This window comes from Streptomyces sp. T12 (genome assembly GCF_028736035.1).
Lineage (GTDB): Bacteria > Actinomycetota > Actinomycetes > Streptomycetales > Streptomycetaceae > Streptomyces.
The window spans coordinates 6,274,668-6,331,054 of the sequence record NZ_CP117866.1 but is presented as its reverse complement, the minus strand read 5'-3'; the positions used below and the strand labels follow the sequence as shown (position 1 = coordinate 6,331,054).

Below are 56,387 nucleotides of genomic sequence, written 5' to 3'. Positions count from 1 at the left end.
GCCCCCGTCGGTGACCGAGGCGTACGACCTCTCGGCCGCGCCCGCCTGGGCGGCCACCCTCAGCGTGCTGCTGGCCTGCGGGGCCGCCTGGACGACCGCGATGCTGGCCCGCGAACTCGTCGAGGCGCGCCGGCGACGCGGCCAGGCCAGGGCCCACCTGCGCGAACGCGCCCCCGACCTGCCCGCCGGCCTCGGCTCGGCGCGCGGCCCGCTCCTGGTGCTGGAGGACGAGTACCCCGACGCCTGGTGGATGCCCGGCAGCCCGCCCCAGCTGATCGTCACCACCGGCGCCCTGCACCGCCTGACCGACCACCAGCTCGACGCCGTCCTCACCCATGAACGTGGCCACGCCCAAGCCCGCCACGACTGGCTGCTGTACCTCTCCACCGCGCTCGCCACCGGTTTCCCCCGCATCCCGTTGTTCGCCCACTTCTGCGACCAGACCCACCGCCTGGTCGAACTGGCCGCCGACGACACGGCGTCCCGCCGCTGCGGTCACCTGACGACGGCACTGGCCCTGATCGAGCTCAACCAACACCGGGGCGTTCTCTCCTGCGCCTCCACCCACCGCCTCCTGGGCGAACGCGTCAACCGCCTCCTCCAGCCCCCGCCGCGCCTGGGCCGCCGCCACCGGGCCCTCACGACGGCGCTGGCAGCGCTGGTGCCGCTGCTCCCGCTGCTGATCACCTTCGCTCCAGGGCTGACGGCGCTGGCCTGACCGTCGTGCTGGAGCGGGCGTTCCCGCACGGCACCCGGCGCCCAGCGTCAGCACCGGGCACGCGGCAACTGCCGAGCTACGCTGCCGCCCTCTAGGCCCAGTCCTCCGGCTCCGCATCCATCTCGGGCCAGTCGTCCGCCCCGAGACCCGCCCCGTGATCCGCCCCTGGATCCGCCTCCGGGGCCCCTGGATCCGCCTCGGCCGACGCCGCCACACGAGGCTCCCCACGCACCGAGCCCAACACCTGAAGCACCCCCTCCCCATACGTCACCAGCTTCTTCTCCCCCACGCCGCTGACGCCGCCGAGCTCCCGCACGGTCGCGGGCCACACCGTCACGATCTCCCGCAGCGTCGCGTCATGGAAGATCACATACGCCGGGACGCCCTGCTCCCGAGCCTGCTCGGCACGCCACGCCCGCAGCGCCTCGAAGGCCGGCACCAGCTCCTCCGGCAGCTCGGCCACCGCGGCCTTCGCCTTGCGCTCGCCACGCCCGGAGCCCGCGGAACCCGACCCCGACGCCGACCGCGAGGTCGCCGGCTTCTTCGGCTCCTTGCGCAGCGGCACCTCCCGCTCCCGGCGCAGCACCGACCCACTGGCCTCCGTCAGCACGAGCGTCCCGTACTCCCCCTCGACCGCGAGCAGCCCCTGGGCCAGCAACTGCCGGATGACGCCCCGCCATTCGCCCTCTCCCAGCTCCTCGCCGATGCCGAACACGGACAGCTGGTCGTGATCGAACTGGATCACCTTGCCGGTGCGCCGCCCCAGCAGGATGTCGACGATCTGCAGCGCCCCGAACTTCTGCCCCCGCTCCCGCTGCAGCCGCACCACCGTCGACAGCACCTTCTGCGCCGCGACGGTGCCGTCCCAGGTCTCCGGCGGTGTCAGGCAGGTGTCGCAGTTGCCGCAGCCCACCGGATCCGGGTCCTGGCCGAAGTAGGCGAGCAGCTGACCGCGTCGGCACTGCGCCGTCTCGCACAGCGCCAGCATCGCGTCCAGGTGCGAGGCGGCCCGGCGCCGGAACGCCTCGTCGCCCTCGCCCGACTGGATCAGCTTGCGCTGCTGTATGACGTCGTTGAGGCCGTAGGCCATCCAGGCCGTGGAGGGGAGACCGTCACGGCCGGCGCGGCCCGTCTCCTGGTAGTAGCCCTCGACCGACTTGGGCAGGTCGAGGTGGGCGACGAAGCGCACGTCCGGCTTGTCGATGCCCATCCCGAAGGCGATGGTCGCCACCACGATCAGGCCCTCCTCCCGCAGGAACCGGGACTGGTGCGCCGCGCGCGTGCCCGCGTCCAGGCCGGCGTGGTAGGGCACCGCCTCGATGCCGTTTCGGCTCAGGAACTCGGCCGTCGCCTCCACCGACTTGCGCGACAGGCAGTACACGATGCCCGCGTCGCCCGCGTGCTCCTCCCGCAGGAAACTCAGCAGCTGCTTCTTCGGGTCCGCCTTCGGCACGATCCGGTACTGGATGTTGGGCCGGTCGAAGCTCGCCACGAAATGCCGGGCAGTCGGCATGTTCAGCCGCTGGGTGATCTCCTGGTGCGTCGCATGCGTGGCCGTCGCCGTGAGCGCGATCCGTGGCACGTCCGGCCAGCGCTCGCCGAGCAGCGAGAGGGTCAGATAGTCGGGGCGGAAGTCGTGGCCCCACTGGGACACGCAGTGCGCCTCGTCGATCGCGAACACCGCGATCTTGCCGCGCGACAGCAGGTCCAGCGTCGAGTCGAGCCGCAGTCGCTCCGGTGCGAGGTAGAGCAGGTCCAGCTCACCCGCCAGGAACTCCGCCTCCACCACCCGCCGCTCGTCGAAGTCCTGCGTGGAGTTCATGAACCCGGCACGCACACCGAGCGCCCGCAGCGCATCCACCTGGTCCTGCATCAGCGCGATGAGCGGCGAGACGACGATGCCGGTACCCGGTCTGACCAGGGAGGGAATCTGGTAGCACAGCGACTTGCCGCCACCGGTCGGCATGAGCACCACGGCGTCGCCGCCCGCCACCACATGCTCGATGACGGCTTCCTGCTCGCCGCGGAAGGCGTCGTACCCGAAGACCCGGTGCAGCGCGGCCAGCGCCTCGCCACCGCTCGCCTGTGCCGCCTCGGTCACCCTTGGCATCTCACTGATCCCACCCGTCGCACCCATCGCCATGTCCCCCGTACGTCGTCCCTCGACCACTGCATCCACGATAGGGGTCGGCACCGACAGCACCGGAGTTATCCACAGGCCTCCACGGGCGCCGCCCCCGTCAAGGACACGACACTCGTTCACACGTGCGGAGGAGACCCGCCCGTTTCCGACCGATAGCCTCAAAGCACCGGCGAGACTCCGTCCCATGGGAGCACTGATGAGCGTCGCACCGAAGGCGTCCACACCCAGCTGGCCGACCCCGCCGGAAGGCGGCTGGACCGCCGACGACCTGGACCGCCTCCCGAATCTTCCTCCGCACACGGAGCTGATCGACGGGAGCCTGGTCTTCGTGAGTCCGCAGCCCCTCTTTCACGAACGCGCTGTTGACTTCTTCAAGTGGCAGCTCCAGTCCCTGGCCCCGGCGGAGTTCGAGGTCATCCGCGAGTTCACTATCGACATCGACCGGCAGAACCGGCCCGAGCCGGATGTGATCGTCGTGCGCGGGGACGTGGTGGAGGAATCGGAGCAGACGCGGTTCCCGGCGGAGGCGGTCCTCCTGGCCATCGAGGTCGTCTCAGCCGACTCCGTGTCCCGGGACCGAGAGACCAAGCCGCTGAAGTACGCCCGCGCGAAGATCCCCCACTACTGGAGGGTGGAGAACGAGAAGGGCCGCGCAGCGGTGCACGCCTTTGAGCTGGAGCCCACCACCCGCGCGTACACCAGCGTGGGGATCTTCCGTGAGCGAATGAAGCTGGAGGCTCCCTTTCCGGTCGACCTGGACCTCACCCAGATCAAGACGCGCCGCGACAAGGACGAGTAGCGGCCCCGGCACGTCACAGCGGCCCGGCTCCCCTCGCAGGGAAGCCGGGCCGCTGCCGCACAGGAGGGCACCGCGTCAGCGCACGAACACTCCCGCGGTACTCGCCAGATCCAGGAAGTACTGCGGCGCCACACCCAGCACCAGCGTGACCGCCACGCCCACCCCGATCGCCGTCATCGTCAGCGGCGACGGCACGGCGACCGTCGGCCCCTCCGGGTTCGGCTCGCTGAAGAACATCAGCACGATGACGCGGATGTAGAAGAACGCCGCGATCGCGGACGAGATCACACCGACCACGACCAGCGGGCCGGCCCCGCCCTCCGCCGCCGCCTTGAACACGGCGAACTTCCCGGCGAAGCCGGAGGTCAGCGGAATGCCCGCGAAGGCCAGCAGGAACACCGCGAAGACGGCCGCGACCAGCGGCGAACGGCGGCCCAGACCGGCCCACTTGGACAGGTGCGTCGCCTCGCCACCGGCGTCGCGCACCAGCGTCACCACCGCGAACGCGCCGATGGTCACGAACGAGTACGCAGCAAGGTAGAAGAGGACGGACGACACTCCGGACGGCGTGGCCGCGATGACACCCGCGAGGATGAAGCCCGCGTGCGCGATCGACGAGTACGCCAGCAGCCGCTTGATGTCGGTCTGTGTGATCGCGACGATCGCGCCGCCCAGCATGGTGATGATCGCCACGCCCCACATGACCGGTCGCCAGTCCCAGCGCAGGCCGGGCAGGACGACGTACAGCAGACGCAGCAGCGCACCGAACGCCGCCACCTTCGTCGCCGCCGCCATGAACCCGGTCACTGGCGTCGGCGCGCCCTGGTAGACGTCCGGCGTCCACATGTGGAACGGCACCGCGCCCACCTTGAACAGCAGGCCCATGACGATCATCGCGGCGCCGACCAGCAGCAGCGCGTCGTTGCCCATCGTGTCCGCGAGCGCCGGGCTGACGTCCGGCACCGTGCCGTCGACGACCTGCGCGATCGTCGCGTACGACACGGAGCCCGCGTAGCCGTACAGCAGCGCGATGCCGAACAGCGTGAACGCGGACGCGAAGGCACCCAGCAGGAAGTACTTGACCGCGGCCTCCTGCGACATCAGCCGCTTGCGGCGGGCCAGCGCGCACATCAGGTACAGCGGGAGCGAAAAGACTTCCAGGGCGATGAACAGCGTCAGCAGGTCGTTGGCCGCCGGGAAGATCAGCATGCCGGCGACCGCGAACATCAGCAGGGGGAACACCTCGGTGGTGGTGAACCCGGCCTTCACGGCGGCCTTCTCACTGTCGCTGCCCGGCACGGAGGCGGCCTGCGCGGCGAAGGAGTCGACCCGGTTGCCGTGCGCCGCCGGGTCGAGTCGCCGCTCGGCGAAGGTGAAGAGGCCGACCAGGCCCGCCAGCAGGATCGTGCCCTGCAGGAACAGGGCAGGTCCGTCGACGGCGATCGCACCCATCGCGGCGATGCCCGCCTTGGTCGTGGCGTACCCGCCGGCCGCCAGCGCCACGACCGCGGCGAAGGCCGCTACCAGCGCCACGACGCAGACGAACACCTGCGCGTAGTAGCGAGCCTTGCGCGGGACGACCGCCTCGATCAGCACCCCGACGATCGCCGCGCCGACGACGATCAAAGTGGGCGACAGTTGTCCGTACTCGATCTTCGGCGCGTCGATCTTCGAGATCGGGTCGGCCGCGGTTGTCCACAGGCTGTGGACGACTGATGCGCTCACTTGGCCGCCTCCACCTCGGGCTGGGGGTCCTTCTTCTGTACGTCGGACATGGTCTGCTGGACCGCCGGGTTGACGATGTCCGTGACGGGCTTCGGGTAGACGCCGAGGAAGATCAGCAGTACGACCAGCGGAGCGACGACCACGAGTTCACGCACCCTGAGGTCGGGCATCGCCGAGACCTCGGGCTTCACCGGGCCCGTCATCGTCCTCTGGTAGAGGACGAGGGTGTAGAGCGCGGCGAGCACGATGCCGAAGGTGGCGATGATGCCGATCACCGGGTAGCGCGTGAACGTGCCGACCAGGACCAGGAATTCACTCACGAACGGTGCCAGTCCCGGCAGCGACAGGGTCGCCAGACCGCCGATCAGGAACGTACCGGCGAGCACCGGGGCGACCTTCTGCACACCGCCGTAGTCGGCGATGAGCCGCGAGCCGCGCCGCGAGATCAGGAACCCGGCCACCAGCATCAACGCGGCCGTGGAGATGCCGTGGTTGACCATGTAGAGCGTCGCACCGGACTGGCCCTGGCTGGTCATCGCGAAGATGCCCATGATGATGAAGCCGAAGTGCGAGATCGACGCGTACGCGATCAGGCGCTTCATGTCACGCTGACCGACCGCGAGCAGAGCCCCGTAGACGATGCTGATCACCGCCAGCACGAGGATGGCGGGCGTCGCCCACTTGCTCGCCTCCGGGAACAGCTGGAGGCAGAAGCGGAGCATCGCGAAGGTGCCCACCTTGTCGACGACCGCGGTGATGAGGACGGCGACCGGTGTGGTGGCCTCCTGCATGGCGTTGGGCAGCCAGGTGTGCAGCGGCCACAGGGGCGCCTTCACCGCGAAGGCGAAGAAGAAGCCGAGGAACAGCCAGCGTTCGGTGTTCGTCGCCATGTCGAGCGTGCCGTTGGCGCGGGCCTCGGCGATCGCCTGGAGGCTGAAGTTCCCGGCCACCACATAGAGGCCGATCACCGCGGCCAGCATGATCAGACCGCCGACCAGGTTGTAGAGCAGGAACTTCACGGCCGCGTACGAGCGTTGCGTCGACGCCACCTTCTCGCCGTGCTCGTGGGCACGGTCCCCGAAGCCTCCGATGAGGAAGTACATCGGGATGAGCATGGCCTCGAAGAAGATGTAGAAGAGGAAGACGTCGGTGGCCTCGAAGGAGAGGATCACCATCGCCTCGACGGCCAGGATCAGGGCGAAGAAGCCCTGCGTCGGCCGCCAACGGCTACTGCCGGTCTCCAGCGGGTCGGCGTCGTGCCAACCCGCGAGGACGATGAACGGGATCAGCAGCGCGGTCAGCGCGATCAGCGCCACCGCGATGCCGTCCACGCCGAGTTCGTACCGGACCCCGAAGTCCGCGATCCAGGCGTGGGACTCGGTGAGCTGGTAGCGGTCGCCGTCCGGATCGAAGCGGACCAGGACGGTGATCGCGAGGGCAAGCGTGGCGAGCGAGAAGAGCAGCGCCAGCCACTTGGCGGCGGTGCGCTGGGCGGCCGGTACGGCGGCCGTGGCGATCGCCCCGATCGCCGGGAGCGCCGCCGTCGCTGTCAGCAGAGGAAAGGACATCGGTATCAGACCGCCCTCATCAGCAGGGTCGCGGCGATGAGGATCGCCGCACCGCCGAACATCGAGACCGCGTACGACCGCGCGAAGCCGTTCTGCAGCCTGCGCATCCGTCCGGACAGGCCGCCCATCGAGGCCGCCGTGCCGTTGACGACGCCGTCGACCAGGGTGTGGTCGACGTACACCAGGGAGCGCGTGAGGTGTTCGCCGCCGCGCACCAGGACGACGTGGTTGAAGTCGTCCTGGAGCAGGTCGCGCCGGGCGGCCCGGGTGAGCAGCGACCCGCGCGGGGCGACGGCCGGGACCGGACGGCGGCCGTATTGGGCGTAGGCGATGGCAACGCCGATGACCATGCACGCGACGGTGGCGCCGGTGACCGCTCCCGCGCTGATCGGCGGGTTGCCGTGGGCGTGCCCGGTGATGGGCTCCAGCCAGTGCACGAAGCGGTCGCCGATGCTGAAGAACGCACCGCCGGCCACCGACCCGACGGCCAGCACGATCATGGGGATCGTCATGACCTTGGGCGACTCGTGCGGGTGCGGCTCCGCGCGCTCGCCACGCGTCTCGGCGGCGGGCTCCACACTGGGCTCGGCCGGGGACGGGGTCGGGGTCTTGCGCCAGCGTTCTTCTCCGAAGAACGTCATCAGCATCACGCGCGTCATGTAGAAGGCCGTGATGGCCGCGCCCAGCAGCGCGCAGCCGCCGAGGATCCAGCCCTCGGTGCCGCCCTTGGCGAACGCCGCCTCGATGATCTTGTCCTTGGAGAAGAAGCCGGACAGACCGGGGAAGCCGATGATGGCGAGGTAGCCGAGGCCGAAGGTGACGAAGGTGACCGGCATGTACTTGCGCAGGCCGCCGTACTTACGCATGTCGACCTCGTCGTTCATGCCGTGCATGACCGAACCGGCGCCGAGGAACAGCCCGGCCTTGAAGAAGCCGTGCGTCACCAGGTGCATGATCGCGAAGACGTAGCCGATGGGGCCGAGACCCGCGGCGAGGATCATGTAGCCGATCTGCGACATGGTCGAGCCGGCCAGTGCCTTCTTGATGTCGTCCTTGGCGCAACCGACGATCGCACCGAAGAGGAGCGTGACGGCACCGACGATGGTGACCACCAGCTGCGCGTCCGGCGCCGCGTTGAAGACGGCGCCGGAGCGGACGATCAGGTAGACGCCCGCGGTCACCATCGTCGCGGCGTGGATGAGGGCCGAGACCGGGGTCGGGCCCTCCATCGCGTCCCCGAGCCACGACTGCAGCGGCACCTGGGCGGACTTGCCGCAGGCGGCGAGCAGCAGCATCAGGCCGATGGCGGTGAGCCTGCCCTCGCTCGCGTCACCGACCAGGCCGGGCTCCCCCTCGCCGCCGAGCACCGGCCCGAAGGCGAAGGTGCCGAACCAGAGGAACATCAGCATGATCGCGATCGACAGGCCCATGTCGCCGACGCGGTTGACCAGGAAGGCCTTCTTCGCTGCGGTGGCGGCGCTGGGCTTGTGCTGCCAGAAACCGATCAGCAGGTAGGAGGCGAGACCGACGCCCTCCCAGCCGACGTACAGCAGGAGGTAGTTGTCGGCGAGGACGAGCAGCAGCATCGCCGCGAGGAACAGGTTCAGATAGCCGAAGAAGCGACGGCGCCGCTCGTCGTGCTCCATGTACCCGACCGAGTACAGGTGGATCAGCGAGCCGACGCCGGTGATCAGCAGCACGAAGGTCATCGACAACTGGTCGAGGCGGAAGGCGACGTCCGCCTGGAAGCCCTCGACCGGGACCCAGCTGAACAGGTGCTGGGTGAGGGTGCGGTGTTCGGCGTCCTTGCCCAGCAGGTCGGCGAAGAGGACCACGCCGAAGACGAAGGAGACGAACGACAGGAGCGTGCCGATCCACTGGCCGACGGCGTCGAGACGCCGGCCGCCGCACAGCAGTACGGCCGCTCCGAGCAACGGCGCCGCGATCAGCAGCGCAATCAGGTTCTCCACGATTCTTCCGACCCCTTAGAGCTTCATCAGGCTGGCGTCGTCGACCGAGGCCGAGTGGCGGGAACGGAACAGCGACACGATGATCGCGAGCCCGACCACGACCTCGGCGGCGGCGACGACCATCGTGAAGAAGGCGATGATCTGGCCGTCGAGATTGCCGTGCATCCGGGAGAAGGCGACGAGCGTGAGGTTGCAGGCGTTGAGCATGAGCTCGATGCACATGAAGACGACGATCGCGTTGCGCCTGATCAGCACGCCGGTGGCGCCGATCGTGAACAACAGGGCGGCGAGGTAGAGGTAGTTGACGGGGTTCACTTCGACGCCTCCTCGGGCCGCTTGAAGGTCGACGGCTCGATCGCGGTCCGCTCCAGCCGCTCCTCCGCACGCTGTTCCAGGGCCTTGAGGTCGTTGAGCGCCTCGGTGGACACGTCACGGATCTGGCCGCGCTCGCGCAGCGTCTTGCTGACCGTGAGGTCGGAGGGGGTGCCGTCGGGCAGCAGGCCCGCGATGTCGACCGCGTTGTGCCGGGCGTACACGCCGGGCGCCGGCAGCGGCGGGACGTGCTTGCCTTCGCGGACGCGCTGTTCGGACAGCTCGCGCTGGGTCTTGGCGCGCTCGGTGCGCTCGCGGTGGGTGAGCACCATGGCGCCGATGGCGGCCGTGATCAGCAGGGCACCGGTGATCTCGAAGGCGAACACGTACTTGGTGAAGAGGAGCGCCGCGAGGCCCTCCACGTTGCCGTTCGCGTTCGCCTGGGCGAGGCCGTTGAACTCCGTCAGTGAGGCGTTGCCGATACCCCCGACCAGCAGGATGCCGAAGCCCAGGCCGCACAGAAGGGCCAGCCAGCGCTGGCCCTTGATGGTCTCCTTCAGGGAGTCCGCGGCCGTGACGCCGACGAGCATCACCACGAACAGGAACAGCATCATGATCGCGCCGGTGTAGACGACGATCTGCACGATTCCCAGGAAGTAGGCGCCGTTGGCGAGGTAGAAGACCGCCAGGACGATCATGGTGCCGGCCAGGCAGAGCGCGCTGTGCACGGCCTTCTTCATGAAGACGGTGCACAGGGCGCCGATGACGGCGACGGTGCCGAGGATCCAGAACTGGAAGGCCTCTCCGGTGGAGGTGGAGTAGGCGGCGAGTTGCTCGGTCATCGGCCGATCACCTTCTCGGACGCCGGTTCGTCCTCGCCGAAGGTCGTGGCGGCCTCCTGCGGGACCTCGCCCTTGGAGAGGGCCACCTGGCGCTCGGTGCCCGGCGCGGCCTCCGTCACCAGGCCCCGGTAGTAGTCCTGCTCGTCCGTCCCCGGGTAGATGGCATGGGGGCTGTCGACCATGCCGTCCTCGAGTCCGGCGAGCAGTTGCTCCTTGGTGTAGATGAGGTTGGCGCGGCTGGAGTCCGCGAGCTCGAACTCGTTGGTCATCGTCAGCGCGCGCGTCGGGCACGCCTCGATGCACAGGCCGCACAGGATGCAGCGGGCGTAGTTGATCTGGTACACGCGGCCGTATCGCTCGCCCGGCGAGTAGCGCTCTTCGTCGGTGTTGTCGGCGCCCTCCACGTAGATGGCGTCGGCAGGGCAGGCCCAGGCGCACAGCTCGCAGCCGACGCACTTCTCCAGGCCGTCCGGATGGCGGTTGAGCTGGTGCCGTCCGTGGAAGCGGGGAGCGGTGGTCTTCTGCTGCTCCGGGTACTGCTCGGTCAGCCGCTTCTTGAACATGGCCTTGAAGGTCACGCCGAAGCCTGCGACGGGGTTCATGAAACCGGGCTTGGTCTCCTTGGGCTCCTCAGCCATCGGACGCCTCCTTTCCATCCAGAGATTCATCACTCTGAGTATCGGGCCCGCCACTGACAATCAGCTCCCGCTCACGGCGCGGGCGGCGCCGGGGCACCGGCGAAAGCTCCTGTCCGGGCAGTGGCGGTACGGGGAATCCGCCCGCCATCGCGTCGAAGCCGGCGGGTTCCTCGACGGGTTGTGCGCCCGCCTTCGTCCGCTCGCGGAACATGTCCGCGACGAAGGAGAGGAGCAGCAGGGCGAGGACGCCGCCACCGACGTAGAGGGCGATGTCGGCGAAGTCGTAGTTCTCGTTCCGAAGAGTCCGCACGGTCGCGACGAGCATCAGCCAGACGACGGAAACCGGGATGAGGACCTTCCAGCCGAGCTTCATCAGCTGGTCGTAGCGGACGCGTGGGAGCGTGCCGCGCAGCCAGATGAAGAAGAACAGCAGCAGCTGGACCTTGATCACGAACCAGAGCAGCGGCCACCAGCCGTGGTTCGCGCCCTCCCAGAAGGTGCTGACCGGGTACGGGGCCCGCCAGCCGCCCAGGAAGAGCGTCACGGACACGGCCGAGACCGTCACCATGTTCACGTACTCGGCGAGCATGAACATCGCGAACTTGATCGACGAGTACTCGGTGTTGAAGCCGCCGACCAGGTCGCCCTCGGACTCCGGCATGTCGAACGGGGCGCGGTTGGTCTCGCCGACCATCGTGACGATGTAGATCAGGAAGGAGACCGGCAGCAGGACGATGTACCAGCGGTCCTGCTGCGCCTCGACGATCGCCGACGTCGACATGGACCCGGAGTAGAGGAACACCGAGGCGAAGGCTGCGCCCATCGCGATCTCGTACGAGATCATCTGCGCACAGGAACGCAGGCCGCCGAGCAGCGGATAGGTGGATCCGGAACTCCAACCCGCCAGCACGATGCCGTAGATGCCGACCGAGGCGACCGCGAGGATGTAGAGCATCGCGATCGGCAGGTCGGTGAGCTGCATGGTGGTGCGGTGGCCGAAGATCGAGATCTCGTTGCCGGCCGGCCCGAAGGGGATCACCGCGATCGCCATGAAGGCCGGAATGGCCGCGACGATCGGTGCGAGGACGTAGACCACCTTGTCCGCGCGTTTGACGATGACGTCTTCCTTGAGCATCAGCTTGATGCCGTCGGCGAGCGACTGGAGCATGCCCCAGGGGCCGTGCCGGTTGGGGCCGATGCGCAGCTGCATCCAAGCGACGACCTTGCGCTCCCAGACGATGGAGAACAGCACGGTCACCATCAGGAAGGCGAAGCAGAACACCGCCTTGATGACGACCAGCCACCAGGGGTCGCGGCCGAACATCGAGAGGTCTTCAGCGGCGAGGAACGGGCTCATGCCTCCACCTCCTGAGGGGCTTCGGTCGCGAGGGTCGCCGGGCCGATGCGGACGAGTGAGCCGGGCAGCGCGCCGGTGTCGGAGGCGACGCCACCGCCCACCGAGTTCAGCGGGAGCCACACCACCCGGTCGGGCATCTCCGTGATCTGCAGCGGGAGTTCGGCGACTCCGGCGGGGCCGGTCACGGCAAGGAGATCGCCGTCCTTGACGCCGGCCTCGGCGGCCGTGGCGGCCGACACGCGCGCGTGAGCGGCGTGCCGGGTGCCGGCGAGCGCTTCGTCGCCCGCCTGGAGAAGGCCCTGGTCGAGCAGCAGCCGGTGCCCGGCCAGGACGGCCTCACCGGCGGCCGGTCGCGGCAACTGGGCCGCGATCTCCAGGGGGTCGGTGGCCCGCGGTCCGTCCCAGGCACCGAGCCGGTCGATCTCCGCGCGTGTGGTGCGCAGATCCGGCAGACCAAGGTGTACGTCCATGGCGTCGGCCAGCATCTGCAGCACGCGCGCGTCGGTCGGGGCCAGGCGGCGGGTCATGTGGTCGGGCTTGAGCGCGGCCTCGAAGAACCGCACCCGGCCCTCCCAGTTGAGGAAGGTCCCTGCCTTCTCGGCGACCGCGGCGACCGGCAGCACGACATCGGCGAGCTCGGTCACCTCACCGGGCCGCAGCTCCAGCGACACCACGAAGCCGACCTCGGCGAGCGCCTCACGCGCACGTGCCGGATCGGGCAGGTCGGCGACCTCGACGCCCGCGACCAGCAGGGCCTGGAGTTCACCGGTCGCGGCGGCTTCGACGATCTGGCCGGTGTCGCGGCCGTAGCGATGCGGGAGTTCGGCCAGGCCCCAGACGGTGGCGACCTCGTCACGCGCGCGTGGATCGGTCGCCGGGCGTCCGCCCGGCAGCAGCGAGGGCAGCGCCCCGGCCTCGACGGCGCCGCGCTCCCCCGCCCGGCGGGGGATCCACACCAGCTGGGCGCCGGTCGCGGACGCGGCCCGTACGGCGGCGGTGAGCCCGCCCTCCACACCGGCCAGCCGCTCACCGACGACGATCACCGCACCCTCGGTGCGCAGCGCCTCGGCGGCCTTGGCCCCGTCCCCCTCCAGGCCGACCCCGCCCGCGAGTGCGTCCAGCCACTCGGTCTCGGTGCCGGGAGCGGCGGGCAGCAGCGTGCCGCCGGCCTTCTCCAGACCGCGCGTGGAGTGCGTGGCGAGCGAGAAGACCTTCTGGCCGTGCTTGCGCCAGGCCTTGCGCAGCCGCAGGAAGATGCCGGGCGCCTCCTCCTCGGCCTCGAACCCGGCCAGCAGGACGGCCGGCGCCTTCTCCAGGAGGGTGTACGTGACGCCCGTACCGTCGAGGTCGCGGCCGTGTCCGGCGACCCGCGCGGCCAGGAAGTCGGCCTCCTCGCCGCTGTGCACGCGCGCGCGGAAGTCGACGTCGTTGGTGTCGAGCGCCACGCGCGCGAACTTGCTGTACGCGTAGGCGTCCTCGATGGTGAGCCGGCCGCCGGCCAGCACACCGGTCCGGCCGCGCGAGGCGAGCAGTCCCTGTGCCGCGATCTGCAGGGCCTCCGGCCAGGACGCCGGTTCGAGGTCGCCCTCGGCGTTGCGCACCAGAGGCGTCTGCAGCCGGTCGCGCTGCTGGGCGTACCGGAAGGCGAACCGCCCCTTGTCGCAGATCCACTCCTCGTTGACCTCGGGGTCGTTGGCCGCCATGCGCCGCATGACCTTGCCGCGCCGGTGGTCGGTGCGCGTCGCGCAGCCGCCGGAGCAGTGCTCGCACACCGACGGCGAGGAGACGAGGTCGAAGGGGCGGGAGCGGAACCGGTACGCCGCCGAGGTCAGCGCGCCGACCGGGCAGATCTGGATGGTGTTGCCGGAGAAGTACGACTCGAAGGGGTCGCCCTCACCGGTGCCGACCTGCTGCAGCGCGCCGCGCTCGACCAGCTCGATCATCGGGTCGCCCGCGACCTGGTTGGAGAACCGGGTGCAGCGGGCGCACAGCACGCACCGCTCGCGGTCGAGCAGCACCTGTGTGGAGATCGGGACAGGCTTCTCGTACGTCCGCTTCCTTCCCTCGAAGCGGGACTCGGCGTGCCCGTGCGACATGGCCTGGTTCTGCAGCGGGCACTCGCCGCCCTTGTCGCAGACCGGGCAGTCCAGCGGGTGGTTGATGAGCAGGAGCTCCATCACACCCTTCTGGGCCTTCTCGGCGACCGGCGAGGTGAGGTGGGTCTTCACGACCATGCCGTCCGTGCACGTGATCGTGCAGGACGCCATCGGCTTGCGCTGGCCCTCGACCTCGACGATGCACTGGCGGCAGGCGCCGGCCGGGTCGAGGAGCGGGTGGTCGCAGAAGCGGGGGATCTCGATGCCGAGCTGCTCGGCGGCCCGGATGACCAGAGTGCCCTTGGGCACGCTGAGCTCCACACCGTCGATGGTCAGCGAGACGAGATCTTCCGGCGGGACCGCCGCCTCTCCCCCTCCGGAGGGAGCGCTGGTGGTCACAGTCATGCGTTCACCTCCGTGCGGTGGTCGGCCCAGGCCGTCGACTTGGCCGGGTCGAAGGGGCAGCCGCGGCCCGTGATGTGCTGCTCGTACTCCTCGCGGAAGTACTTCAGCGAGGAGAAGATCGGCGAGGCGGCACCGTCGCCGAGGGCACAGAAGGACTTGCCGTTGATGTTGTCGGCGATGTCGTTCAGCTTGTCGAGGTCACTCATCACGCCCTTGCCTGCCTCGATGTCGCGCAGCAACTGCACGAGCCAGTACGTGCCTTCGCGGCAGGGCGTGCACTTGCCGCAGGACTCGTGGGCGTAGAACTCGGTCCAGCGGGTGACGGCGCGTACGACGCAGGTCGTCTCGTCGAAGCACTGGAGCGCTTTCGTGCCGAGCATGGAACCCGCGGCGCCCACTCCTTCGTAGTCAAGAGGGACGTCGAGGTGCTCGTCGGTGAACATCGGCGTCGAGGAGCCGCCCGGTGTCCAGAACTTGAGGCGATGGCCGGGGCGCATCCCGCCGCTCATTTCGAGGAGCTGGCGGAGTGTGATGCCGAGCGGGGCCTCGTACTGGCCGGGGCTGGCGACATGGCCGCTGAGCGAGTAGAGCGTGAAGCCCGGTGACTTCTCGCTGCCCATCGACCGGAACCAGTCTTTGCCCCGATTCAGAATCGCGGGAACCGACGCGATCGACTCGACGTTGTTCACAACAGTCGGGCAGGCGTAGAGACCTGCCACCGCAGGGAAGGGGGGACGAAGCCGCGGTTGACCACGGCGGCCTTCGAGCGAGTCGAGCAGTGCGGTCTCCTCACCGCAGATGTACGCGCCCGCGCCGGCGTGCACGGTGAGTTCGAGATCGAGCCCACTGCCCAGGATGTTCTCGCCGAGGTATCCCGCCGCGTAGGCCTCGCGCACGGCCTCGTGCAACCGCCGCAGAACGGGGACGACTTCACCACGCAGATAGATGAAGGCATGCGAAGACCTGATGGCATAACACGCGATGACAATGCCCTCGATGAGGCTATGCGGGTTCGCGAAGAGGAGCGGAATGTCCTTGCAGGTTCCGGGCTCCGATTCGTCGGCGTTGACAACTAGATAGTGCGGTTTTCCATCACCCTGGGGAATGAACTGCCATTTCATTCCCGTCGGGAATCCCGCGCCGCCGCGCCCGCGCAGACCGGAGTCCTTGACGTACGCGATCAGGTCGTCCGGCGACATGGCGAGCGCCTTGCGAAGTCCCTCGTACCCTTCGTGCCTTCGGTAGACGTCCAGCGTCCAGGACCTGTCCTCGTCCCAGAAGGCCGACAGCACGGGTGCGAGCAGCTTCTCGGGGCTGGTGTCTTTCAGCTCGGGTGCCAAGGTCATCACTCCCCCTCCTCGGCGGTAGGCCCTGCCGGGTGGGCCGGGTCGGATGCCGATGTGTCCTGCGGCGCGTCATGCGAACTGAGGTGCTCGGTCGGAGACGGCTCGTGCACCGCGCTGCCCTGCGGCTCGTCATGCGGGCCGCCGTCCCGCGGATGGACCACTCGCGCGGGTGCGGTCTCTCCCTTGGCCAGGCGGAGGCCCACCAGCGAAGCCGGTCCCGCACTGCCGCTTGCCTCGACGGCCCCGGGCCGCTCGTCGGGGAAGCCGGCCAGGATCCGCGCGGTCTCCTTGAAGGTGCACAGCCGCGCTCCGCGCGTCGGCTCGACATCCCGTCCCGCGCGCAGGTCGTCGACGAGGCTCTTGGCGCTCGCCGGGGTCTGGTTGTCGAAGAACTCCCAGTTGACCATCACGACCGGTGCGAAGTCGCAGGCCGCGTTGCACTCGATGTGTTCCAGGGTGACCTTGCCGTCGTCGGTGGTCTCGCCGTTGCCGACGCCCAGGTGCTCCTGGAGCTCCTCGAAGATCGCGTCACCGCCCATCACCGCGCACAGGGTGTTGGTGCAGACGCCCACCTGATAGTCACCGCTCGGCTTGCGCCGGTACATGGTGTAGAAGGTGGCGACCGCGGTGACCTCGGCCGTGGTCAGGTGCAGCATGTCCGCGCAGAACCGCATCCCGGTGCGCGTGACATGGCCCTCCTCCGACTGCACGAGGTGCAGCAACGGCAGGAGGGCGGACCGGGAGTCCGGGTAGCGGGCGATGAGCTCGCGCGCGTCCCGCTCGAGTCGTTCTCGAACGTCGTCCGGGTATGCGGGCGCGGGCAGTTCGGGCATGCCCAGGCTGACGCCCCGCTCAGAAGAAGAGGTGGTCACCGGTCGACGCCTCCCATCACGGGGTCGATGGACGCGACGGCGACGATGACGTCGGCGACCTGGCCGCCCTCGCACATCGCCGCCATGGCCTGCAGGTTGGTGAAGGACGGGTCGCGGAAGTGGACCCGGAAGGGGCGGGTGCCGCCGTCGGACACGGCATGCACCCCGAGCTCGCCCTTGGGCGACTCGACGGCCGCGTACGCCTGTCCCGGCGGGACGCGGAAGCCCTCGGTGACCAGCTTGAAGTGGTGGATCAGGGCCTCCATGGAGGTGCCCATGATCTTCTTGATGTGGTCGAGGGAGTTGCCCAGTCCGTCCGGTCCCAGGGCGAGCTGGGCGGGCCAGGCGATCTTCTTGTCGGCGACCATGACCGGGCCGGGCTGCAGCCGGTCCAGGCACTGCTCGACGATCCCGAGCGACTGGCGCATCTCTTCCAGGCGGATCAGGAAGCGCCCGTAGGAGTCGCAGGTGTCGGCGGTCGGGATCTCGAAGTCGTACGTCTCGTAGTCGCAGTACGGCTGTGCCTTGCGCAGGTCGTGCGGCAGGCCGGTGGAGCGCAGGATCGGGCCGGTGGCGCCGAGGGCCATGCAGCCGGCCAGGTCGAGGTAGCCGACGTCCTGCATGCGGGCCTTGAAGATGGGGTTCCCGGTGGCGAGCTTGTCGTACTCCGGGAGGTTCTTCTTCATCTTCTTCACGAACTCGCGGATCTGGTCCACCGCGCCGGGCGGGAGGTCCTGGGCGAGTCCGCCGGGGCGGATGTACGCGTGGTTCATCCGCAGGCCCGTGATGAGCTCGTAGATGTCGAGAATCATTTCACGATCACGGAATCCGTAGATCATGATCGTGGTGGCGCCGAGTTCCATGCCCCCGGTGGCGATGCACACCAGGTGGGAGGAGAGCCGGTTCAGCTCCATCAGAAGCACGCGGATGATCTTGGCGCGCTCGCTGATCTGGTCCTCGATGCCGAGGAGTTTCTCGACGGCGAGACAGTAGGCGGTCTCGTTGAAGAAGGACGTCAGGTAATCCATGCGCGTCACGAACGTGGTGCCCTGCGTCCAGGTCCGGTACTCGAGGTTCTTCTCGATGCCGGTGTGGAGATATCCGATGCCGCAGCGGGCCTCGGTGACCGTCTCGCCGTCGATCTCCAGGATCAGGCGGAGCACTCCGTGGGTGGAGGGGTGCTGCGGACCCATGTTGAGGACGATGCGCTCGTCGTCGGCGCGGGCCGCGGCCTGGACGACCTCGTCCCAGTCGCCACCGGTGACCGTGTATACGGTGCCCTCGGTGGTCTCACGGGCGGATGCTGACTGCGTGCTCACGAGTACGACCTCCGCTGGTCCGGAGCCGGGATCTGGGCGCCCTTGTACTCGACGGGGATGCCGCCGAGGGGGTAGTCCTTGCGCTGCGGGTGGCCCTGCCAGTCGTCCGGCATCATGATCCGCGTCAGGGCGGGGTGACCGTCGAAGACGATGCCGAAGAAGTCGTACGTCTCGCGCTCGTGCCAGTCGTTCGTGGGATACACGGAGACGAGCGACGGGATGTGCGGGTCGCTGTCGGGGGCGCTGACTTCGAGGCGGATCAGCCGGTTGTGGGTGATCGAGCGCAGGTGGTAGACGGCGTGCAGCTCACGGCCCTTGTCGCCGAGGTAGTGGACGCCACTGACGCCGGTGCACAGCTCGAAGCGCAGGGCCGGGTCGTCGCGCAGGGTGCGGGCGACGCGGACCAGGTGCTCGCGTTCGATGTGGAAGGTGAGTTCGCCGCGGTCGACGACCGTCTTCTCGATCGCGTTGTCGGGGAGGAGTCCCTGTTCCTCCAGCGCGCCCTCGAGCTCGTCGGCGACCTCGTCGAACCAACCCCCGTAGGGGCGGCTCGCCGGTCCCGGGAGTCGGACCGAGCGGACCAGGCCGCCGTAGCCGGAGGTGTCGCCGCCGTTGTTGGCGCCGAACATGCCGCGCTGGACGCGGATCTCCTCGCCGCCCTGGCCGCGCTGGCCCGGGAGGTTGGAGGCGCTGAGGTCCTTCTCGGGGTTGACCCCGTTCGACCCGTTCGCGCCGTTGGTGCCGTTCGCGTCGCTCACCGCAGCAGCCCCTTCATCTCGATCGTGGGCAGGGCCTTGAGCGCCGCTTCCTCCGCTTCCCGGGCCGCCTCCTCGGCGTTCACGCCGAGCTTGGAGGTCTGGATCTTCTGGTGGAGCTTGAGGATGGCGTCCAGCAGCATCTCGGGCCGTGGCGGGCAGCCCGGGAGATAGATGTCGACCGGAACGATGTGGTCGACGCCCTGGACGATCGCGTAGTTGTTGAACATGCCGCCCGAGGAGGCGCAGACCCCCATGGAGATCACCCACTTGGGGTTCGGCATCTGGTCATAGACCTGCCGGAGCACCGGCGCCATCTTCTGGCTGACCCGGCCGGCGACGATCATCAGGTCGGCCTGGCGCGGCGAGCCGCGGAAGACCTCCATACCGAAGCGCGCCAGGTCGTAGCGGCCGGCGCCGGTGGTCATCATCTCGATGGCGCAGCAGGCGAGGCCGAAAGTGGCCGGGAAGACAGACGCCTTGCGCACCCAGCCTGCGGCCTGCTCGACGGTGGTCAGCAGGAATCCGCTCGGCAGCTTTTCTTCGAGTCCCATGTCGTTAAAGGCCCCTCAGTCCCATTCCAGGCCGCCGCGCCGCCATACGTACGCGTACGCGACGAAGACGGTGAGCACGAAGAGCAGCATCTCCACGAGCCCGAAAACACCCAGGGCGTCGAACGTGACGGCCCAGGGGTAGAGGAAGACGATCTCGATATCGAAGATGATGAAGAGCATCGCCGTCAGGTAGTACTTGATCGGGAAGCGCCCGCCGCCGGCCGGCGTGGGGGTCGGCTCGATACCGCACTCGTAGGCCTCGAGCTTGGCCCGGTTGTACCGCTTCGGACCGATCAGCGTGGCCATGACCACGGAGAAGATCGCAAAGCCTGCCCCGAGGGCTCCCAGTACGAGGATGGGCGCATAGGCGTTCACCGCTCCTCGCTCCTCTCAGTCGGCACTGACTGCTGGCGGTTGCACTGGGCCCACGGCCGACTCACCAGTCCCACGAGCCCCGCTCGTCCCGGCGAAGATCGAGAACATGTGAAGCAGGTCACAAGCCCAACTGCCTCGCATCTTATGCCCGCCGCTCTGTGATCTGCGACACGGGGTATTACACAAGCTTTGTGATCTCCACCACCTGACGAAGGATCATGAAGCCGGATGAGCGGTGATCTTCGCACGAGAAGCGTTCAGGTGATCACCAGAGGTGACATTTCCGCTCGTTGATGCAGCTCGGAGGGGACGTCTCAATATCAAGAGAGTTCCTTTGCATGCAAATTGGTGTTGGACGGCACGTCTTGATAGTGGCGCGCATTCACACATGAGGGGGAGCCTCGGAGCGGGATGTGGACGCGTGCACGCGTTCACGAGCGACTCAAGGGGGATCCGGGCACGGGACGCGCACATTGCCGTAACCGTTGCGTGACCTCTGCCACACCGATGCGAGACCCAGAGAACCGGGCTTGGCCACCGGTCCCAACAAGTGGTAAGCGGTGGGCAATTCGGACTTAATGATGAAAGTCCGTGATCACGGGCGGGATCGAGGGGGTCCGCAATGTCCGTTACGGCGTCAATAAAGGGCGGCACTCCGGGAAATTGGGGCGCCGATTGAACAACTGTGGCGCAGCCCACGTTTCTTGAAGGTATGGAGGAGCCCCTGATACCGGTTGTTCTCATGTCCCACACCGCTCACATACGTAGCCACCGGAAGCCCCGCCGCGGCGCATCGACGACCATCGCGATGCGTGCCGGAGTTGCCGGTGGCGTCCTCAGCATGGCAGCGGCAGGTGCTGCGGCCACGGCGAACGCCGCCGAGCCGGTTACGCAGACCCTCGAACTGCCCACCCTCACGGGTGACCTGGCGGACCAGCTCGCCCAGTCCGCGGACGCCACTCAGCTGGCGGCCGCGAACTACGAGCTCGACGCCGAGCGTGACGCGGCCGCCGCCGCTGCGGCCAAGGAAGCCAAGAAGGACCTCGCGGAGGCCAAGAAGAAGGCCGAGGCGAAGAAGAAGGCCGAGGAGGCCCGCCGGGCCGCCGCAGAGGCCGCCGCCTCGCGCAGCGCCGAGCGGGCCACCCTGTCCGCTTCGGCAAGCACGAGCGCGGCCGCCCCCGCCAGCGGCAGCGTCGGCACGGTCATCTCCTTCCTCCAGGCCCAGGTGGGCGACGCGTACGTCATGGGTGCCACCGGCCCCAACGCGTGGGACTGCTCCAGCCTGGTCCAGGCCGCGTTCAAGCAGGTCGGCGTCGACCTGCCGCGGGTCTCGCAGGACCAGTCGATGGCCGGAACCGACATCCCGCTCTCGCAGATCCAGGTCGGCGACATCCTGTACTGGGGCGGCAAGGGCTCGGCCTACCATGTGGGCGTCTACATCGGTAACGGCCAGTACCTGGACGCGGCCAACCCCTCCAAGGGCGTTGTCATCCAGGACCTGTCCGGGTACCCGGCGTCGGGAGCGGTGCGCGTCCTCTGAGTCGCGGAGATCACCGTAAGGGAAGGGCCGCAGCCGCTCGGGGGCAGCGGCCCTTCTACCTCATCCAGGTCGAGCTGTCTCACCCCTGGTCGAACCGTCTCATCCCAGGTCGAAGGTGTTGGGCAGGCCCAGCTTGTAGCGCACCTCGTCGACCCGCTTCAGCGGCTCCAGCTCCGGGGGCCGGTACAGCTCCCATATCCGGCAGCGCTCGGCGTCCGAATCGTCCGCTTCGAGGAGGGCGTTGACGGCGAGGCGGGCGGATTCGTTGGCGCCTTCCATCGTGGCCAGGTCGACGTCCGTGCGGACATAGTCGCCCGCGAGGAAGAAGTTCGGGACCTTCGTACGGGCCGTGGGGCGGTTGTAGAGGGTGCCCGTGGGGTGGATGAGGAGCTGTTCGCGGTTGCGCGGATCGGGGCCGCCCAGGCCCGTCACCGCCGGGTCCATGAACCAGCCGAGGCGGTCCTCGTCCCGGAGCGTGGTCTTGCCGGCGTCGTTCAGGCCGTCCTTCAGCTGAGCCCAGAGTTCGGCGACGACCTCCTCCTTGGTGCACTCCTTGGCCGTCTTGCCGTACAGAATGCCTGGCTTGTCCCACTCCGAGATGATCGCGGAGAGACAGTCGTGGGCGCGTCCGTCGCCGTAGTCGCGCGAGAAGTCCCGTCCGTCCCAGAACTGGGCCTGGCCGATGCCGGTCACCGACCAGGGTGAGTCGAGGCAGTTGATGTGGCCGTGCACGACCGGTGTCGGGGTGCGCAGGTAGAACATCACGCCGGTCATCCAGTCCGTCTGCAGCGCGTCGCACTTGGCGAGCTGCAGGTCGGCCGCGCGCAGGGCGGAGCCCCACGTCACGCGTGCGTGCTCGACCGGCAGCGCGGAGATGTAGTGGTCGGCGGTGACCGTACGTTCGTCGGCACCGTCGCGGGCCGAGACGCGGACGCCGGTCACCCGGCCGCCGTCGTAGAGGACCTCGCGGGCCTGGGTGCCGAGGACGAACTGGACACCGAGGGAGCGCAGGTGGGCCTCCCAGGGGTCGATCCAGGCCTCGCTGGTGGGGGCGTTGAGGATGCGGTCGACGTCGGCGTCGCCGTCCATGCCGCGGCCGAGCAGGCCCCACAGGAGCAGGGCCTCGATGATGACGCGGCCGACGGTTCGGGTGGATGCCACCTCCGCGCGCGTGGCGACCAGGTTGCGGGTCTGGCCGATGCCGAGGAGCGTCCGGTACTCCTCGCTCATCTCCTCGGCGCGGATGAAGTCCCACCACGCGACCTTCTCCCACACCTCCTCACGACGGGCGTCGCAGCTGGTGAGGTGGACGAGGAGCCGGTCGGCGAAGTAGGCGACCTCGTGGGCCGGGAGGCGGGTGCCGAGGTCCAGCACCGAGAGGATCTGGTCGCGGATCCAGCCGAGGGTGAGGTCGCCGGGGCGGGGCAAGGTGGTGGCGCGGCGGAGCGGAAAGTGCAGGTCGGCGCGGCCGGCGGAGCGGGCGAACAGGGCCTCGGTGCCGCTGCGGAGGTTGTCGTGGACGCCGTTCGCGTTGCCGGGGACGGGTATGCGGCGCATGGTGTCCGGCAGGTTCCGGTAGAAGCCGGGGAAGAAGCGGAAGCCGTGCTCGGCGGGGAGGTCCGCGCGGCCGCCGGCCGCCGTGCCGGGGACGGGCATTGAGCGGGCCTTGCCGCCGAGGGTGTCGTAGTACTCGTAGACGGTGACCGCGTAGCCGCGCTCGGCGAGCTCGTGGGCGGCGCTCAGGCCGGAGACTCCGCCGCCGAGGACGGCGACACGCTTGCCTGTCGCGGCACCGGCGCTGCCGGCCGGCCATAAGGCGAGGGCGCCGGCCACTGACCCGGCACCGGCCAGAAAGCGTCTGCGGGTGTGGCCGGATCGCGTGTGGCCTGTCTGCTCCTGGGGCTCCTGCGTGTGTTCTGTTGTCATGAATCCGTGAGGGTAGGGAGGGTCCGCGGAGGTCGGAAGCCCGTTTCTCCGCCGGCCACAGCATCCTCACAACACGCAACAGCACACGGACAGAAGGAGAGACAGCGATGCCCAGCGTTTTCGTGCAAGGCAGGCCCGTCGAGTCGTATCCGCCGCTCGCGCCCGAGGCCCGGCGTGGGTCGGTGCGCAGGATCACCGAGGTGGGGGAAGAGGTGCTGCACAAGCCGTGCCGGGATGTCACCGAGTTCGGGCCCGATCTCGCCGCGCTCATCGACGACATGTTCCTGACGATGTACATCGCCGACGGGGCGGGACTGGCGGCGAACCAAGTGGGTGTCGATCTGCGGCTGTTCGTGTACGACTGCCCGGACGACGACGGAGTCCGGCATGTCGGGCACATCGTGAACCCGGTGCTGGAGCCACTCGACCCGGCCGGGCGCAGACTGCTCGACGACAGCGAGGGCTGTCTCTCCGTGCCGGGCGCGGTGATGGACGTACCGCGTCCGGACCGGGCCGTGGTGCGCGGGTACGACAAGGACGGCGAGCCGCTCGTGATCGAGGGCACGGGGTACTTCGCCCGCTGCCTCGCCCATGAGACCGACCACGTGGGCGGCCACGTCTACCTGGACCGGCTCTCCCAGCGCGCACGCAAGGACGCCCTGCGGCAGGTGGCGGACCGGCGGGAGGAGGTCTTCGCACGCCGGGCCGCCAACATCGAGGCCCTCAACGGGTAGTCGCCGCCGGGTCAGGCCTTCGGCGCCACCTTGCTCAGCCCGTTGATGATCCGGTCCATCGCGTCGCCGCCCGTCGGGTCGGTGAGGTTGGCCAGGAGCTTCAGGGTGAACTTCATCAGGAGCGGGTGGGTCAGGCCGCGCTGGGCCGCGATCTTCATGACCTTCGGGTTGCCGATGAGCTTCACGAAGGCGCGGCCCAGCGTGTAGTAGCCGCCGTAGGTGTCCTTCAGGACGCGCGGGTAGCGCTGGAGGGCCAGTTCACGCCCTGCGGGAGTGGAGCGGGCGTGGGCCTGGACGATGACGTCGGCGGCGATCTGGCCGGACTCCATGGCGTAGGCGATGCCCTCGCCGTTGAAGGGGTTCACCAGGCCGCCGGCGTCGCCGACCAGCAGCAGGCCCTTGGTGTAGTGCGGTTGGCGGTTGAAGGCCATCGGCAGGGCGGCGCCGCGGATCGGGCCGGTCATGTTGTCCGGGGTGTAGCCCCAGTCCTCCGGCATCGAGGCGCACCAGGCCTTCAGGACCTCGCGCCAGTCCAGCTCCTTGAAGGAGTCCGAGGTGTTGAGCACGCCCAGGCCGACGTTCGACGTGCCGTCGCCCATGCCGAAGATCCAGCCGTAGCCGGGCAGGAGGCGGTCCTCGCCGGGGCCGCGGCGGTCCCACAGCTCCAGCCAGGACTCGAGGTAGTCGTCCTCGTGGCGCGGGGAGGTGAAGTACGTGCGGACCGCCACGCCCATCGGACGGTCCTCGCGGCGGTGCAGGCCCATCGCCAGGGACAGGCGCGTGGAGTTGCCGTCCGCGGCGACGACCAACGGCGCGTGGAAGGTGACCTCGCGCTTCTCCTCGCCGAGCTTGGCGTGGACGCCGATGATACGGCCGGTGCGGTCGTCGATGATGGGGGCGCCGACGTTGCAGCGCTCGTAGAGGCGGGCGCCTGCCTTCTGGGCCTGGCGGGCGAGTTGCTCGTCGAAGTCGTCGCGCTTGCGGACGAGGCCGTAGTCGGGGAAGGAGGCGAGATCGGGCCAGTCCAGCTGGAGGCGCACGCCGCCGCCGATGATCCTGAGCCCCTTGTTGCGCAGCCAGCCGGCTTCCTCGGAGATGTCGATGCCCATCGCCACCAGCTGTTTGACCGCGCGCGGAGTCAGGCCGTCACCGCAGACCTTCTCCCGCGGGAACTCGGTCTTCTCCAGCAGGAGGACGTCGAGGCCGGACTTGGCCAGGTGGTACGCCGTCGTGGCGCCGGCCGGCCCCGCGCCCACGACGATCACATCGGCGGTGTTCTCGGAGAGGGGTGAGGAGAGGGGCTCGGTCACGACACTCACGGCGGGATCTCCCCAAGTTCGAAATCTGTGTGCCGAGCGGCACTGGACATGGGCAGTCTATTCAGCAGCATTGATCACCCGGCTGAAGGGCTGCCTCCGTGAACCGAGCTCTCCCTGTCGTACGGCTCCGTGTCCCCACCGACGAGGACGCCGTTGCCTGGCACCGGGTCTTCGCCCACCCGGATGTCATGGAGTTCCACGGCGGCAGGGCCGCGGGGCTGTCCGTCTACGAGGAACTCACCGCCCGCCAGCGCCGGCACGACGCCGAGCGCGGGTTCTGTCTGTGGACCATGCTCGACGAGAACGAGCAGGTCATCGGCTTCACCGGAGCCCAGCCGTGGGAGCGGGCCTGGGGGCCCACTGGGGAGATCGAGATCGGCTGGCGGCTTGGGCGGGAGCACTGGGGCAAGGGGTATGTCACCTCGGCCGCGCAGGTGGCGCTGGAGCGGGTGCGGGCGGCCGGGGTGCCGAGCGTGGTGGCGATGGTCGACGCCCGCAACGAGCGGTCGATCGCGGTGACGCGACGGCTGGAGATGCGGCTCGCCGAAGTGTTCACCACACCGGATGCGCGGCAGCGGGGGCACTGCTACCGGCTCGATCTGTGATGCCGGGTTCGCGAATTCACAAAGCCCTTCGTGACTCTGAGTAACCGACTGCTACAGAAAGATACTTGACGCTTCCGGGCGGTACCCCCGGGCGGTTACTCTTCCAGTACCGCTGGGGGTGACATCTGTGCGTATAACACCCAAAACGCCCGAGGTGCGTGTACCGAAGCTCGTCGGACTGATGGCCATGGACGCGCGCGAGGCAGCGAAGTCGCACGGCCTGCTCCTCAACGCACCGGACCGGCCGGACTTCCACCTCACCGTCGTCGACTACGTCGTACGCCAGTACCCCCAGCCCGGTGCCGAGGTGCCGCGGGACTCTCTGGTCTACGTCTGGTTCGACTTCGGCGAGGGTGAGGGCGGCGGAGGCGTACGCGAGCCACGCATCCCGTGGCCGCCGACGGGCGGGCTGGAGCGCGAGCTCGACGAGCCAGGAGACCCGTACCCCGTCGTCAGCTCTGCTTGAAGCCCCGGTGCAGGGCCACCACGCCGCCCGTCAGGTTCCGCCAGGCCACCTTCGACCAGCCGGCCTTGCGCAGGCGTTCGGCGAGGGCCGGCTGGTCGGGCCAGGCGCGGATCGACTCGGCGAGGTAGACGTACGCGTCGGGGTTCGAGGACACCGCGCGGGCGACCGGGGGCAGGGCGCGCATCAGGTACTCGGTGTAGACCGTGCGGAAGGGCGCCCAGGTCGGGTGCGAGAACTCGCAGATCACGACCCGGCCGCCGGGCCGCGTCACCCGGTACATCTCACGCAGGGCGGCATCGAAGTCCTGGACGTTGCGCAGCCCGAAGGAGATGGTGACCGCGTCGAAGGTGTCGTCCTTGAACGGCAGCTTCGTCGCGTCGCCCGCCGTCAGCGGCAGCCACGGGTGCTTCTTCTTGCCGACCTGGAGCATGCCGAGGGAGAAGTCGCAGGGGACGACGTACGCGCCCGTCTGCGCGAAGGGCAGGGACGAGGTGGCCGTGCCGGCCGCCAGGTCGAGGACCTTCTGCGCGGGGCGGGCATCGACCGCCTTCGCCACCTCCTTGCGCCACACGCGGTCCTGGCCGAGCGACAGCACGTCGTTCGTCAGGTCGTACCGTTCCGCCACGTCGTCGAACATCGAGGCGACTTCGTGCGGCTGCTTGTTCAGGGAAGCGCGGGTCACGCGCTCATTCTTGCAGCCACCCTGACGGAAGCAGCCGAGGCCCTCACGGAACGAGCTTGGGCTTCTTCTTCCCGGCCACGTCCTCCACCCAGCCGCACAACAGGACGAACACCGCGATCAGGATCCAGCCAATGCCGAACATGAACCACTGGCTCTCCAGCGGCAGGTACTTCTCGAACGCGGGCACGTTCCAGAACTGGTCGATCAGCGGGACGGCGAGGATCAGCATCATGCCGAAGCGGCCCATGACGGCGACGGCCCCGATCAGGGCCTTGCCCTCGTAGAGGGTCGCGCCGGTGGCCTCGCGGTGGGCGGCCTGGAGGTTCGAGGTCCCCGCGCCGGACTGCCCGTTGGGGCCCTGCTGCGCCTGGCCGCCCGGCTGCTGGCTGGCGCCCACCGCGCCGGCCCCCGCCCGCTGACCGTTCGCCGTCTGCTGACCGTTCGCCGACTCGTCCTTCTGGACGGCGCCGCTGATCGTGGTGAAGGTGTAGCCCTTCGCCTTCATCTTCTCGATGTACGTCGGCAGCGCCTTGATCGTCTGCGACCGCTCGCCGCCCGCGTCGTGGAAGAGCACGGACGCGCCCTCGCCGTCGTCCGGCATGGCCCACTTGATGATCAACGAGCACGACGTCCAGGTCTCCACCGTCAACATCATGACGATGAACTACGGCGAGTCGTACGCCGGCGACATGGGCGACTACGCCCTCACCTCCGCCAAGGCCACGCACCCACAGCTCAAGGAGATCTTCGGCACGTCGGACGCCACTGCGTGGCGGGCCATGGCGCTCACTTCGATGCTCGGCGTGAACGACGTCGACAACGAGACATTCACGCTTGACGATGCGGCGCAGGTGCGGGAGTTCGCCGAGGAGAAGGGGATCGGGTGGGTTTCCATGTGGGCGACGTTTCGGGACCGGCAGTGTGACGACGGGTCCTCTTCGGATGACGCCCTGACGAATTGCAGTGGAGTGGATCAGGAGGACGGCGCGTTCGCGGAGGCGTTCTCGGGCTGACCCCGTGTCAGGACCCCGTTCCGGGACCCCGTCCCAGGAGCTACCGGCGTCGGTACACGATCCGCCCGTCCACCACCGTCGCCACGCACGTCCCCGCCCCCCGCTCCGCGAGTTCCGCCTCGTCCCTCACGTCGAACACCGCGAACCGGGCAGCGGATCCGCGCTCACGCGGGGGCGGGAACTGCACCGGCCACCCGGAGGCGTACGGATCGAGGGAGGGAACGCCGTCGGGGCGCCCGATGCGGCCCATGACCGCCAGACCGGTGCGCCGCACGGCGTCCCGCACCGCGCGGTTGCGCAGTTCCTCACAGGCCGCGCGGACGGTGCCGTACGCCAGCATCCGCTGCACCCCGCGCCGGGCGCTCGCACCCCAGCGGGCGTCGTCCATGGCGAGCGCCGCCAGCGCGTCCCCGGTCAGCGGCTCGGTGCCCAGCTCGTCGGCCTCGCGCGGATCGGGGTGGTAGGCCTCCTCCAGCAGCTCGTTGCCGTGGATATTGATCAGCCCGGGCGTCAGAATGCCGGGCCACTGCCGCACCCGCGCCCGCGGATGGGCGGCGGCCAGTTCCTCCAGCGGTCCGGCGTCGGCGATCCAATCGCCCTCGACGACGAGCGCGTGGCCCCTGGAGTCGGCGTGAATCGTCAGCACGAGTACGTCAGTTGGAGGCCAGAAGCTTCAGCTCGGGGTGGGCCGTGCCGCCCTCGATCGCCGTGGACGAGATGTGGGACGCGACCCGCTCGTCGACCGGGTCGTTCGCCGGGTCGTCGTGGACCACGATGTGCTCGTACGTCGTCGTCCGCTGCGCCGGGACCCGCCCCGCCTTGCGGATCAGGTCGATGATCTCCAGCCGGTTGGAGCGGTGCTTGGCGCCGGCCGAGGAGACGACGTTCTCCTCCAGCATGATCGAGCCGAGGTCGTCGGCGCCGTAGTGCAGCGACAGCTGGCCGATCTCCTTGCCGGTCGTCAGCCAGGACCCCTGGATGTGCTGGATGTTGTCCATGAACAGCCGCGCGATGGCGATCATCCGCAGGTACTCGAAGATCGTGGCCTGCGTACGGCCCTTCAGGTGGTTGTTCTCGGGCTGGTAGGTGTACGGGATGAAGGCCCGGAAGCCACCCGTCCGGTCCTGGACGTCACGGATCATCCGCAGGTGCTCGATCCGCTCGGCGTTGGTCTCGCCCGTGCCCATGAGCATCGTCGACGTCGACTCGACACCGAGGCGGTGCGCCGCCTCCATGATCTCCAGCCAGCGCTCACCGCTCTCCTTCAGCGGGGCGATGGCCTTGCGCGGCCGCGCGGGCAGCAGCTCGGCGCCGGCGCCCGCGAAGGAGTCGAGCCCGGCCTCGTGGATCCGGGTGATGGCCTCCTCGACCGACACACCGGAGATCCGGGCCATGTGCTCGACCTCGCTCGCCCCCAGGCTGTGGATGACGAGCTGCGGGAACGCTTCCTTGATGGCGCGGAAGTGCTTCTCGTAGTACTCGACGCCGTAGTCCGGGTGGTGACCGCCCTGGAACATGATCTGGGTGCCACCCAGCTCCACCGTCTCGGCGCAGCGCCGCAGGATGTCGTCCAGGTCCCGGGTCCAGCCCTTGTCCTTGTCCTTGGGGGCGGCGTAGAAGGCGCAGAACTTGCACGCCGTGACGCACACGTTCGTGTAGTTGATGTTGCGCTCGATGATGTACGTCGCGATGTGCTCGGTGCCCGCGTACTTGCGGCGGCGTACGGCGTCGGCGGCGGCGCCCAGTGCGTGCAGCGGGGCGTCGCGGTAGAGGCCGAGCGCCTCCTCCGGGGTGATGCGTCCGCCCGCTGCGGCACGGTCGAGGACGGCTGTGACATCAAACGACGTGAGGTCGGCCTTCTCGGTCACCGGGACGTCCCTTTCGTCAAGGGGTTGGACGGACCGAACCAGCCTACGCCAGCCTTTTTGCCGGACGGACGTCAGGCCGCGTACGCCCCGATCAGCAGCCCCACGAACGCCCCGCCGATCAGGAACGGCCCGAACGGGATCGCCGACTTGCGCCCGGCCCTGCGCAGGATGACGAGCGCCCAGCCGTAGAGCGCCCCGAACAGGAACCCGGCGAAGGTGCCCAGCATCACCGTCGACCAGCCGTACCACCCCAGCACCGCCCCCGCCCCGAGCGCCAGCTTCACATCGCCGAAGCCCATGCCGCCGGGGTTGATGAGATAGAGCACGTAGTAGCCGGCGCCGAGCGCGAGCGTGGCCCACAGGGCGGTGGGCCAGTCACCGGCGTGCTCGGGGACGAGGGCGACCAGGCCGAGCAGCGCGAGTGCGGCGCCCGCCAGCGTGAGGGTCAGCGGGTCGGGCAGCCGCCGTACCCGGAAGTCGACGACCGTGAGCAGTACGCCGACGGGCGCCAGCAGCAGCCAGACGCCCAGCTCGGGCCGGGTGTCCGTGGCGGCGGCGAGGGCGGCGCAGACGAGGGCGGTGACGATGGCCATGAGGGCCGCACTGGGGCCGTACGTCCGCTCGCCCGCACACTCCCCGCACCGGCCCCGCCCGATCCACCCCCGGATCGGATGCCCTCCTGGGCACCGGTCCCGCCATGCCTCCTCCTCCGGCACGGAGAACCGGTAGGCGGCCCGAGGCAGCAGCACCCCGGCCGCCGCACCCCACAGCGCGGCGCTGAGGATCAACAGGGCGGTGCTCATCCCGCCGTACCACTCGCTGTGCTCATGAACGTGGCACCGTAGCAGCCGCCGCGTACAGGCCCCCGGGGCATACCGGGAACCCACCCTGAATCCGTTTCGCACCAGCGAAGCCGTGCTCAGTAGAGTGCCGGGGTACGGCAGTTCAGCGCGACACGGGGGACAGCAGCAGTGCGTACAGGCAGGGCATACGGCATACGCGGAACCCGGCGCATCCTTCTCCTCTTCTGCGCCCTGGCCGCCCTGTTCGCAACCGCCACCACACCGGCCCGGGCGGCCACCGACAGCGCCGCCCAGGCCGCGTACCTCGCAGACCGCCTCCGCACGAACCCGGTCCACGTCACCGATCAACTCCCCCGCGAGGTCCCGCAGTCCACGGCCCCCGCCTTCGCCGAGGTGGCCGAGCGCACCGGCGTACCGACGTACGTCATCGTCCTCCCGAGCCCCAGCGCCACGGACCCGGGCCTGCTCGACGCGGTCCACGAGCGACTCGGCCGGGACGGGCTGTACGTGCTCATCGACGAGTCGAACGTGGCGGATGCCGCCGCGTACGGAGTCGATGCCCCGGCGGACGACGCCTGGACGGTCGCCCTCTACGAAGTCCCCTACGACGCGGGCCCGTTGCGCCGCTTCGAGCGCTTCGTCGAGGTCGTCGCGCAGGGCGATGAGAAGGCCGCGGCGCGGGCGGAGGCGGCGCGGGCGAAGTACGACGACGGCGAAGAGCCCGCGGCCCTGTACATCGGGCCGTCCGACCGCAGCGACCAGTCGTCCCTCACCGGAGTCCTGCTCACCGGCGTACCGCTGCTGATTCTGCTGCTGGTTCCCTACGTACGACGCTGGTGGCACCGCCTCCCGAGGGCCGCCGGGACCACGGGGGCCACCTGGCGGAAGGAGGTCAAGGCGAGCCGCGCCCTGCGCTGGACTCTCCCGGTCCTGGCCCTCGCCTGCGCCGTCGCGATCGCCGTGACCGCCCCCCTCGTCTTCGACGAGACCAGGTCGAGCTGGTCTCCCAGGCCCAGGGCGATCGAGCTCAACGCCCGGCTCGACCGGGTGGCGGAGGGCCTGGCACAGGACCCGGTGTACGCGGACCCGGAGAGCCCGCGGGTCCTGGACTCCGCCCAGTCGGCCCGTCTGCACGACCGCATCCGTGCGTTCGAACGCTCGCGGGACGGCGGCCCGGTCTTCGTCTCGCTCGTGCCGCAGCTGACGGAGGACGAGTCCGGCGGCGACGAGGAGGCGTTCGCCGCGGCGGTCCACGACAAGCTGGGCGAGGACGGGGTGTACGTGGTCGCCGACCCGGCGAGCGGCTACATCAACGTCTTCAACCACGGCCTGCGGCTGGACGGTTACAGCCTCCTGTTCGACCTGCCGGAATCCATCACGTACGGCGACGACAAGGCGGACGAGGCCGAGGACCACTTCCTGGGCGAACGCCTGGGCGCCCTGATGACGATCCTCGACAAGACCCCCCGCACGGACGAAGCCACCTCCCCCGGCGACCCGTACCCGGTGACGGATCCTGTCAGGGAGGACGAACTGCCGCCGCTCTTCGGCGCCGACTTCTGGCCGGCCCTGTTCATGGGCGTGCTCGCGGCCGGGCTGGTCTTCGGGCTGGTGGCGGGTCTGCTGGGGATCGTCCGCAGGGTGCTGCGGCGCCGGAATCCGGCGCCACTGCCGACGTAGGCCCCCGCCCGGCCGGGCTCAGACGGCCGGCAGGGCGTAGATCGCCGGACCGTTCGTCACCATCAGGCGGTTGCCGGCCAGGGCGATCTGCCAGGTGTCCCCGTGGTACTCGCTGGTGGTGAAGGTCCAGCGCAGCTTGCCGGTCCTGGCCTGGAGGGCGACCACGCCGCCGTCCAGGGAGCCGGTGGCGCCGTAGAGGGTGGCGCCCGCCTTCAGGAACGTCTCCGGGCCCTCGACGTCGAGTTCGTCGCAGAGCCAGATCCGCTTGCCGGTCTTGACGTTCACGGCCCAGACGCCGTCGTCGTAGTCGCTCGCGTAGAGCACGCCGCCGATGACGGTCGGGTTCTTGAAGCCGCGGCGGCCGTTGGGGGACAGCGTCCAGACGGTGGCGCCCGTGTCCGCGTCCACGGCGGTGAGCCTGTCGCCCGGCAGGAAGACCAGGCCGCTCGCGACCGTGGGCCGCCAGCTCCAGTCGTCGCCGATCTTCTTGGTCCACAGCTGCCCGCCGGTGGCGGTGTCCCGAACGGTGAGGTTCTTCTTGGAGTCGGTGTAGACGAGGTACTTGCCGGAGGCGGTGCCCTCCACGTCGTAGTCGTCGGTGCCCCAGTCGCGCTTTTGCACCCACACCTTCTTGCCGGTGGTGTGGCTGATCGCGGCGACCGCCGTGCGGTAGTCGGTGGCGCTCTTGGAGTCGCTGTAGTCGGTGGCCGTGACGTACACGTTCTTGTCGTCGAGGGCGAGCGTGTCCTCGACGTTCAGCTGCTTGCCGAGCCGGCTGCGCCAGGCTTCCTTGCCGGTCTGCACGTCGTACGCGACGAGTACGCCGTCGTAGTCGCCGTCGGACAGGAACACCTTGCCGCCGTGGAAGAGGAGCGGGGCTCCGGGGCGGCAGATGTCCGGCTTGGACCAGCGGGCCTTGCCCGTCTTCACGTCGTACGCGACCAGCGGGTCCCCGCTGACCAGGAGCAGGCCGCCCTGGACGAGCAGCGGTACGTCGGGGTTGGTGCTGTCGTCCGCGACCGTCTTGTGCCACAGCGGCTGGGGCGCCACTCCGGCCGGCGGGGTCGAGAAGTTCTCCGCTGCGGGCCGGGCCGAACCGCCCCCGCCGCCCTCGCCGTCCTCCGTCGTCGATCCGCCGGACGCCTCGGTGTCCCGCCCGAGCCACAACGCCGTGCCCCCGCCCACCACGGCGACCGCCGCCGCCCCGCCGAGCGCGAGGCCCAGGGCGCGGCGGCGGGAGGGGGCGGCAGGCGAACCGGCCTGGGGGGAGCCCAGTTGGACCGTGCCGGATTGCGGGGTGTCGGCAGCGGGCGGGTAGCCGTACCCCGGCGCGGGTGTGCCGCCTGGAGGGGTGCCGTAGCCGGAAGCCGGTGTGCCGTAGGCAGGAGCCGGAGTGCCGTAGCCCGGCGCCGCTGGATACCCGTACCCCGGCGTCGGAGCCGAGGCGCCCGCCGACACATCCCCCACCGTCGGCGGCGGCCCGAAGGACACCGCCGGCTGCGGCGGTTGCGGCTGCTCCGGCCGCTCGGGCGCCTCCAGATCCAGGATCCCCGCCGCGTGCGTGGCGATGGTCGACGCCACCGCCGACGGCAGCCAGTCGCTCAGCACCCCTTCGACGCCCTCCGGCGCCAGTGCCGCGACGATCTCGGCCGGAGCCGGCCGCTGCGCCGGGTCCTTCATCAGGCAGGCACGGACGAGCCCGAGCAGGGACGGCGGTACGTCCGTCAGGTCCGGTTCCCCGTGCACGACCTGGTACAGCAGCGCCGCGTGCGAGGCGGCACCGTCACCGAAGGCGCTGCGCCCGGTCGCGGCGAAGGCCAGCACCGCGCCCAGCGAGAACACGTCACCGGCCGGCCCCACGTCCTGCCCCAGCGCCTGCTCCGGCGGCATGTAACCGGGCGAACCGACCACAACTCCCGTCTGTGTCATACGACTTCCGTCCACCGCACGCGCGATGCCGAAGTCGATGACACGCGGACCGTCGGCGGCCAGCAGGACGTTCGAGGGCTTGAGGTCACGGTGGATCAGGCCCGCGGCGTGCACCTCCTGGAGGGCGGCCGCGAGCCCCGCGGCCAGCGCGCGAACCGTGCGCTCCGGCAGCGCCCCGTGCGCGGCGACCACATCGGTGAGGTCGGGGCCGAGGACGTACGACGTCGCCAGCCACGGCAGCGAGGCGTCCGGGTCGGCGTCCACGACGGGGGCCGTGTAGCGGCCGGAGACCGCCTTGGCTATGTCGACCTCATGCCGGAACCGGCCCCGGAAGTCGGCGTCCGCCGCCAGATCCGGGCGGATCACCTTCACGGCGACGGTACGGCCACCGGGAGAACGGGCCAGGTACACACGCCCCATGCCGCCGGCACCGAGTCGTCGCAGCAGCCGGTAACTGCCCAACTCCCGCGGATCGTCGGGCTGCAGTGTCTCCATGGTGGGCCTTCCCCGTCGTCATACTCGCGTGAGCAGCCACAGTAGAGGGTCCCCCGCCGCTACTTGACCTTCGACAACCGCGCCTCGGGCTTCCCCTCGGCGTCGCTCTCCGAGCGGTACACCAGGTCGTCGCCGGTCGGCGTGATCCGGACGGTGTGCGGTGTCGGGACGCAGCCGCCGTGGTTGGTCTTCCTGCCCACGGACGTCACGACGAGCTCTTTCGCCGTCACCTTCTTCAGGGTCAGTACGTCGTCGCAGACGAGGCCGAGCACGTCCGTCTGCCGGAGTGTGCCCAACTCCTCGCCCACGCCGGCCTTGTGCACGGTGAGCCGGTAGGTGCCCGCCGGCACCGCGCCGCCCAGCGCGGCGGCCCGGCCCTCCCACGTGCCGAGGTAACGGGCGGGGACGGAACCCTCGACCGGGCCGTCGAAGTCCTCGCCCGGCGAGTGGGACGAGACGGCATCGGAACCCGCGTTGGTGTCCTGGTCCCCGCCCGGCAACAGCTCGAACACGAACACCGACCCCACGGTCACCGCGGCCAACGCCCCCGCCACCGCGAGCGCCACGGTGCAGCTCAGCCTCCGCCCGCGCCCTCCCTCCTCCGGCGTCGAGGCCGCCGCGACGGAGAGGGAGAGCTTGCCGGGACGGTGCTCGGATGCCGGGCCGGTGTCGTGGGGAGGCCGGGCGTCACGCGGCTCGGGGACCATGACGGGCGCGTCAGCCGAAGCCGGCGCCGAAGCCGCCCCCGGCACGGCCCCCGGCATCACCGGCGGCGGCCCGAACTCCCCGCCTGTCGCCTGTCGGCCGAATCCGACCGGCCCCGACAGGACGTCGCCTCCCGTCTCCAGATTCAGCAGCCGCACGGCACTACGACTGACCTGCTCGACCAGCGCCCCCGGCAGCCACCCGCCCGACACCAGCCGGGCCGCCCCGTCCGGAGCCAGTCGCCGCGCCACCTCACCCGGCGTGGGCCGCGCACCCGGCTCCTTGGCCAGACAGGCCTCCACCAGGTCCCGCAACTCACCGGCCAGCGAGTCGAGTTCGGGCTCCTCGTGCACGACCTTGTACAGCAGCGCCGCCGAGGAGTCCCCGCGAAACGGCGGCTCCCCGGCCGCCGCGTACGCCAGCACCGCGCCCAGCGAGAAGACGTCCGCCGCCCCCGTGACCCCATGGCCCAGAATCTGCTCGGGCGACATGTAGCCGGGCGAGCCGACGGAGACGCCGGTCGAGGTCAGGGACGCCGTGCCGTCCGTGGCCCGCGCGATGCCGAAGTCGATCAGCAGGGGGCCGTCCAGCGTCAGCAGCACGTTCGACGGCTTCACGTCCCGGTGCACCAGCCCCAGCTCGTGCACCGCCGCCAGCGCCTCGGCCAGCCCGGCCCCCAGCGCGCGTACGGTGTGCGCCGGCATCGGACCACCCGAGTCCGTCACCGCCGCCGCCAGCGACGGGCCCGCCGCGTACGCCGTGGCCACCCACGGCACCGCGGCCTCGGGATCCGCGTCCAGCACGGGCGCCGTCCAGGCACCGCCCACCCGGCGCGCCGACTCCACCTCCCGGCGGAAGCGCGCCCGGAACTCCTCGTCGAGGGCGAAGTGCGGATGCACGATCTTCACGGCGACCGTACGACCACCGGGGCTGCGGCCCAGATACACCCGCCCCATCCCGCCGGAGCCGAGCCGGCCGAGCAGCCGGTACGGCCCGACGACGGTCGGCTCGTCGACTCCGAGCGGCTGCATGGCGTCCACCCCTCCCCCGTAGAACTCACCAGCAGGTTAGTGCGGAACCGGCGGGCCCCGCCCTTTACGGCTGCAGCAGATCCACCTTCACATCCGCCGGAAATCCCGTCGTCGGCCCCACCCGCCGCGCGAACTCCGCGACCGCCGCCAACTGCGGGCCGCCGAAACGGAAGTCGAGGGTCGTGAAGTACCGCTCCAGGATCCGCTCGTCGAAGGCCTCCCAGCGGGCCGCCTGCTCGGCGACCTTGCCGACCTCCTCCAGGGAGAGGTTGCGGGAGGCCAGGAAGGCCTCGTGGACCTTGCGGGTGATGACCGGCTCGCGCTCCAGGTAGTCCCGGCGAGCCGCCCAGACCGCGAAGACGAAGGGCAGGCCGGTCCACTCCTTCCAGAGCGCGCCGAGGTCGTGCACCTCCAGGCCGTAGCGCGGGCCGTCGAGGAGGTTGGCCCGCAGCGCCGCGTCTCCGATGAGCACGGCCGCCTCCGCCTCCTGCATCATCAGGCTGAGGTCGGGCGGGCACGTGTAGTAGTCGGGCCGTACGCCGTAGCGCTCGGCGAGCAGCAGCTGGGCCAGGCGGACCGAGGTGCGCGAGGTGGAGCCGAGGGCGACGCGGGCGCCGTCCAGCTCGTCCAGCGGGACCTGGGAGACGATCACGCAGGACATCACCGGCCCGTCGCAGCCGACCGCGATGTCGGGGAAGGCGACCAGGTCGTCGGCGTTACGCAGGAACTCGACGAGGGTGATCGGCCCGATGTCGAGGTCCCCCCGCACCAGCTGCTCGCTGAGCTTCTCCGGGGTGTCCTTGGTCAGCTCGAAGTCGAGGAGCGTGCCTGTTCTCGCGAGCCCCCAGTACAGGGGCAGGCAGTTGAGGAACTGGATGTGGCCTACGCGTGGCCGGGTGCGAGAATTGTCCACATCGCGAGGCTAGACCCTATGAGGTACCGTGCAGGCTTCAGGGTCGCGCCCAGGTGACTCACCCCTCCGTCAACCTCGACACGCGCCCCTCAAACGTCCGAGTGACGTGATCTTGACCTCTATTGCTTTCGGCTGCCCGCGTGCTAGGCTCGCCGCAAGTTGCAGTTTGGTTTCCCTTGCAGTACAGAGCCTGCGGAGCATGTGACCGCGGGCTCTCGTCGTTTTCAGACGTATGCAGTTGTGCGGCATCTTGTTTTCACACTTGCAGGGTTCTGGAGCAGGGCAACCCTTTGGGCCCAAGGAGGGCTTATGGCTACCGGAACCGTGAAGTGGTTCAACGCCGAAAAGGGCTTTGGCTTCATCGCCCAGGAAGGCGGCGGCCCCGACGTCTTCGTTCACTACTCCGCCATCAACGCGAGCGGCTTCCGTTCGCTGGAGGAGAACCAGCAGGTCTCCTTCGACGTGACGCAGGGCCCGAAGGGTCCGCAGGCGGAGAACGTCACCCCCGTCTGATCCGAGGGATGCCCCTCTGAAGACGTCTGAGAGCAGTACCCAAGGAGCCCCTCGCCATCCGGCGCAGGGGCTCCTGCCTTTCCCTCGTCCGGCGCCCTACACGTGCTGCATGACCAGCACGAACGTCGTCCCCGGCGCCAGCGCCTCGTACGAGTGCGGCACATCTCCGCGATACGACATGTAGTCGCCGGGCCCCAGATCGACCTCTTCGCCCCGCGGCCCCGCCTTCACCCGCCCCGTGCTGACGATCAGATGCTCCACGGACCCCGGAATGTGCGGCTCCGACTCCCGGGCCGGGCCCGGTTCCGCGCGCAGGTGGTAGATGTCCCGCCGGGCGCCGGGCGGACTGGCGGAGAGCAGCGTGGCCACGTAGTCCGCCCGCTCGGACGCGACCGTGGGCCCCTCGCCCGCCCGGATCACCTGTACCGCCGGAGTCGGCGGCTCCACCAGCGCACTGAAGGGCACCCCCAGCGCCGCCCCCAGCGCCCACAGCGTCTCCACGCTGGGATTCCCGCTGCCCGCCTCCAACTGCGACAGCGTGGACTTCGCGATCCCGGCTCGTTTGGCCAGCTCGGACAGGGACAGCCCGACCCGGGTGCGCTCGCGCCGCAGCGAGGCGGCGATCCAGGTGAGGGGCTCGCTCATGCGGTCCACTTCCCGTCGTTCGCTATGCAGGTACGTTCGTTCGCCTTGACGAACGGCCGCTGCGTGTTCATTCTGGAAAACATGCGTTCGCTACTCCGAACACCCATGATGGCACCCCCGATGGCACCCCTGATAGCACCTCTGGTGCGCGACAGTGCACTCGTCTGGCTGGCGAGCGGTGTCGTCGGCATCTCCTTCGGCGCGATCTCGGTGGCCGGTGGGCTGCCGCTGTGGGTGCCGGTGCTGATGTCGCTGGTGGTGTACGCGGGATCGGCGCAGTTCAGCGCGGTCGGTGTGCTGCTGGCCGGGGGCGGGCCGTTCGCGGCGGCGGCCACCGGGCTGCTGCTCAACACGCGCACGGCGGCCTTCAGCCTGGCCGTGGCGGACGTCATCGGCCAAGGCCGCCTCGCCCGCTTCCTCGGCGCCCACCTGGTGACCGACGAGACGGTGGCCTTCGCCCTCGCCCAGCCGGATCCGGCCCGGCGGCGGGCGGCCTTCTGGATCTCCGGGCTCGGCCTGTTCGCCGTGTGGAACCTCGGCGTCCTGGCCGGCGGGCTGGCCGGCGGCGCGTTGGGCGACACCGGCACCTACGGCCTGGACGCGGCCTTCCCCGCCGTCCTCGTCGCCCTGGTGCTGCCTGCCCTGCGCGAGGGTCCGGCCGTCCGGCGGTCCGCGCTGTTCGGTGCGGGGCTGGCACTGACGGTGACGCCGGCCGCTCCGGCGGGGGTGCCGGTGCTGGTGGCGCTGGCGGGGCTCGCCCTCTACGGACGCGGCGGCGGGAGGCGTACGGCATGAGCGCGACGATGGCCATGATCCTGACGCTGGCGGTCGGGACGTACGCCTTCCGGCTGGCCGGGCCGGTGCTCCACGGGCGCGTCGAGCTCTCGCCGCGGGTGCGGGAGTTGCTGGCGGCGAGCGCGATCGTGCTGCTGGTGGCCCTGCTGGCCACGGGCGCGCTGACCGAGGACGGCGGCTTCGCGGGGTGGGCCCGGCCGACCGGGGTGCTGGTGGGCGGCGTACTGGCGTGGCGGCGGACGCCGTTCCCGGTGGTGGTGCTGGGGGCGGCGGGGGCTACCGCGGTACTGCGGGCGATGGGGGTGGCATGAAGAGCCCCATGGGAGAATTGCCTGGTGACCAGCGGTGAAGAGAACAACAACGGGGAAGACGGCGGGTCTTCCGCCGACAAGAACACCGACAAAAACACCGACAAGAACGCCGACAACAACCTGGCGATGGGGCTGTCGGTCGGGCTCGCTTTCGGCACGAGCATCGGTCTCCTGCTGGGGATGACCGTCTTCGACAACCTGGGCGTCGGGCTCGCCCTGGGCATGGGGATGGGTACCTGCCTCGGCGTCGCGATCGGATACGGCGGGATGCGGACGGACGAGCAGGAAAACGAAGGCGAGTAGAGACCGGCTTCGCTAGGGTCCCCGGCCATGACCGAAGCCGACTTCCTCACCACCACCCGCACCTTCTACGACGCCATCGCCGAGGACTACGCGCACCTCTTCCGGGAGGAGCTCGCGAACAGGCCCCTGGAGCGGGCGGTGCTGGGGGTGTTCGCCGAACTCGTCGAGGGCGACGGCCCGGTGGCCGACCTGGGGTGTGGTCCCGGTCGGACGACCGCTCGCCTCGCTTCGCTGGGGCTGAACGTGTTCGGGCTCGACCTGTCGGAGTCGATGCTCGCCATCGCCCGGCGCGAGAACCCGGGGCTGCGGTTCGAGCAGGGTTCGATGCTGGAGCTGGACGTCCCGGACGGCGCGCTGGCCGGCGCCTTGTCCTTCTACTCCTCCATCCACACCCCTGTGGACCAGCTCCCGGCCCTCTTCGCCGAGTTCCACCGCGTGCTGGCGCCCGGCGCGCCCCTGCTGGTCGCCTTCCAGGCCGGCGACGAACACCGCCACCACGACCGGCCCTTCGGCCACCCGGTCTCGCTGACCTTCCAGCGCCGCCGCCCCGAACACATCGCCGACCTGCTGACGGCGGCAGGCTTCGCCCTCGTGTCCCGCACGGTCCGCGAACCGGACCCGGCGCTCGACGAGACGTCCCCGCAGGCGTTCCTGATCGCCCGCAAGCCGCGGTGACCGCCTTCCGGGTGACCGCCTTCTAGGCCCTGTCGTCAAATTCCCGTCGTCCGCCCGGAGGGCGGGCAACGCGGCTGGGCCCCCTCTGGGGGAGTGCGTGCCAGGCGCCGCGCAGCAGGCGGGAATTTGACGACAGGGCCTAGCGGCTCCCGGCGATGTCCCGCGCCGCGATGTACCCGAACGTCATCGCCGGACCGATCGTCGAGCCCGCGCCCGCGTAGCTGTGGCCCATGACCGCCGCGCTCGCGTTGCCGGCGGCGTACAGGCCCCGGATCACCGAGCCGTCCTCCCGCAGGACGCGGGCACGGGCGTCCGTGAGGAGGCCGCCCTTCGTGCCGAGGTCGCCCGGGACGATCCGGAAGGCGTAGTAGGGAGGGAGCCAGAGCGGGGCCAGGCAGGAGTCGGGGAGGACGGACGGGTCCGTGTAGTAGTGGTCGTAGGCGCTGTCGCCCCGGTGGAAGTCGGGGTCCTCGCCGCGCAGCGCCTGGGAGTTGAAGCGGTCCACCGTGGTGCGCAGGGCCGTCGCCGGGACGCCGATCGAGGTGGCGAGCGCGTCCAGGGTCCAGGCCTTGTGCGCGGCGCCCGAGTCGTACCAGGCGTCGGGCAAGGGCAGGGCCGGCAGGACGTCCTTGAAGAGGTAGCGGTCGCGGTAGTGCTGGTCGACGATCAGCCAGGACGGGATGGCCGGGCTGGTGTCGTGCACGTCGTACATCGTGTGGACGACGTCGCTGTAGGGGGCGGCCTCGTTGACGAAGCGGGCGCCGGCGGCGTTGACCAGCAGGCCGCCGGGGAGGGTGCGTTCGGCCAGGCAGAAGTACGGCTGGTCGGGGAGCGGGATCGCGGGGCCCCACCAGGCGTCGTCCATGAGGCCGAGGGCGGCGCCGAGCCGTGCGCCCGCCTGGATGCCGTCGCCGGTGTTCTCCTTCGCACCCACCGTCCAGTCCGTGCCGATGGGCCCGCGCTGGTAGTGCTCGCGCATCGCCGCGTTGTGCTCGAAGCCGCCCGAGCCGACGATCACGCCCCGGCGGGCGCGGACCAGGGCGGGGCTGCCGTCCCGGGTGACGACCGCACCGGCTACGGCGCCGCTCTCCACGTACAGGTCGGTCAGCGGTGTGCCGAGCCACACCGGCACACCGGCCGACCGCAGCCCGAGGCGCAGGCCGGCCGCCAGCGACTGCCCCATGGTCAGCGGCTTCTCACCCCGCAGGGCCGCCGCCGTCCCGCGCCCCAGGCACTGTGCCGCCACGGCGGCTCCCTTGGCGTTCACCGCGGCCAGGGCCAGCCACTTGTAGTCCGCGCTGAAGACGACCATGCCGGTCGGCACGTCCATGTACGGCGGGTTCAGCCGGCCCAGTTCGGCGCCCAGCAGGTTGCCGTCCAGTTGGTCGGGCTCGATGGAGCGGCCGTTCGCCAGGCCGCCGGGCAGCTCGGGGTAGTAGTCGCTGTACCCCTCCATCCAGCGGAAGCGCAGTGGGCTGTTGGCCATGACGAAGGAGAGCATCGCCGGGCCGTGGGCGAGGAAGGCCTGCTGCCGCTCGACGGGAACGTCCGGCCCGACCACGGCGGCGAGGTAGGTGGCGGCCTTCGCGGGCGTGTCCGGGACGCCGGCCGCCAGGATCACCGAGTTGTGGGGAATCCAGATCCCGGCCCCGGACCGGGCGGCGGACCCGCCGAAGGTGGGTGCCTTCTCCAGCACCACACAGCTCAGGCCCTGCTTGGCGGCGGTCAGGGCGGCGGTCATGCCGGCGGCGCCCGAGCCGACGACCACGACGTCGTACGTGCCGAGGAGGGGTAAGTCGGCGGCGTGGGCGCTCTGTTGGGCCGCTCCCGCGACCCCGAGGGCCACGGCCGTGCCCACGGCGCCAGCGGCGAGTACGTGTCTTCGCGAGGGGTTCCCGTCAGTGGTCATGATCGCCGCTCCCGCCTGGCCCGTCCGCCAACCCTGACGTTGTGTCAGAAATGCGAATGTGGCGCGACTGCCCTGTGAAGTCAAGCGTCAGGCAGTCCCTCCAGGCCGCCTCGCTCAACAACGGCCGGAAGCGGCGGAACAGGGCGAGCAGGTCGGCCCCGTAGCGCTCGCGGAACGCGGGATCGTGGTCGGTGAGGTCGAGTTCGTTGGCGGCGGTGAGCTCGGCGAAGTCGCGACGGAGGCGGGTGTCCGGTGTGCGGGAGCGGCCCGTGAAGCGGTCGCGGACGTCAGAGCCCTGGTCCGCGAGGGTCGGATACGTGGCCTTGCGGTCGCAGGCACCGTAGAAGTACACGATCGACTCCGCCTCCGCGCCGATGATCCCTTCCAGCTCGCTCCGACGGTCGAGAGGCAGCAGGGGCTTCGGGAAGCCGTCGGTGCCGTAGAACGCATGGCAGAGACCGGCGAGTTGAAGCGCCGGGCGGGCGTTCCAGAGGGCGAGGCGGGACTGTACCCGGCGCAGGTGGGCGAGGAGAGTGCCGCCCGGGTGCGGGATGGTCTCGGCACCGAGATCCTCCAGCAGGGACTCGGCTCGAACCGTGGGAGTCGACACTGCCGTCCTTTCGGCGATCGCGGTCGTCTTGGGTCGGCACCCGCTCCTCCCCCGCACCGGTCCGGATTCCGGCGAGGGCGTGGAGCGGGTTGCCGCCCGGGCCCGCTCAGGATCGTCGTACAGCGGGCAGAGTGCAGTCAATCCTTGGGATTTGTGCGCAACCCCAAGTGTTAGCTTGGGGGTTGTGACCCTCGATGACCTACGTGTGTTCGTGGCCGTGTGCCGGGCCGGGAGTCTCAGTTCGGTGGCTCGGGAGCTGGGGTGCACCCAGTCGGCGGTGAGTCAGCATGTGAAGCGGCTGGAGCGGGAGACCGGGGTCGCGTTGCTGGAGCGGCAGCCTCGGGGGGTCGTACCGACGCAGGCGGGGCGGGTCCTGGAGGCGGCTGCCGCCGAGGGGATATCCGGGCTGGATCTGGCGGTACGCACGCTGCGGGATCTCGTCGACGGCGAGAGCGGGTACGTGCGCGTGGCGACGGGGGCGACGACCGTACGGCACTTCATGTCGGAGGCGGTCGTCGCGTACCGGCGGCGGCATCCCAAGGTCAACCTGGAGTTCCGCACGGTGAGTTCGGGCCGCGGCAGCTTCGACGCGCTGGCCGACGGCACGCTCGACCTGGCCTGGATCACCCTCGGCCCGCCGGTGCGCGGCATCGAGCAGCGGCCGGTGGTGGAGCTGCCGTGGGTGCTGGCGGTACGGGCCGACGATCCGCTCGCCGAGCGGCCGTACGTCGATGTCGAGGCCGACCTTCGGGACGTACGGCTGATCCGGCTGCCACCGAACTCCGCCTCGGCCGCTCATCTGGACGCCGCCTGTGCCGAGTTGGGCGTCCGGTTCGCGCACGACACGAGCGTCGCCGACTGGGACACGGCGCTGCTGCTGGCCGAGCTGGGGGTCGGGCGGGCGGTGGTCCCCGCACTGCCCGGACTGCACGTCCCCGTCCCCGTCCCCGGCTCCGTCTCCGGCGGCAGCGACATCGACGGCCACCGCGATCTGCGCCTGATCCCCCTGCCCTCCCTACGGCCCCTGCCCGTCGGCTGGGCCGTACGCCGCTGGGACGCGCTCAGCCCGCCGGCCCGGGCGTTCGCGGATCTGGTGGAGGGCCACCGCCGGGGCGCGCGGCGCTGACGGGCCCGGTCCGCTGCCGGCTACTTCAGGCCGATCGCCGCGCAGTCCGCCGCGTACTCGGCGGTGCAGATCTGCTTGACGGTGTAGACGCCGTCCTGGATCACCGTGTCCTCGATGTTGTCCTTCGTGAGGGCGACCACCGACACCAGCTGTGCCGGGATGTTCTCCTGCGTCGGGCTGTCGACCGAGTCCTGGGTCAGCGCGTCGAACTCGATGTCGCGTCCCTGGACCTTGTACACGGCCATCTTGGCGGCGTTGGTCGCCTCCAGCAGGAACGACTTGTACACGGTCATGAACTGCTCGCCCGCGACGATCCGCTGCACCGCGTCCAGATTCGCGTCCTGCCCGGTCACCGGCGGGATCTTGGCGGCGCCCGCCTCCTTCAGCGCGTCGATGACGGCGCCGGCCATGCCGTCGTTCGCCGAGTAGACGGCGGCGATGTTCCCCAGCCCGACGGCCTTGATCGCCTTCTCCATGTTCGCCTTGGCGACCTCGGGCGACCACTTGTCGGTGTCGTACTGCTTGACGATGTCCACCTCGCCCTCGAGCTCGTCGAGGGCTCCCCTCTTGAACCGCGCCGTGTTCGGGTCGTCGGGGTCGCCGTTCATCATGACGACCTTGCTGGACGCGGCCTTCGAGCCGAGTTCCTGGATGAGTGAGCGGCCCTGCACCTCGCCGACGAGTTCGTTGTCGTGCGAGACGTACGCGTCGATCGGCCCCTCGGCGAGCCGGTCGTAGGCGATGACCGGAATGCCCGCGTCCTTGGCCTTCTGCACGTCCGACGCGATGGCCTTGGAGTCCAGCGCGTCCACCAGGATCACGTCCACCTGGTCGTCGATCATCTGCTGGAACTGCTGGCTCTGCTTGTCCGTGCTCGCCTCGGCGTTGGCGTAGTCGACCTTGCCCTTGCCGTCGGTGAGGGCGGCGACTTCCTTCTTGATGAGGGGGTAGTCGAACTTCTCGAACCGCGCCGTGTCCTTGTCCGGCAGGAGAAGACCCACCGTGATGTCGTCGCCCTTCTCAGGCGACGCCGAGCTGTCACCGCCCCCGATACCGTCGATGACACCGCACGCGGTGAGCGAAAGGGCCGAACAGGACGCGGCGATGGCTATGCCGATGCGACGTACGGCCGAGGTGTGGGGGGTACGAGCGTTCACTAGTGGTGCCTTCCGAGCCGATGAGCGGCGTTACTACCCGGGTGGCGGTAGCCAACGCGGATTTGCCATGTCACGTCAAGCAGTTGTCGTAACGAGACGGCAACCGTTTTCCATGATCATCACTGCGCAGGTGTGAGGGTCATGACCACCGCGCCCTCGGAAGGGCGAATGCCCGAACTGTCGTACCAGTACGCCCTACGGTCTCACGCGGTCACCCGAGTTCCGGACGACCCGAGATGCAGAGAAGCCCGAGATCCAGAGAAGGGAGCCACCATGGCAACCGCCTCCCGTGCGGCGCTGACCGTCGAGGTCATGGAGATGCTGGCCCATTTCGACCCCCGGTTGTGGGAGCTCATCGACCCGGACGTGCCGCCCCACCCCATCCACGACGACGGCCTCGGCATCGGCTTCCGTTCGGCGGCCGGCGACGGGGCACGCCTCAACCCGCAGCCGCTCCCGCCCCGTAACGGCCTGTGGCACGCCGTCCGTGACATGTCCGTCTCGGTGGCGGAGGCGACGATCGCCGCCAGTCTGGCGGGGCGCAAGCCCGGCGACATCGTCAAGGAGGTCGGGGACGACATCTGTCCCGAACCGCCGAAGGTGCCCTGGCCGAAGAAGTGGCCCATGCCCGTGCAGCTCCGGCAGCAGCTCGTCGTCGACCCGCAGCGCGTCTCCCCCGCCATCCAGGCAACGGCCGCCCTGGTCTTCCAGTCGTATGCCCAGCGGACCACGGACAAGTCCCTGAGCACCGCCTTCACGGACCTGGCCGACCGGCTGTTGGAGAGGGCGCTGAAGACCGCGAAGACCGCGAACCACTCGGGCTGAGCCGGAGCCGGGAGGCGGCGGCCCGCGCCGCAGGCGGGCTCAGGCGTGCTGTCCGATGCGGTCGACCACCTGGATGTCCTGCAGGGTCCTGGTCTCCCAGTACCAGCCGGTCTGCACCCAGTCGTCCTTGCCCACCTTCTTCGGCACGCTGCCCTTGGTGCGCAGGCCCAAGTAGTCGTATGTCCGGCGGTCGAAGAGGAAGGTCCAGCCCGCCCCGGGGTACGAGACGCCGACGGCACTCCGGCCCACGACGTCCACGTCGTCGTAGTCCAGGCGGATCCGGGGCAGCTTGGACAGTGCCTCGAAGGCGGCGGCCTGCAGGCCGGGGGGCATCACACGCGGCCCCATCATCAGCATGCAGCCCTCCATGAACGCATACATGTCGGCCTGGGGTGAGTCCGCGCCGACGCCCCGGAACTGGCGCAGAAGCTTGTCGGGGTCCGTCGGCATCTTCTGGAGCTTGGAGTAGACGGTGGGAGGCCATCTCACCTCGTGCTCGCCGAGCGGAGGGTCGTGGTGGACCTTTCCGTACTCCTCGCGCAGGGACGGCTTGGAACCGTCCACCGACATCCAGCTCTCGTCGGTCCAGGTTCTGGTCCTGCCGCCCTTCACCGGCGTCCGCGAGATGTAGGTCTTGGTGTAGAAGTACTGGTCATTGCGCGGCGGGGGCAGATCGCTGCCCTGGGTGCGGGACCTGTCAGCGGCCCTGCGCAGCACCTCCGTCGCGCTGACCGTGCTCAGCCGAGGCGTGCTCTCGTCCTCGTCCTCGTCGCCGCGTGCCACGACGATCGCGGCGCCCACCGCCGCCGCGGTCAGGCCGGCGAGGGTGGCACGGAACATGAGGCGTCGGCTCAGTTCACGGCCGCGGGAGGCGACGCTGCGGGACTCCTCGTCCATGGCGGCTTGGAGGCGGGTGCGGGCGGCGGCGCGGGCCTGGTCGGAGGGGCCGTTGCTGTCGGTGCCCCATGCGCGCACTCTCGTCAGTTCATCCATGGTCGGTCTCCTTCCGAGATGCGGTCGAGGTGGTGCGAGCCGGTCTGCCGAGTGCCCGCCGCAGCCTGGTGCGGGCTCTGTGCAGGCGGGAGCGCACCGTGCCGACGGGTACGCCCAAGGCCTGCGCGGCTTCCTCGTAGTCGAGCTCTCCCCAGGCGATGACCAGCAGCACGTCCCGGTACCGGGCGGGCAGTTCGGCGAGAGCGCCGGCCAAGGTGCCGTCCGTCCCTGCGGCACCGAGCCTCTCGGTGACCGCGTCCTCGGGACCGCTGTCTTCGCGGCCCGGAGGCAAGGCCGCCATCCGCGACAGTGCCCGCAGCCGACGGGCCTCCTCCCTGCGGTGACGGCCGATCAGGTTGGTGGCTATGCCGTACAGCCAGGGCCGGGCGTGCGCGTGTGACAGGTCGTAGCGCCGACGGCGCTGAAACGCGATCACGAACGTCTCCGCCATCAGGTCGTCGGCGGTGTCGGAGCCCAGGCGGCGTGCGATGTAGCGGTGGATGTCGTCGGCGTAGCGGTCGAAGATCACGGCGAACGCGTCGGGCGCTTCCCAGGACCGTTCGATGACCGAGCCGTCGGAGCTGCCGCTCGCGCCTGCCGCCATGGCGAAGGCGGCACCCGCGCTCGGCAGGAGCGTCACGTCCTACCTCTGTGGTTCATGTCGTATCCCTCGAAGACCGGGTGTCATGGTCTCCTGCTGTTCGCTGACACCCGCCGCCGAGTTCCACCCCGCAGAGTGACGTGCCTCACACGCTACTTGGCGTACAACTCCTCCACCTGCGCCGCGAAGTCCCGCATGACCGCCTCCCGCCGCAGCTTCATCGACGGCGTCAGATGGCCGTCCATCTCGGTGAAGTCGGTCGGCAGGATGGTGAAGCGGCGGATGGACTCGGGGCGGGAGACCAGTTTGTTGGCCTCGTCCACCGCGCGCTGCAGGATCGCCCTCAACTCGTCGTCGTTCACGAGGAGTTCGGCCGGGACGGGGTGCTTGCCGTTCATCCGGCGCCAGTGGGTGACGCCATCCATGTCCAGGGTGATCAGCGCAGAGACGTAGGGGCGGCGGTCACCCAGGACGATGCACTGCGAGATCAGCGGGTGCGAGCGGAGCCAGTTCTCCAGCGGTGCCGGGGCCACGCTCTTGCCGCCCGCCGTGATCAGCAGTTCCTTCTTGCGGCCGGTGATCGTGAGGTAGCCCTCGTCGTCCAGGGCGCCGATGTCTCCCGTGGCCAGCCAGCCGTCCGCCGCGGCCGGGACCACGCCGCCCGCCGCCGGGTCCCAGTAGCCGCGCAGCACCTGGTCGCCGGCGATGAGGACCTCGCCGTCCGCGGCGATGCGGATCCGGGTGCCGGGCAGGGGCCAGCCCACCGTGCCCAGACGGGGCTTCAGGGGCGGGGTGACCGTCGACGCGCCCGTCGTCTCCGTCAGGCCGTAGCCCTCGTAGATCTCGATGCCCGCGCCGGCGAAGAAGGCGGCCAGCCGGCGGCCGAGCGGTGAGCCGCCGCAGATCGCGTACTTCACGCGGCCGCCCATGGCGTTGCGGATACGGCGGTAGACCAGGGGGTCGTAGAAGGCGCGGGCCGTCTTGAGCGCCGTGCTCGGGCCGCCGCCCGTCCCCGCGTGCCGGGCCTCCATCGCCTCGCCGTAGCGCTCGGCGACCGATGCCGCGCGGTCGAAGGAGGACACGCGGCCGCCCGTCTCGGCCTTGGCGCGGGCGCTGTTGAAGACCTTCTCCAGCATGTAGGGGATGGTCAGCAGACAGGTCGGGCGGAAGGCCGCCAGGTCCGGCAGCAGGTGCTCCGCCTTGAGGCTCGGGGCGTGGCCGAGGCGGACCCTGGCCCGGATGCAGGCCACCGCCACCATGCGGCCGAAGACGTGCGACATGGGGAGGAAGAGCAGCACCGACGCCTCCTCGCTCGTCCTCGCCTTGAAGATCGGGTAGAGGAGCTCGACCGCGTTGTCCACCTCGGCGAAGAAATTGCCGTGCGTCAGGGCGCAGCCCTTGGGGCGGCCCGTCGTGCCCGAGGTGTAGACGAGCGTCGCCAGCGTGTCCGGCACCAGCATTCCGCGCCGTACGCCCACTTCGCCGTCCGGCTGCTGCGCGCCCAGCTCCGCCAGCCGCTCCACGTGCCCCTTCTCCATCACCCACATGTGGCGCAGGTCGGGCACGCGGTCCAGTTCGGGGCCGAGGGTGGCCGCCTGGGCGGCGGTCTCGGTGACCAGGGCCACCGCGCCCGAGTCCTGGAGGATCCAGCGGGTCTGGAAGGCGGAGGACGTGGGGTAGACGGGGACCGTGACGAGGCCGGCCGCCCAGGCGCCGAAGTCGAGGAGCGTCCACTCGTAGCGCGTACGCGCCATGACGGCGATCCGGTCCCCGGGCATCAGCCCCTCGGCGATGAGCCCCTTGGCCACCGCCTGCACCTGCTCGGCGAACTCGGCCGCCGTCACGTCCGCCCACTGCCCGTTCTCGCCCTTACGGCTGAGGACCACCGCGTCCGGGGCCGCGCCCGCGTTGTCGAAGGGCAGGTCGGCGAGCGACCCGTGGGTCACCTCCGGCGCGAACGGCGGTACGTACGCCTCCCGTACGACGCCGTCCAGTCGCCTTGTCTCGGGCTGGATCAGGGTCGGTCCGGGAGCGTCGTCGAAGGCGGCCGACGGGGCGAAGGAGGGAAGCGGGGTGGACACGGGCGGCTCCTGCGGCGGGCGTGCAGCGATGAAACTGCTTGCTGCATGACGTACGTGCCTCGCGCACCGTGGCGTTCACCTGCCGAGGCCTGCGGAAAGGGTTACCGCTGGTTAGGCAGGCGATCGTACGGCGCCCGCGTGTGGGGGTTGTGCGGGTTCGGGGGTGGTCCGGGGCCAGGTATGTGCAACGTCGAGGGTTATGTGAGGGGCGTTCAGTTTCGATCGAGGATCGCTGTCACGCCCTGCCCGCCGGCCGCACAGACGGAGACCAACCCGCGCCCCGAACCGCCCTGCTCGGCCAGCGACTTGGCCAGCGTCGCCACGATCCGCGCGCCGGTCGCCGCGAAGGGGTGACCGGTGGCCAGGGACGAGCCCGTCACGTTCAAGCGGGCGCGGTCCACGGGGCCGAGCCCCCGCTTCTCCCATGCCGCCAGCGTGGCGAGCACCTGGGACGCGAAGGCCTCGTGGACCTCGACGAAGTCGAAGTCGGGGAGGGTGAGTTCGGCCCGTTCCAGTATGCGCGGGACCGCGTACGCCGGTGCCATCAGCAGCCCGTCCCCGCCACCCGCCGCATCGCCCGCCACATCGCCCCGCACGAAGTCCACGGCCGCCGTCTCATACGCGCTGAGGTACGCCAGGGGTTCCAGGCCCCGGCGGGCCGCCCACTCCTCGCTCGCCAGCAGCACCACCGCCGCCCCGTCCGTGAGCGGCGTCGAATTGCCCGCCGTCATGGTCGGGTCGGGCTGGTCGAGGCCGAACACCGGCTTCAGCGCGGCGAGTTTCTCCGGCGTCGAACCGGGCCGCAGGTTCTGGTCACGGTCCAGACCCCGGAAGGGCACGACCAGATCCTCGAAGAAGCCGCGTTCGTACGCCGCCGCCAGCCGCTGGTGGCTCGTCGCCGCCAGCTCGTCCTGGGCCTCGCGGGAGAGGTCCTGGCGTCAGACTCCCGCCGTCCGCCCGGAGGGCGGGCTCGGCGGCGTCTGGTGCGTGCGATCGCAAGGCGCCGGAGCGCCCTCGTGGCGGAGCCACGTGGGCGTTTCGGCAACGCGGCGAGCGCGCGTGCCAGACGCCGCCGAGCAGGCGGGAGTCTGACGCCAGGGCCTCAAACCCCAGGCCCGGGCGGTGACGGCGGCGTGCTCACCCATGGAGCGCTTCGTGCGGGGCTCGGCGTTGCGGGGGATGTCGGGGACGAGGTGGCTGGGCCGTACGCGGGTCAGCGCCTTGAGCCGCCCGCCGAGGGACTTGGCCCGCCGGGCCTGAAGCAGGATGCGGCGCAGCTCGTCGTTGACGCCGAGGGGCGCGTCGCTCGTCGTGTCGGCGCCGCCCGCGATCGCCGACTCGGTCTGGCCGAGCGCGATCTTGTTGGCGGCGGCGATGACGGCCTGGAGGCCGGTGCCGCAGGCCTGCTGGATGTCGTACGCGGGCGTGCGCGGGTCCAGCTTCGAACCGAGGACGGTCTCGCGGGCAAGATTGAAGTCCCGGCTGTGCTTGAGCACGGCCCCGGCGACCACCTCGCCGACCGCGCCCGCATCGCCGAGCCCGTACCGCTCGACCAGGCCGTCGACCACGGCCGTGAGCATGTCCTGGTTGGAGGCGGTGGCGTCCGGGCCGTCGGAGCGGGCGAACGGGATGCGGGTGCCCCCGATGATCGCCACGCGCCGGACCGCCGGTGGTTTCACGGGACTCATCTCCACCCACTCCTCACGTCCACCATGCCTTACCTCGGGTAACCTTACTCCGGAGTCAGCACGGAGCGCACTGGGAGTGGGACTGACATGGCCGACCGCTATCTGAGCTTCACCGGCACCGCGCCCGGCCGCTTCCTCACCCGCCGTCTGGGGTTGCCACAACCCGCACCGCTGAAACGCTGGTCACCGGAGCGGCCCGCCCTGGAGGGTGACCGGCTGCTCCTCACGGCCGGCAAGTCGGACCTGGAGCTGACGGACGCGGGCCTCGACCTGACGGCCTCCTCCGAGAAGCCCGCCGCCCTTCTCCTGGACGCCACGGGAGTCCGGGACGTCGAGACGCTCGCCGAGGTGCACGCGGCCCTCCACCCCGTCGTACGGTCGGTCGCCGCGAGCGGCCGGATCGTCGTCCTCGGCGCGCCCCTCGACGCCGCCGATCATCACCAGGCCGCCGCCCAGCACGCCCTGGAGGGCTTCACGCGCTCGCTCGGCAAGGAGATCGGGCTGGGCCGGACCGTGAATCTCGTACGGCTGACCGACGCCCGCGCCGCCGAGTCGACCCTGCGTTTCCTCCTCTCCCCCAAGTCGGCGTACGTCAGCGGCCAGGTGATCGAGGTCGGTGCCTACGACGAGAGCGGGGCGCCCGCCGACCCCGACCGCCCCCTCCCTGACCCCGGCCGCCCCCTCACCGGCCGCACCGCCCTCGTCACCGGCGGCTCGCGCGGCATCGGCGAGGCGGTCGCCGAGACGCTGGCCAGGGACGGCGCCCGGGTCGTCGTACTCGACGTACCGCAGGCCGAACAGGACGCGCGGCGCGTGGCCGACCGGCTCGGCGGCACCGCCCTCGCGCTCGACATCACCGCCCCCGACGCGGGCGAGCGCATCGCGGCCGCGCTGCCCGACGGACTGGACGTCCTGATCCACAACGCCGGCATCACACGCGACCGGCGGCTGGTCAACATGCCCGCCGAGCGCTGGAGTTCGGTGCTCGACATCAATCTGGCGAGCGTGCTGCGCACGACGGACGCGCTGCTGGCGAGCGGGACGCTCAGGCGGGGCGGCCGGATCGTGGCGACGGCGTCGATCGCGGGGCTGGCCGGGAACGCCGGACAGACCAACTACGGGGCGAGCAAGGCGGGCATCGTCGGCCTGGTCCGCTCCCTCGCGCCGCGCGCGCTCGCCGAGCACGGGGTGACTCTCAACGCGGTCGCGCCCGGCTTCATCGAGACGAAGATGACCGCCGCGGTTCCGCTGTTCATCCGTGAGGCCGGCCGCCGCATGAACTCCCTCGCGCAAGGGGGGCTGCCCATCGATGTCGCCGAGACCACGGCGTGGCTGGCGCATCCGGGGTCGGGCGCGGTCAACGGGCAGGTCGTCCGGGTGTGCGGCCAGAGCCTGCTGGGGGCCTGATGCAGACCACCCTGACCAGTTCCCCGGCGCTCGGCCCCCTCCTCGCACGGGGCGCGCTCCTGTCCCCCTTCAAGCGGCCCCGCCCGGACGCCGACTACCCGCGCACCCGGCTCGAACTGCCCGGTGTACGCATCGACCTGACGCGGCTCGCCGCATACGAGCGGGTGTGCGGCTTCCCGACCGGCGACGACTCGCTGCCGGTGACGTATCCGCATGTGCTGGGCTTCCCGCTCGCCATGCGGCTGATGAGCGGCCGGGACTTTCCGCTGCCGCTGCTCGGACTCGTCCATACGTCGATCGAGATCACCCGGCACACGGCACTGACGGCCACCGGGGAGTACGAACTCGCCGTGTACGTGGACGAGTTGGCGCCCCATCGACGGGGCACGGAGGCCGGCGTGGTCACCTCGGTGCGGTCGGGCGGGCAGGTCGTGTGGGAGTCCAGGAGCACGTATCTGGCCCGGCACCGCACCGACGGCCGTCAGGCGGCACCGCCGGTGAAGGACGTACAGAAGGACGGGCTGAAGGACGGGCTGAAGGACGTGCGGGAGGAGCGCAAGCCCCTGCCCGCCGTCGACGGATGGCGGCTCGCCTCCGACGTCGGGCGGCGCTACGGTGCCGCTTCCGGCGACCGGAACCCCATCCACCTCCACCCGCTCACCGCCCGCCTGTTCGGCTTCCCCCGGGCCATCGTGCACGGCATGTGGACGGTGGCCCGCTGCCTCGCCGCGCACGGCACACCGGAGGCGGTGCTGGTCCGGGCGGAGTTCAAGGCGCCGGTGCTGCTGCCGGGGACGGTGACGTACGCGGCACAGGGCGGGCGGTTCGAGCTGCGGGGCGGCGGGACGGGGGTGCCCCCGCTCGCGCGAAGCCGGGAGTCGGAGCGCGTCCACCTGGCCGGGGAGGTCTATCCGCTCGCCTCGTGAAGGGCGCCCGGCGGTGACCAGCGCCGGCCGTCCATGAGGTTGCCGAGGCCCGCCCACGCGAAGTTCATCAAGGTGGCCGCCGCCTGTCTCGCCGTCACGCCCGGCGTGGCGTTGGCCCAGGCGGCAAGCGATTCGGCGGCGCCGACCAGGGCCTCGGCGAGGCCGGCGACCTCGCTCTCGGGGAGGTCGGGGTCGCGATGCGCCTCCCGGGCCGCCGCGAGGATCAGCTGTGTCACGAACGCGACGATCTCCGCGCGCATCGCGGCGACCTCGGCGGCGAACGGCTCGCCATGGGTGCGGGCCTGGAGGTGCAGGACGGACCAGCCGTCCGGGTTCTGCGCGGTGTGCGTGAAGAACGCGCCGAGGCCTTCCCAGAGTTGGCGGTCGGCGGGCGCCTCGCGCCGGACGCCGGCACGGACGGCCTCGGTGAGCGCGGCCGCCTCGCGCCGGATGCAGGCCGTGAACAGGTCTTCCTTCGAGTTGAGGTAGAGGTACACCAACGGCTTGGAGACGCCCGCGAGTTCGGCGATCTCGTCCATCGACGCGGCCATGTACCCACGCTGGCCGAAGGTCCGCACAGCGGCGTCCAGCATCTGCTGCTCACGGACGGCCCGCGGCATCCGCTTGGTCTTCACGGCACCCATGCCCATCAGCCTACGGGCCGGGAGGGAGATCCCACCCGGCCCGCGACCACGCTGTCCTACTCCTCGCCACTCCCGTCGTCCTGGAATCGCGCCAACTGGTTGGCCCACTGCCGCCCGTCGACCGACGGCAGGGCCGTCAGCCGGGGCAGCAGCTGCGCGGTGAGGAGGGTGGACAGGGCCGAGGTGTCGGCGCTCGTGCCGTCGGTCCGTACGACCACCGGCTGCGGTGCCTTGCCGGCGAGCTTCGCGCCCACCTCCAGGCGGCGACAGGCGAGTTCGTACTGCAGGACGGCGCGGTTGTCGCGGTAGGCCGTGGCGAGGGCGCGCTGGGCGCGGGCCTCGTTCTCGGCTGCGATCAGACCGCTGCGGCCCCGCGTCTCGATCTCGAACCGCACACGCTGGGCGTTGGTCTCCTGCTCCTCCAGCAGCTGCGCGACCTCCTCGCGAGCCCGGTTCAGCGCGGCCTTGACCTCGACGATCCGGGCGTCCCGCACCTTCTTGGCGCGCTCGATGTCCATGCCCAGCTGGTCGATACGGCGCTTGCGGATCAGCCCCCACTCCTGCTCGTACGCCGTGCGCTCCTTGGCGACCCGCTCCCGGGTGGCCAGGTGCTGCTGGTACTGCGTCGGCAGCTGCACGTCGGGGATGTTGGAGCCGGTGATACGCACGCCGTAGCCGGACAGCTGGCGGTTGAGCAGCTCCTGCATGTCGGCCACGTCCGAGCCGCGCAGGTCGTACGCCCGCTCGGTGCGCATCTTCCGTGCCCGCTGCCGGATCGCGTCCTGTACGGCGCTGGAGAGCACCAGGTCGAAGTTGCCCGCGCCGATGGTGCGGACGAACAGCACGGCGTCGGTGATGCGGAACTTCAGGAAGAACTCGATGGAGCGCAGGGGGACGTTCTCCTGCGTGGGGCAGGCCATCACCGGTGCCGAGTACGGGATTTCGGTGGCCGTGTCGACGACGAAGTCGACCCGGGACCACGGGTGCCACAGGTAGTGGCGGCCGGCGTCCAGGGTGCGGACGACGGCGCCGTAGCGGGTCAGCACGCCGTTGGTGCCCTGCTCGATCTCGACGATCGAGGAGCGCCACCACCACAGCGCGCCGATCAGCAGGAGCACGACGCCGCCGACGTAGGAGAGGGTGGCGAGGGTGCTGTAGGCGAGGTCCCCGGCGGTCGACTCGGAGTCCGCCGCGCCCAGCGTCAGCATCACGCCCATGAACAGGGCGTAGACACCGAGCCACAGCGGCAGCATCCACCACAGGCGGCGCCGGTGGCGGGGGATGATGACCGGGATCAGGGTGTCGGCCTCGCCGCCGCGCAGCAGTCGCGCGATGTCGCTCCAGGGGGCGACCTTCTCGGAGATGACCGACCGGCGGTGGGAGGAACGGGCGGTGCTCACTGGGCGGCCTCCTCGGAGACGTCGGAGCTGCCGACGCTGCCGGAGCTGTCGGAGCTGTCGGAGCTGTCGGTCGATTCGGGCTGGTCGGGTACTTGCAGCACCGTCGGCCGGTCGGCGGCCAGCAGCGCACCGATCTCCGCCTCGCGCGCGGCGATCCGCTCGGACACCTGGGCGAGACGCGCCCGTACGGCGGCCGTGTCCTCCTCGGTGAACAGTTCCGTGCCCCGCTCGCCGACCAACTCGCGGGCCAGCTCCAGGAAGTCGATGCCCGCGTC

At 70.3% G+C, this 56,387-nt stretch carries 50 protein-coding genes and 4 pseudogenes (2 of these 54 cut by a window edge); 17 read left to right on the top strand and 37 right to left on the bottom strand.

The genetic code is table 11. The annotated features are described in order from the left end of the window. Positions 1-718, top strand: partial view of a M56 family metallopeptidase gene (locus PBV52_RS28635; protein WP_274242102.1) — the 3' portion only. The gene continues 221 nt to the left of window position 1, outside the view; only the last 718 of its 939 coding nucleotides appear in the window; its start codon lies off the left edge, out of view; the stop codon is at positions 716-718. Between the two features lie 91 nt (positions 719-809). On the opposite strand, the gene recQ is transcribed toward PBV52_RS28635, so the two are convergent. Further along, positions 810-2,855, bottom strand: a complete 2,046-nt coding sequence (gene recQ / locus PBV52_RS28630) for a DNA helicase RecQ (RefSeq protein ID WP_373922031.1) — start codon at positions 2,853-2,855, stop codon at positions 810-812. A 202-nt stretch (positions 2,856-3,057) separates the two neighbouring features. Here recQ and PBV52_RS28625 point away from each other — a divergent pair, with 202 nt between their 5' ends. Continuing rightward, positions 3,058-3,660 (top strand): Uma2 family endonuclease, encoded by a 603-nt coding sequence (locus PBV52_RS28625; RefSeq protein WP_274242099.1) that lies wholly within the window; start codon positions 3,058-3,060, stop codon positions 3,658-3,660. A gap of 75 nt (positions 3,661-3,735) precedes the next feature. On the opposite strand, the gene nuoN is transcribed toward PBV52_RS28625, so the two are convergent. Genes nuoN through PBV52_RS28555 form a run of 14 tightly spaced genes read right to left on the bottom strand, consistent with a single transcriptional unit; the run spans position 3,736 to position 19,794 of the window. Further along, positions 3,736-5,385 (bottom strand): NADH-quinone oxidoreductase subunit NuoN, encoded by a 1,650-nt coding sequence (nuoN, locus tag PBV52_RS28620; protein ID WP_274242098.1) that lies wholly within the window; start codon positions 5,383-5,385, stop codon positions 3,736-3,738. After that, complete coding sequence (locus PBV52_RS28615; protein ID WP_274242097.1) at positions 5,382-6,953, bottom strand: NADH-quinone oxidoreductase subunit M; 1,572 nt, start codon at positions 6,951-6,953, stop codon at positions 5,382-5,384. Before PBV52_RS28615 ends, nuoN begins: the two co-directional genes overlap by 4 nt. Positions 6,954-6,958: 5 nt before the next feature. Then, positions 6,959-8,923, bottom strand: coding sequence for an NADH-quinone oxidoreductase subunit L (nuoL, locus tag PBV52_RS28610; RefSeq protein WP_274242096.1), 1,965 nt, complete (start codon positions 8,921-8,923; stop codon positions 6,959-6,961). A gap of 15 nt (positions 8,924-8,938) precedes the next feature. Further along, positions 8,939-9,238, bottom strand: a complete 300-nt coding sequence (nuoK, locus tag PBV52_RS28605) for an NADH-quinone oxidoreductase subunit NuoK (protein ID WP_003998919.1) — start codon at positions 9,236-9,238, stop codon at positions 8,939-8,941. Beyond that, positions 9,235-10,077 (bottom strand): NADH-quinone oxidoreductase subunit J, encoded by an 843-nt coding sequence (locus tag PBV52_RS28600; RefSeq protein WP_274242094.1) that lies wholly within the window; start codon positions 10,075-10,077, stop codon positions 9,235-9,237. Before PBV52_RS28600 ends, nuoK begins: the two co-directional genes overlap by 4 nt. Further along, on the bottom strand, positions 10,074-10,715 hold the full coding sequence (gene nuoI / locus PBV52_RS28595; RefSeq protein WP_274242093.1) for an NADH-quinone oxidoreductase subunit NuoI: 642 nt from the start codon (positions 10,713-10,715) through the stop codon (positions 10,074-10,076). Before nuoI ends, PBV52_RS28600 begins: the two co-directional genes overlap by 4 nt. Further along, entirely contained in the window at positions 10,708-12,072 is a 1,365-nt protein-coding gene (gene nuoH, locus PBV52_RS28590; RefSeq protein ID WP_274242092.1) for an NADH-quinone oxidoreductase subunit NuoH, read from the bottom strand. Before nuoH ends, nuoI begins: the two co-directional genes overlap by 8 nt. Then, entirely contained in the window at positions 12,069-14,573 is a 2,505-nt protein-coding gene (locus PBV52_RS28585) for an NADH-quinone oxidoreductase subunit G (protein ID WP_274242091.1), read from the bottom strand. The genes nuoH and PBV52_RS28585 overlap by 4 nt, the downstream gene beginning before the upstream one ends. Further along, entirely contained in the window at positions 14,570-15,919 is a 1,350-nt protein-coding gene (gene nuoF / locus PBV52_RS28580) for an NADH-quinone oxidoreductase subunit NuoF (protein WP_373921916.1), read from the bottom strand. Before nuoF ends, PBV52_RS28585 begins: the two co-directional genes overlap by 4 nt. Then, positions 15,919-16,791 carry an NADH-quinone oxidoreductase subunit NuoE gene (gene nuoE, locus PBV52_RS28575; RefSeq protein WP_274242088.1) on the bottom strand — a complete coding sequence of 291 codons (873 nt, stop codon included), beginning with the start codon at positions 16,789-16,791 and terminating at the stop codon, positions 15,919-15,921. Before nuoE ends, nuoF begins: the two co-directional genes overlap by 1 nt. Beyond that, positions 16,788-18,110, bottom strand: coding sequence for an NADH-quinone oxidoreductase subunit D (locus PBV52_RS28570; RefSeq protein WP_274242086.1), 1,323 nt, complete (start codon positions 18,108-18,110; stop codon positions 16,788-16,790). The genes nuoE and PBV52_RS28570 overlap by 4 nt, the downstream gene beginning before the upstream one ends. After that, positions 18,107-18,868, bottom strand: a complete 762-nt coding sequence (locus tag PBV52_RS28565) for an NADH-quinone oxidoreductase subunit C (protein WP_274242085.1) — start codon at positions 18,866-18,868, stop codon at positions 18,107-18,109. The genes PBV52_RS28570 and PBV52_RS28565 overlap by 4 nt, the downstream gene beginning before the upstream one ends. Continuing rightward, positions 18,865-19,419: an NADH-quinone oxidoreductase subunit B family protein gene (locus tag PBV52_RS28560; RefSeq protein WP_056552623.1), complete on the bottom strand. Its 555-nt coding sequence runs from the start codon at positions 19,417-19,419 to the stop codon at positions 18,865-18,867. Before PBV52_RS28560 ends, PBV52_RS28565 begins: the two co-directional genes overlap by 4 nt. A gap of 15 nt (positions 19,420-19,434) precedes the next feature. Beyond that, entirely contained in the window at positions 19,435-19,794 is a 360-nt protein-coding gene (locus PBV52_RS28555) for an NADH-quinone oxidoreductase subunit A (RefSeq protein ID WP_033319564.1), read from the bottom strand. Positions 19,795-20,506: 712 nt separating this feature from the next. Here PBV52_RS28555 and PBV52_RS28550 point away from each other — a divergent pair. Beyond that, complete coding sequence (locus PBV52_RS28550) at positions 20,507-21,334, top strand: C40 family peptidase (RefSeq protein WP_274242081.1); 828 nt, start codon at positions 20,507-20,509, stop codon at positions 21,332-21,334. Between the two features lie 99 nt (positions 21,335-21,433). On the opposite strand, the gene PBV52_RS28545 is transcribed toward PBV52_RS28550, so the two are convergent. Next, positions 21,434-23,260, bottom strand: coding sequence for an FAD-dependent oxidoreductase (locus PBV52_RS28545; RefSeq protein ID WP_274242079.1), 1,827 nt, complete (start codon positions 23,258-23,260; stop codon positions 21,434-21,436). 107 nt (positions 23,261-23,367) lie between these two features. Between PBV52_RS28545 and def the strand changes: the two genes are divergently transcribed. Next, positions 23,368-23,994: a peptide deformylase gene (gene def, locus PBV52_RS28540; RefSeq protein ID WP_274242078.1), complete on the top strand. Its 627-nt coding sequence runs from the start codon at positions 23,368-23,370 to the stop codon at positions 23,992-23,994. Positions 23,995-24,005: 11 nt separating this feature from the next. Here def and PBV52_RS28535 read toward each other — a convergent pair whose 3' ends face one another. Further along, positions 24,006-25,304 (bottom strand): geranylgeranyl reductase family protein, encoded by a 1,299-nt coding sequence (locus tag PBV52_RS28535; protein ID WP_373922030.1) that lies wholly within the window; start codon positions 25,302-25,304, stop codon positions 24,006-24,008. A gap of 107 nt (positions 25,305-25,411) precedes the next feature. Here PBV52_RS28535 and PBV52_RS28530 point away from each other — a divergent pair, with 107 nt between their 5' ends. After that, complete coding sequence (locus PBV52_RS28530; RefSeq protein WP_274242076.1) at positions 25,412-25,918, top strand: GNAT family N-acetyltransferase; 507 nt, start codon at positions 25,412-25,414, stop codon at positions 25,916-25,918. 154 nt (positions 25,919-26,072) lie between these two features. Further along, complete coding sequence (locus PBV52_RS28525; protein ID WP_274242075.1) at positions 26,073-26,384, top strand: PASTA domain-containing protein; 312 nt, start codon at positions 26,073-26,075, stop codon at positions 26,382-26,384. Here PBV52_RS28525 and PBV52_RS28520 read toward each other — a convergent pair. The 3 genes and pseudogenes from PBV52_RS28520 to PBV52_RS28510 all read right to left on the bottom strand — a co-directional run. Then, positions 26,371-27,066, bottom strand: coding sequence for a demethylmenaquinone methyltransferase (locus PBV52_RS28520; protein WP_274242074.1), 696 nt, complete (start codon positions 27,064-27,066; stop codon positions 26,371-26,373). The genes PBV52_RS28525 and PBV52_RS28520 overlap by 14 nt on opposite strands. Before the next feature lie 43 nt (positions 27,067-27,109). After that, positions 27,110-27,292, bottom strand: a pseudogene (locus PBV52_RS28515) (acyltransferase); the annotation flags it as partial. Further along, positions 27,281-27,688 (bottom strand): annotated as a pseudogene (locus PBV52_RS28510) (polysaccharide deacetylase/glycosyl transferase); the annotation flags it as partial. The pseudogenes PBV52_RS28510 and PBV52_RS28515, both read right to left, overlap by 12 nt. On the opposite strand from PBV52_RS28510, the pseudogene PBV52_RS28505 reads away from it, so the two are divergent. Beyond that, positions 27,684-28,079, top strand: a pseudogene (locus PBV52_RS28505) (hydrolase); the annotation flags it as partial. The pseudogenes PBV52_RS28510 and PBV52_RS28505 sit on opposite strands and share 5 nt — an antisense overlap. Before the next feature lie 40 nt (positions 28,080-28,119). On the opposite strand, the gene PBV52_RS28500 reads toward PBV52_RS28505, so the two are convergent. The 3 genes from PBV52_RS28500 to PBV52_RS28490 form a co-directional block, all read right to left on the bottom strand. Beyond that, positions 28,120-28,725, bottom strand: a complete 606-nt coding sequence (locus tag PBV52_RS28500; protein WP_274242073.1) for a hypothetical protein — start codon at positions 28,723-28,725, stop codon at positions 28,120-28,122. Between the two features lie 7 nt (positions 28,726-28,732). Continuing rightward, on the bottom strand, positions 28,733-29,947 hold the full coding sequence (gene mqnC, locus PBV52_RS28495) for a cyclic dehypoxanthinyl futalosine synthase (protein ID WP_274242072.1): 1,215 nt from the start codon (positions 29,945-29,947) through the stop codon (positions 28,733-28,735). 71 nt (positions 29,948-30,018) lie between these two features. After that, the gene (locus PBV52_RS28490) at positions 30,019-30,750 is read right to left on the bottom strand and encodes an A24 family peptidase (RefSeq protein ID WP_274242071.1); all 732 of its coding nucleotides are present in this window, start codon (positions 30,748-30,750) and stop codon (positions 30,019-30,021) included. A gap of 168 nt (positions 30,751-30,918) precedes the next feature. Between PBV52_RS28490 and PBV52_RS28485 the strand changes: the two genes are divergently transcribed. After that, a complete protein-coding gene (locus PBV52_RS28485; RefSeq protein ID WP_274242070.1) occupies positions 30,919-32,430 on the top strand; it encodes a hypothetical protein in 1,512 nt (503 codons plus the stop codon). 18 nt (positions 32,431-32,448) lie between these two features. On the opposite strand, the gene PBV52_RS28480 is transcribed toward PBV52_RS28485, so the two are convergent. The 3 genes from PBV52_RS28480 to PBV52_RS28470 form a co-directional block, all read right to left on the bottom strand. Then, entirely contained in the window at positions 32,449-34,854 is a 2,406-nt protein-coding gene (locus tag PBV52_RS28480; RefSeq protein ID WP_274242069.1) for a PQQ-binding-like beta-propeller repeat protein, read from the bottom strand. 59 nt (positions 34,855-34,913) lie between these two features. Next, the gene (locus PBV52_RS28475) at positions 34,914-36,590 is read right to left on the bottom strand and encodes a serine/threonine-protein kinase (RefSeq protein WP_274242068.1); all 1,677 of its coding nucleotides are present in this window, start codon (positions 36,588-36,590) and stop codon (positions 34,914-34,916) included. 64 nt (positions 36,591-36,654) lie between these two features. After that, complete coding sequence (locus PBV52_RS28470) at positions 36,655-37,503, bottom strand: menaquinone biosynthetic enzyme MqnA/MqnD family protein (protein WP_274242067.1); 849 nt, start codon at positions 37,501-37,503, stop codon at positions 36,655-36,657. A 309-nt stretch (positions 37,504-37,812) separates the two neighbouring features. On the opposite strand from PBV52_RS28470, the gene PBV52_RS28465 reads away from it, so the two are divergent. After that, positions 37,813-38,016, top strand: a complete 204-nt coding sequence (locus PBV52_RS28465; protein ID WP_003992177.1) for a cold-shock protein — start codon at positions 37,813-37,815, stop codon at positions 38,014-38,016. 96 nt (positions 38,017-38,112) lie between these two features. Here the strand turns inward: PBV52_RS28465 and PBV52_RS28460 are convergent, their stop codons facing one another. Next, the gene (locus PBV52_RS28460; RefSeq protein WP_274242063.1) at positions 38,113-38,661 is read right to left on the bottom strand and encodes a helix-turn-helix domain-containing protein; all 549 of its coding nucleotides are present in this window, start codon (positions 38,659-38,661) and stop codon (positions 38,113-38,115) included. 81 nt (positions 38,662-38,742) lie between these two features. Here PBV52_RS28460 and PBV52_RS28455 point away from each other — a divergent pair, with 81 nt between their 5' ends. The 4 genes from PBV52_RS28455 to PBV52_RS28440 are packed head-to-tail and all read left to right on the top strand — an operon-like array spanning position 38,743 to position 40,745. Further along, a complete protein-coding gene (locus PBV52_RS28455) occupies positions 38,743-39,456 on the top strand; it encodes an AzlC family ABC transporter permease (protein WP_373921915.1) in 714 nt (237 codons plus the stop codon). Then, positions 39,453-39,767: an AzlD domain-containing protein gene (locus PBV52_RS28450; protein WP_274242060.1), complete on the top strand. Its 315-nt coding sequence runs from the start codon at positions 39,453-39,455 to the stop codon at positions 39,765-39,767. Before PBV52_RS28455 ends, PBV52_RS28450 begins: the two co-directional genes overlap by 4 nt. A 24-nt stretch (positions 39,768-39,791) precedes the next feature. Next, positions 39,792-40,070, top strand: a complete 279-nt coding sequence (locus tag PBV52_RS28445) for a hypothetical protein (RefSeq protein ID WP_274242059.1) — start codon at positions 39,792-39,794, stop codon at positions 40,068-40,070. Between the two features lie 27 nt (positions 40,071-40,097). Beyond that, complete coding sequence (locus PBV52_RS28440) at positions 40,098-40,745, top strand: class I SAM-dependent methyltransferase (RefSeq protein ID WP_274242058.1); 648 nt, start codon at positions 40,098-40,100, stop codon at positions 40,743-40,745. Positions 40,746-40,884: 139 nt separating this feature from the next. Here the strand turns inward: PBV52_RS28440 and kstD are convergent, their stop codons facing one another. Both kstD and PBV52_RS28430 read right to left on the bottom strand, forming a co-directional pair. Continuing rightward, positions 40,885-42,654, bottom strand: a complete 1,770-nt coding sequence (kstD, locus tag PBV52_RS28435) for a 3-oxosteroid 1-dehydrogenase (protein ID WP_274242057.1) — start codon at positions 42,652-42,654, stop codon at positions 40,885-40,887. Next, a complete protein-coding gene (locus tag PBV52_RS28430; RefSeq protein ID WP_274242055.1) occupies positions 42,644-43,264 on the bottom strand; it encodes a DUF6817 domain-containing protein in 621 nt (206 codons plus the stop codon). The genes kstD and PBV52_RS28430 overlap by 11 nt, the downstream gene beginning before the upstream one ends. A 184-nt stretch (positions 43,265-43,448) precedes the next feature. Here PBV52_RS28430 and PBV52_RS28425 point away from each other — a divergent pair, with 184 nt between their 5' ends. Beyond that, positions 43,449-44,390 carry a LysR family transcriptional regulator gene (locus tag PBV52_RS28425; RefSeq protein ID WP_274242054.1) on the top strand — a complete coding sequence of 314 codons (942 nt, stop codon included), beginning with the start codon at positions 43,449-43,451 and terminating at the stop codon, positions 44,388-44,390. A gap of 20 nt (positions 44,391-44,410) precedes the next feature. Here PBV52_RS28425 and PBV52_RS28420 read toward each other — a convergent pair whose 3' ends face one another. Then, positions 44,411-45,547: a sugar ABC transporter substrate-binding protein gene (locus PBV52_RS28420; RefSeq protein WP_274242053.1), complete on the bottom strand. Its 1,137-nt coding sequence runs from the start codon at positions 45,545-45,547 to the stop codon at positions 44,411-44,413. A 273-nt stretch (positions 45,548-45,820) separates the two neighbouring features. Between PBV52_RS28420 and PBV52_RS28415 the strand changes: the two genes are divergently transcribed. Beyond that, positions 45,821-46,372: a hypothetical protein gene (locus PBV52_RS28415; RefSeq protein ID WP_274242052.1), complete on the top strand. Its 552-nt coding sequence runs from the start codon at positions 45,821-45,823 to the stop codon at positions 46,370-46,372. A gap of 39 nt (positions 46,373-46,411) precedes the next feature. Here the strand turns inward: PBV52_RS28415 and PBV52_RS28410 are convergent, their stop codons facing one another. The 4 genes and pseudogenes from PBV52_RS28410 to PBV52_RS51845 form a co-directional block, all read right to left on the bottom strand. Then, a complete protein-coding gene (locus PBV52_RS28410) occupies positions 46,412-47,365 on the bottom strand; it encodes a CU044_5270 family protein (RefSeq protein WP_274242051.1) in 954 nt (317 codons plus the stop codon). Then, positions 47,358-47,969 carry an RNA polymerase sigma factor gene (locus tag PBV52_RS28405; RefSeq protein WP_274249641.1) on the bottom strand — a complete coding sequence of 204 codons (612 nt, stop codon included), beginning with the start codon at positions 47,967-47,969 and terminating at the stop codon, positions 47,358-47,360. Before PBV52_RS28405 ends, PBV52_RS28410 begins: the two co-directional genes overlap by 8 nt. Before the next feature lie 149 nt (positions 47,970-48,118). Next, positions 48,119-50,047: a long-chain fatty acid--CoA ligase gene (locus PBV52_RS28400; RefSeq protein ID WP_274242050.1), complete on the bottom strand. Its 1,929-nt coding sequence runs from the start codon at positions 50,045-50,047 to the stop codon at positions 48,119-48,121. 212 nt (positions 50,048-50,259) lie between these two features. Further along, a pseudogene (locus PBV52_RS51845) lies at positions 50,260-51,735 on the bottom strand (beta-ketoacyl synthase N-terminal-like domain-containing protein). 87 nt (positions 51,736-51,822) lie between these two features. Here PBV52_RS51845 and PBV52_RS28385 point away from each other — a divergent pair. Both PBV52_RS28385 and PBV52_RS28380 read left to right on the top strand, forming a co-directional pair. Then, a complete protein-coding gene (locus tag PBV52_RS28385) occupies positions 51,823-53,142 on the top strand; it encodes a 3-oxoacyl-ACP reductase (RefSeq protein WP_274242049.1) in 1,320 nt (439 codons plus the stop codon). Further along, positions 53,142-54,068 (top strand): MaoC/PaaZ C-terminal domain-containing protein, encoded by a 927-nt coding sequence (locus tag PBV52_RS28380; RefSeq protein WP_274242048.1) that lies wholly within the window; start codon positions 53,142-53,144, stop codon positions 54,066-54,068. Before PBV52_RS28385 ends, PBV52_RS28380 begins: the two co-directional genes overlap by 1 nt. On the opposite strand, the gene PBV52_RS28375 is transcribed toward PBV52_RS28380, so the two are convergent. The 3 genes in view from PBV52_RS28375 to PBV52_RS28365 are tightly spaced (at most 56 nt apart) and all read right to left on the bottom strand, a layout consistent with a single transcriptional unit that may run on beyond the window. After that, positions 54,050-54,712, bottom strand: a complete 663-nt coding sequence (locus PBV52_RS28375) for a TetR/AcrR family transcriptional regulator (protein WP_274242047.1) — start codon at positions 54,710-54,712, stop codon at positions 54,050-54,052. The genes PBV52_RS28380 and PBV52_RS28375 overlap by 19 nt on opposite strands. Positions 54,713-54,768: 56 nt before the next feature. After that, the gene (locus PBV52_RS28370; protein WP_274242045.1) at positions 54,769-56,112 is read right to left on the bottom strand and encodes an SPFH domain-containing protein; all 1,344 of its coding nucleotides are present in this window, start codon (positions 56,110-56,112) and stop codon (positions 54,769-54,771) included. Then, positions 56,109-56,387: the 3' end of an SPFH domain-containing protein gene (locus tag PBV52_RS28365; RefSeq protein WP_274242044.1), read on the bottom strand. The gene runs 1,383 nt beyond the window's last position; the window shows 279 of its 1,662 coding nt (coding positions 1,384-1,662); the start codon falls outside the window, past its right edge — the gene reads right to left on this strand; the stop codon is at positions 56,109-56,111. Before PBV52_RS28365 ends, PBV52_RS28370 begins: the two co-directional genes overlap by 4 nt.

Excerpts from the sequence above, each read along its gene's own strand:
- recQ (WP_373922031.1), bottom strand. The coding sequence starts at position 2,855 with ATGGGTGCGACGGGTGGGATCAGTGAGATGCCAAGGGTGACCGAGGCG.
- PBV52_RS28625 (WP_274242099.1), top strand. The coding sequence starts at position 3,058 with ATGAGCGTCGCACCGAAGGCGTCCACACCCAGCTGGCCGACCCCGCCG.
- PBV52_RS28615 (WP_274242097.1), bottom strand. The coding sequence starts at position 6,953 with ATGTCCTTTCCTCTGCTGACAGCGACGGCGGCGCTCCCGGCGATCGGG.
- PBV52_RS28600 (WP_274242094.1), bottom strand. The coding sequence starts at position 10,077 with ATGACCGAGCAACTCGCCGCCTACTCCACCTCCACCGGAGAGGCCTTC.
- nuoI (WP_274242093.1), bottom strand. The coding sequence starts at position 10,715 with ATGGCTGAGGAGCCCAAGGAGACCAAGCCCGGTTTCATGAACCCCGTC.
- nuoH (WP_274242092.1), bottom strand. The coding sequence starts at position 12,072 with ATGAGCCCGTTCCTCGCCGCTGAAGACCTCTCGATGTTCGGCCGCGAC.
- PBV52_RS28585 (WP_274242091.1), bottom strand. The coding sequence starts at position 14,573 with ATGACTGTGACCACCAGCGCTCCCTCCGGAGGGGGAGAGGCGGCGGTC.
- nuoF (WP_373921916.1), bottom strand. The coding sequence starts at position 15,919 with ATGACCTTGGCACCCGAGCTGAAAGACACCAGCCCCGAGAAGCTGCTC.
- PBV52_RS28560 (WP_056552623.1), bottom strand. The coding sequence starts at position 19,419 with ATGGGACTCGAAGAAAAGCTGCCGAGCGGATTCCTGCTGACCACCGTC.
- PBV52_RS28550 (WP_274242081.1), top strand. The coding sequence starts at position 20,507 with ATGGAGGAGCCCCTGATACCGGTTGTTCTCATGTCCCACACCGCTCAC.
- PBV52_RS28545 (WP_274242079.1), bottom strand. The coding sequence starts at position 23,260 with ATGACAACAGAACACACGCAGGAGCCCCAGGAGCAGACAGGCCACACG.
- def (WP_274242078.1), top strand. The coding sequence starts at position 23,368 with ATGCCCAGCGTTTTCGTGCAAGGCAGGCCCGTCGAGTCGTATCCGCCG.
- PBV52_RS28490 (WP_274242071.1), bottom strand. The coding sequence starts at position 30,750 with ATGAGCACCGCCCTGTTGATCCTCAGCGCCGCGCTGTGGGGTGCGGCG.
- PBV52_RS28480 (WP_274242069.1), bottom strand. The coding sequence starts at position 34,854 with ATGGAGACACTGCAGCCCGACGATCCGCGGGAGTTGGGCAGTTACCGG.
- PBV52_RS28475 (WP_274242068.1), bottom strand. The coding sequence starts at position 36,590 with ATGCAGCCGCTCGGAGTCGACGAGCCGACCGTCGTCGGGCCGTACCGG.
- PBV52_RS28465 (WP_003992177.1), top strand. The coding sequence starts at position 37,813 with ATGGCTACCGGAACCGTGAAGTGGTTCAACGCCGAAAAGGGCTTTGGC.
- PBV52_RS28460 (WP_274242063.1), bottom strand. The coding sequence starts at position 38,661 with ATGAGCGAGCCCCTCACCTGGATCGCCGCCTCGCTGCGGCGCGAGCGC.
- PBV52_RS28455 (WP_373921915.1), top strand. The coding sequence starts at position 38,743 with ATGCGTTCGCTACTCCGAACACCCATGATGGCACCCCCGATGGCACCC.
- PBV52_RS28450 (WP_274242060.1), top strand. The coding sequence starts at position 39,453 with ATGAGCGCGACGATGGCCATGATCCTGACGCTGGCGGTCGGGACGTAC.
- PBV52_RS28440 (WP_274242058.1), top strand. The coding sequence starts at position 40,098 with ATGACCGAAGCCGACTTCCTCACCACCACCCGCACCTTCTACGACGCC.
- kstD (WP_274242057.1), bottom strand. The coding sequence starts at position 42,654 with ATGACCACTGACGGGAACCCCTCGCGAAGACACGTACTCGCCGCTGGC.
- PBV52_RS28415 (WP_274242052.1), top strand. The coding sequence starts at position 45,821 with ATGGCAACCGCCTCCCGTGCGGCGCTGACCGTCGAGGTCATGGAGATG.
- PBV52_RS28410 (WP_274242051.1), bottom strand. The coding sequence starts at position 47,365 with ATGGATGAACTGACGAGAGTGCGCGCATGGGGCACCGACAGCAACGGC.
- PBV52_RS28405 (WP_274249641.1), bottom strand. The coding sequence starts at position 47,969 with ATGGCGGCAGGCGCGAGCGGCAGCTCCGACGGCTCGGTCATCGAACGG.
- PBV52_RS28385 (WP_274242049.1), top strand. The coding sequence starts at position 51,823 with ATGGCCGACCGCTATCTGAGCTTCACCGGCACCGCGCCCGGCCGCTTC.
- PBV52_RS28380 (WP_274242048.1), top strand. The coding sequence starts at position 53,142 with ATGCAGACCACCCTGACCAGTTCCCCGGCGCTCGGCCCCCTCCTCGCA.
- PBV52_RS28375 (WP_274242047.1), bottom strand. The coding sequence starts at position 54,712 with ATGGGTGCCGTGAAGACCAAGCGGATGCCGCGGGCCGTCCGTGAGCAG.